Raw genomic sequence first — 52395 nt, forward strand, 5'->3', positions numbered from 1 at the left:
TGACCGGCTCGTCGAACAGCAGCACCTGGGGGTCGCCGAGCAGCGCGGCGGCGATGCCGAGCCGCTGGCCCATACCGAGCGAGAAGCCCTTGGACCGTCTGCCCGCCACCTCGTGCAGGCCCACCACGCCCAGCACCTCGTCCACCCGCCGGGCCGGGATGCCCGACAGCTGCGCCAGGCTCAGCAGATGGCTGCGGGCCGACCGGCCGCCGTGCACCGCCTTGGCGTCGAGCAGCGCGCCCACCTGGCGCGGGGCGTTGGGCAGCTTGCGGTACGGGTAGCCGCCGATCGTGACCTGACCCGCACTGGGGTTGTCGAGGCCGAGGATCATCCGCATCGTCGTCGACTTGCCCGAGCCGTTGGGGCCCAGGAAGCCGGTGACGGCGCCGGGCCGCACCTGGAAGGAGAGGTTGTACACAGCGGTCTTGTCGCCGTACCGCTTGGTCAGGCCGACTGCCTCGATCATGCTCCGCACCCATCGAAAGGTTCAGGACAGCGGGGCACACGCCCCCGTAAGAGTTAGGAGCTTATCGAGGCACTGACGGTTCCGCTCAAGCCGAGGTAAAAACCGGTCCCGCCCGGTCATGCGCGGGCCGTCGCGTCTCCGCGCCGGCCGTCACACGCGCCTCACTGCGCGTCGCGCCGCTTCAGCAGTACGTAACCGCCGACGACCGCCGCGATCACCCACAGCACCATGATGCCGAGGCCGCCCCAGGGCCCGTACGGGGTGTCGTCGTCCAGCGGCGTCACCACCTGCATGATCTTGCTCCCGGCCTGGTCGGGCAGGAACTGTCCGACCTTCTTGGTGGCGTCGACGTTGCCGAGGATGTTGGAGATCAGGAAGAAGAACGGCATCAGGATGCCCAGCGACAGCATGGGGGAGCGCAGCATCGCGGCGACCCCCATCGAGAACAGCGCGATCAGTGTCATGTAGAGGCCGCCCCCGAGGACCGCCCGCAGTACCCCGTCGTCCCCGATCGACGCCTTGTGCTCGCCGAGCATCGCCTGGCCCAGGAAGAACGCGGCGAAGCTGGTCGCCATGGAGACCGCCAGGGCGAGCGCGGTGGCCACCGCCAGCTTGCTCAGCAGAAACGTGCCGCGCCGGGGCACGGCCGCGAGGGAGGCGCGGATCATGCCGGTGCTGTACTCGTTCGACACCACCAGCACCCCGAACACGATCATCGCGAGCTGGCCGAGACCCATCCCGGCGAAGCTGATGAACGTCGGGTCGAAGGAGAGCCGGTCCCGGGTGCTCATGCCGTCGAACTCGTTCCTCGACAGCGCCGAGATCAGCATGCCGAGGGCGATGGTCACGACCACCGCCAGGGAGAGCGTCCACATCGTGGATGCCACCGACCGGATCTTGGTCCACTCGGACCGGACGACCTGTGCCGCCGCCATGCTCAGCCCCTCTTCCAGCCGTCGCCCCACGCCTGGACGGGCGCGGGGGTGCCGGTGTGCGCGTGGTACTCCACCGACTCCGCGGTCAGCCGCATGAACGCCTCCTCCAGGGAGGCCCGCTGCGGGCTCAGCTCGTGCAGCACCACCTGCTCGCGGGCCGCCAGCTCTCCGATCCGCTCCGCCTCCCAGCCGTCCACCTCCAGCGTTCCGTCACCGCTCTCCACGGCGGTGATCCCCGCCTGGTGCAGCACGTCGAGGAGCAGTTCACGCTGCGGGCTGCGCACCCGTACGTACGAACGTGAGTTGCGGGCGATGAAGTCGGCCATCGAGGTGTCGGCGAGCAGCCGGCCCTGCCCGATGACGACGAGATGCTCGGCGGTCAGCGCCATCTCGCTCATCAGATGGGAGGAGACGAAGACCGTACGGCCCTGCGCGGCGAGGGACTTCATCAGCGTACGGATCCAGTGGATGCCCTCGGGGTCGAGGCCGTTGACCGGCTCGTCGAACATCATGATCCGCGGGTCGCCCAGCAGCGCCGCCGCGATGCCGAGCCGCTGGCCCATACCGAGCGAGAACCCCTTGGCCTTCTTCCGCGCCACCGCCGTCAGCCCGACCGCGTCCAGCACCTCGTGCACCCGGCGCTCCGGGATGCCGTTGCTCTGCGCGAGACACAGCAGATGGTTGTAGGCGCTGCGGCCCGGATGCACGCCCTTCGCCTCGAGCAGGGCGCCGATGTACGTCAGCGGGTCCTGGAGCCGGTCGTAGTGCGTGCCGTCGATCCGCACATCACCGGCGGTCGGGTGGTCCAGGCCCAGGATCATCCGCATCGTGGTCGACTTGCCCGCGCCGTTCGGACCGAGGAAGCCCGTCACGATGCCCGGCCGGACGGTGAACGTCAGATCCCTGACCGCCACCTTCTCGCCGTACCGCTTGGTCAGCCCCTCGAGCTCGATCATGCGGCCACGCTAGAACGGGACAAAGCCCTCTGCCACCGCAGGTGGCAGAGGGCTCAGCTCCTGCTTCAGCCGTTACCGCGACTGCTGGGCCGGAACCCCGCGGGACACCGGCTCGTCCTCGGTGGCGGGAGCGCCGGTCGCGGCCACCGCGGCACCGGTGAGCGTCGCCAGCATCTCGCGCACGTTCGTCAGCTGGGCGTTGATCGAGTCGCGGCGGTTGGTCAGCGCCGCGAGCTCACGCTCGGATTCCGAACGGATCCGGTCGGCCTTGGCGTTGGCGTCGGCCACGATGTCCTCCGCCTGACGCTGGGCGGTCTCCACCGTCTGGCGGGCCCGGCGCTCGGCGTCGGTGCGCAGCTTCTCAGCCTCCAGCCGCAGCTGCTCCGCGCGGTGCTCGATCTCCGCGAGACGCTTCTCGGCCTTCTGCTGACGCGACGCGAGATCGCGCTCGGACTGCTCGCGGCGCTTGGCGAGGTTCGTCTCGAAGTCCGCGGCGGCCTGTGCGGCCTTGGCGCGGGTCTCCTCGAAGAGGGCGTCCGCCTCCTCGCGCTTGGACTGGGCATCCCTCTGCGCGTCGGAACGCAGCTGCGACGCCTCGCCCTGGGCCTTCTCGACGATCCGGACGCCCTCGTCCTCCGCCTTCGACTTGCGCTCGGCGGCGTACGACTCGGCGTCGTTACGCACCTGCTGGGCGGCCGACTCGGCGAGCTCGCGGTGCTGCTCCGCCGCGCGCCGGGCCTCCTCGCGCAGGTCCTTCGCCTCCTCCTCGGCGAGGCGGAGGATCTTCTCCACCCGCGCACCCAGGCCGGCGTACGACGGCTCCGCGTCGTTGACCTGTGCCTGGGCGTTCTGAGTCTCGAGGTGGAGCTCTTCGATGCGCTTTTCCAGAGCGGTGATGCGGGTGAGAGCGCTGTCACGGTCGGAGACGAGCTTGGAGATACGTTCGTCCACCTGAGCGCGGTCGTATCCACGCCGCACAAGCTCGAAGCCGTAGGGGGAAGTGTCGCTCATGGGGTTCCTGTCGAATGAGACCGGTGAGGTGATAGGTGGAATCCTAGGGGCGAAAGCGCTGTGTCATCGAGCGGATGCACGTTTGATACGGAGAATGACACCCCTTTTGAGTGGCTCGCCGTGGGAAAGCTTGCCAAAGCCATGATCAAAGCCCTCACCGTACAGGGGATTTGGTCCGCTTTGCCAATTATTCCCCCGACTTGCCACCCGTACGGGGAGCGCCGACCGTCGCACCCGCCTTGACCCCGTTGTCCTTGGCACCGCCGGGTGCCTCGAAGGACTCCAGCGCCTCCAGGACATCCTGCACACGCGAGATCTCCGCGTTGATGTCCTCGCGGCGCCGCACCAGCACCTCCAGCTCGCGCTTGCCCTCCTCGACCGTGCGCCGCGCCTCCTGCACCGCCTCGGCCCGCAGCTCCTCGGCCTCCTTCACCAGGCTGGCCTTCTTCTGCTCGGCCTCCTTCAGCAGCGCCTCGGCCTTCTTCACCGCGGCGATCCGCACCTTGCCGGCCTCGGAGTTGGCCTCGGACACGATCTCCTTGGACTTCGCCTCCGCCTTGGCGAGCTGCTCCTCGGCGGCCTTGATCAGCGCGTCGCAGCGGTCGCCCGTCGACTTCATCGTCTCCGCCGCCTCACGGCGGGCCCGCGCGTGCAGCTCCTCGATCTCACCGGTGATCCGGTCGCGCAGCTCCTCCGCCCGCTCCCGGATCTGGGTCGCGTCCCGGCGCGCGCCGACCAGCAGCTCGTCCGCGTCCGTACGGGCCTTCTCCACCCGCGAGTTGCCCTCGACCGTCGCCTCGCCCACCAGCCGGTCGGCCTCGCTGCGGGCCGCTCCGACCATGGTGTCCGCCTGCGCCTCGGCGTCCGCCGTCGTCTTCTGCGCCTGCTGCTGCGCCTCGGTGAGCAGCTTGTCCGCCTCGGCGGTGGTCTCCGTGATGAGCGTGTCGACCTGCTCGGCCGCCTCGGAACGCCGCTTGTTGGCCTCCTTGCGGGCCTCGTCCAGGGTCCGCTCGGCCTCCGTGCGCGCGGTGGACACCAGGTGGTCGGCCGCCGACTCCGCGTCGGCCTTGAGCCGCTCGGACTCCCGGCGGATCCGCTCCGCGTGCTGCTGCGCCGAGCCCACCGTCTCCGCGGCCTCGGCCCGCAGCCGCTCCGCGTCCCCGGTCGCGTCCGCGATCAGTTTCTCCGCCTTGGACACCGAGTCCGCGCGGACCCGGTCCGCCTCGGTGACGGTCTCGTCGGTGAGCCGCTCCGCCTCGCCGCGCGCCTCCGTGATGAGGGTGTCCGCCTGCGTCGCCGCGTCCGAACGGATCCGGTTGGCGTCCTCACGGGCCTCCGCCCGGGTACGCGACGCCTGCTGCTCCGCCTCGGCGATCGCGTCCGACGCCTCCGTACGCACCCGCTGGGCGTGGTCGGACACATCCGCGCGGATCCGGTCGGCCTCCGTGATGGCCTCGGACACCGTCCGCTCGGCCAGCGCCCTCGCGGCCTCCGTCTCCTCCTGCGCCTCGCGCCGCAGCCGGCCCGCGTCCTCGCTCGCCCGCTCCCGTTCCGCGTAGGCGTCGGAGCGGACCCGGTCCGCCTCCTCCTCGGCCTCGCGCCGCGTCCGCTCCGCCACATGCTCGGCGGCGGACCGCAGCCCGGTGATCTCCTCCTGCGCCTGCTCGTGCAGCCCGGCGACGGAGTCCCGTACCTGCTGGGCGTGCTGCTCGGCCGCCGACACCATCTCCGTGGCGCGCCGGTCCGCCTCCTCGACCAGCCGTACGGCCTCGGCCTGCGCCTCCTCCACACGCTTGCGCGCCGACGCCAGCAGCTCCTCGCTCTGCTCGCGGGCCCGCTCGCGCTCCTGGCCGGCCTCGCTGCGGGCCGCGCCGAGGAGTTCCTCGGCCTCGCGGCGCCGGCGGGCGGCCTCCTCCTGCGCGGCGGCCAGCGTCTCCGACGCCTCCGCACCGATCCGCTCGGCGGCGGCCTGCGCCTCCGCCCGCATCCGGTCGGCGCTGTCCTGCGCCTCCGACTTCAGCCGCTCCGCCTCCGCCGCGGCCTCCGACCGCAGCCGTACGGCGACGGACTCGCCCTCGGCGCGGGACGCCGACGCGTCGGCGGCGGCCTCGTCACGCAGCCGCTCGGCCTCCGTCTCCGCCTGCTCCCGCAGCGTACGGATCCGCTCGGCGGCCTCGGCGCGCAGCCGCTCGTTCTCCTCGGACGCCTCCCGGCGGATCCGGACGGCCTCCTCGCGTGCCTCGCCGAGCGCCCGCTCGGCGGCGGCCAGCCGCTCCTCGGCCTCCGTGTGCAGCCGCGTCAGCTCACCCGCGGCCTCCTCGCGCCGGGCCTCGACGGCCCGCTCGGTCTCCTCGCGCAGCTCGCGCGCGGCCCGCTCGGCGTCCTCCTTGAGCGCGTCGGACTGCTCGACGGCCTCCGCGCGGTGCCGCTCGGCCTCCTGACGGGTGCGCTCCAGCGTCTCCTCGGCCTGCCGGCGCAGCGTCGTGGCGCGCTCGATGGCCTCCGTGCGGACCTTCTCGCTGTCCGTCTGCGCGGTGGACCGCAGTTCGTCCGCGTCCGCCTTCGCCTTGGCGAGCAGCTCCTCGGCGGACCTGGCCGCCTCCTCGATCTGCGCCACGGCCTCCTTGCGGGCCTCCGCGCGGATCTTCTCGCCCTCGGCGACCGCGTCGGCGCGCAGCTGCTCGGCCTCGCCGCGCAGCCGGCGCGCCTCCTCCTGCAGCTCGACCGTCTTGGCGCGGTACTCCTTGGTGTCGTCCTTCGCCGCACCCTTGAGCTGCTCGGAGATGTCGTGCGCCTCGGCACGCAGCCGGTCCGCCTCGGCCTCGGCCTCCCGGCGGATCCGCTCGGCCTCCTCGGACGCCGCCCTGGTGGTCTGCTTGGCCTCCTCCGACGCCTTGTTGAGCACGTCCTCGGCGGTCTTGGCCGCCTTGGACAGCTGCGTCGCGGACTCCTCCGCGGTGATCGTGCGGGCCTTCTCGGAGGCCTCGGCGACGATCTTCTCGGCCTCCGCACGGGCGTCGGCGACCAGTTGCTCGGCGTCCGCCTTGGTGGTCTCCGCCTCCTTGGTCGCCTCGCTGACCAGCCGCGCCACCTGCTCCTTGGCGGTGCGCGTACGGGTCTCGTTGGCCGACTCGGCGGAGGAGAGCGCCTTCGCGGCGGACTCCTTCGCCTCGGCGAGCACCTTCTCCGCCTCCGCGCGGGCCTCGCGCAGCGCCGTCTCGGCCGCGGACATCCGCTCCTCGGCGGCCCGGCCGAGCTCCTGCGCCTGACGGCGCGCGGAATCCGACTCGCTGACCGTCGACGACCGCAGCTGCTCCGCGTGGTCGGTGGCCTCCTGCGCCTGCGTCGACGCCGCGTTCAGCAGCCGCTCCGCGTCCGCGCGGGCCCGGCGCAGGATCTGCTCGGCCTCCGAGCGGGCCGACTCGGCCTCGCTCTGCAGCCGCTGCCGCGCCTCGGCCGTCAGCCGCTCGGCCTCCGCGCGGGCGGCGGCCATCGCCTGCTCGGTCTCCGCGCGGGACTCGTCGAGCAGACGGCGGGCCTGCTGCTCGGTGCGGGCGCGCAACTGCTCCGCCCACGCCACGTTCTCGTTGACATGCGATTCGACGGTCTGCCTGCGCTCCGCCAGCTCCTGGTCGAGCTGCTGGCGCCGGTTCACCGCCTCCTGGTGCAGCTCCGCCTGGAGCCGGGCCGCCTGCTCCGCGTGCTCCTGGAGGATCCGCTGGGTCTGCGCCCGCGCCTGGCTCAGCTCCCGCTCGGCGTCCGCGCGGAGCTGGTCGGCCTGCACCTGGGCGTTGCGCAGCAACTGCTCCGCCTGGTAGCCGAGGTCACCGCCGTCGTAGGCGGGCCGGGACATGATGGTGCGGCGCGCCTCGTGCAGCTTGGCGCGCAGCACCTCAACCTGGTAGCCGAGGTCCTCGGCGTGCTGGATCGCCTTTTCCCGCTCGGTCTTCAGCCGCTTCATCTCGGCTTCGAACCGAGAGAGGTGGTCGACGTCAGCCGCCGGCTCTCGCTCCTGGCTCTCGTAGCCCCGCACTGCGCGGTCCCATCCGTCCCCTGGTCGCAAGTCTCACCGAGCTCCGTCCACCCGCCGAACGGGGCCCCCGGGGAATGGTGTCAGATCAACGGCTGAGCATGGGCTGCCGCCCCGCGCTCGCCCCCCGAAACCCGGACCCCGGCGATCCCGCCGCCAAAGACGGCGGGACGGTCACCACGCATCGAGCGGCGACCGGACCCAACCCTACCGGCCCTTATGTACGTGGGTCAGTGCTCGGATGACTCAACAGGCGCCGAAGTGACCAGTTCTGTCAGTACGCCATGGCAGTCCTTGGGGTGCAGGAAGGTGATTCGTGACCCCATGGAGCCGCGCCGGGGCTCTTCGTACAGAACGCGTACGCCCTTGTCCTTGATCCCGGCCGCCTCCGCGTCCACATCCGCCGTACCGAAGGCGATGTGGTGGACGCCCTCGCCGTTCTTCGCCAGCCACTTGGCGACGGTCGAGTCGTCCCGGGTCGGCTCGAGGAGCTGGAGGTAGGAGGCGCCGCCGTCCGAGGTGTCGTTGATCTTGAGCATGGCCTCGCGGACGCCCTGCTCCTCGTTGACCTCGGAGTGGAACACCTCGAAGCCGTACGTGGCCCGGTAGAACTCGACGGTCGCGTCGAGGTCGAAGCAGGCGATCCCGATGTGGTCGATTCGCGTCAGCATGGATTCAGTGCAGCGCTCCCGCGGTGGTTACGCAACGTGCGCGCGATCACACCGAAAGGACGATGACGTGGTCCGCCGCACGTCAGTACATTCGAAGTAAACCCTCGTTCACTCCTCGGCTGTGCAGCCGGAAGGGGATCGCAGCTCATGACCTCCGCATCTTCAGCATCCTCCGCACCTTCCGCATCGAACGGCACGACCTCCGTCATCGTGGCGGGCGCCCGCACCCCCATGGGGCGGCTGCTCGGCTCACTGAAGTCCTTCTCCGGTGCCGACCTCGGCGGCTTCGCGATCAAGGCCGCCCTCGACCGCGCGGGGATCGGCGGCGACCAGGTCCAGTACGTGATCATGGGCCAGGTGCTCCAGGCCGGCGCCGGCCAGATCCCGGCCCGCCAGGCCGCCGTCAAGGCCGGCATCCCGATGAACGTCCCGGCGCTCACCGTCAACAAGGTCTGTCTGTCCGGCCTCGACGCCATCGCGCTCGCCGACCAGCTGATCCGCGCCGGTGAGTTCGACGTGATCGTCGCCGGCGGCCAGGAGTCCATGACCAACGCCCCGCACCTGCTGCCGAAGTCCCGCGAGGGCTTCAAGTACGGCGCGGTGCAGATGCTCGACGCGATGGCGTACGACGGTCTGACCGACCCCTTCGAGAACATCGCGATGGGCGAGTCCACCGAGAAGCACAACACGCGCCTCGGTATCGCCCGCCCCGAGCAGGACGAGATCGCCGCCCTCTCCCACCAGCGGGCCGCCGCCGCCCAGAAGAACGGCGTCTACGAGGCCGAGATCACCCCGGTCGAGATCCCGCAGCGCAAGGGCGACCCGATCCTGTTCAGCAAGGACGAGGGCATCCGCGGCGACACCACGGCCGAGTCGCTCGGCAGGCTGCGCCCGGCCTTCACCAAGGACGGCACGATCACCGCGGGCACCTCCTCGCAGATCTCGGACGGCGCGGCCGCCGTGGTCGTGATGAGCAAGGCCAAGGCGCTGGAGCTGGGCCTGGACTGGATCGCCGAGATCGGCGCCCACGGCAATGTGGCCGGCCCCGACAACTCCCTCCAGTCGCAGCCGTCCAACGCGATCCGGCACGCGCTGAAGAAGGAGGGCCTGGAGGTCTCCGACCTGGACCTCATCGAGATCAACGAGGCCTTCGCGGCCGTCGCCGTGCAGTCAATGAAGGACTTGGGTGTTTCCGCCGAAAAGGTGAACGTCAACGGGGGTGCGATCGCCCTCGGTCACCCGATCGGGATGTCCGGCGCCCGGCTCGTCCTGCATCTGGCGCTGGAGCTGAAGCGGCGCGGCGGCGGCGTGGGCGCGGCGGCGCTGTGCGGCGGCGGCGGCCAGGGCGACGCGCTGATCGTGCGGGTACCGAAGGCCTGACCGCCTTCTTTGCTGTTTTTCCTCTCGTGAACGGAGCTGTGATGCAGGACGTCTCCTCGCTGGTCGCCCAGGCCAGGGAAGGCAGGCCACGGGCCGTGGCCCGGCTGATCTCCCTGGTGGAGGGGGCGTCCCCGCAGCTCAGGGAGGTCATGGCGGCACTGGCGCCACTGACGGGCAACGCGTACGTGGTGGGCCTCACCGGCTCCCCGGGCGTAGGCAAGTCCACCTCCACCTCCGCCCTGGTGACCGCGTACCGCAAACAGGGCAAGCGGGTCGGCGTCCTCGCGGTTGACCCGTCCTCCCCCTTCTCCGGCGGGGCCCTGCTCGGCGACCGCGTCCGCATGTCGGAGCACGCCTCCGACCCGGGCGTCTACATCCGTTCCATGGCGACGCGCGGCCACCTGGGCGGACTCGCCTGGGCGGCTCCGCAGGCCATCCGCGTCCTGGACGCGGCGGGCTGCGAGGTGATCCTGGTGGAGACGGTCGGCGTAGGACAGTCGGAGGTGGAGATCGCCTCCCAGGCCGACACCTCGGTGGTGCTCCTGGCCCCCGGGATGGGTGACGGCATCCAGGCGGCGAAGGCCGGGATCCTGGAGATCGGCGACGTCTACGTCGTCAACAAGGCCGACCGTGACGGCGCCGACGCGACGGCCCGCGAACTGAACCACATGCTCGGCCTGGGCGAATCCCGCGCCCCCGGCGACTGGCGCCCCCCGATCGTGAAGACGGTCGCGGCCCGCGCGGAGGGCATCGACGAGGTGGTCGAGGCCCTGGAGAAGCACCGCGCGTGGATGGAGGCGGGCGGCGTCCTCACGGAACGCCGCCTGGCCCGGGCATCCCGAGAGGTCGAGACGATCGCGGTGACGGCCCTGCGCGAACGCATCGGAGACCTCCACGGCGACCGCCGCCTGGACGCGCTCGCGGAGCGCATCATCACGGGGGACCTGGACCCGTACAGGGCGGCGGACGAACTGGTGCGGGGCCTGACCGATAGCCCGTCCGGCATCTGAGGACGAGGTCCGAAGGGGCCGTCTCCAGCCCGTCCGGCGTTTGAGGACGAGGCCCGTTCAGGGCCGATGGGGGTCCGGGGCGCAGCCCCGGGGACGGGACGGGAAGGGGCGGCGGGGGCGAAGAACCCCCGACGCCCACCCTCAGTCGTCGTCGGAGTCGTCGCCCCGGTCGGCCGAGACCTTGCCGCTGTCCGGGTTCACCCGCCACTCCCGGTCGCCGCCCCCGCGGGCGGTCCGGGTCTCGGCCTCCCACCCCCGCTCATCGTCGTCGTCCAGCTCCACCGACGTCACGACCCCCTCGGCCGCCGCCGCCTCCGCGGCCTGCTCGGCCGTCACCGAGGTCCCCTTCAACGCCGCCCGCACCTCGTCGGCGTCGTCCTCGTCGTCCCGCTCGGCGCCGAGGACCTTCCCGGTGGCCGGGTCGATCCACACGCTGTGCCAGGTGTCCCCACCACCGAGGACGTCGACCTCCCAGGCCCCGTCGTCCAGCTCGGCGGAGACGGCCGTACCCGGCTTGTGCTGCAACGCGGCGGCGATGGCCTCGGCGGCGGTCAGATCACCGGAGGCGGGACGGTCGTCCCGGTCGTCGCCACGCCCGTCGTCGCCCCGGTCGTCCTGGTCATCCCCCCGGTCGTCCCGGTCGTCCCGCTCGTCCCGGTCGTCGTCCCCCCGCCCGTCGTCGTCCCCCGCCCGCTGCTCGCCGAGCGCCACCGGCGTCGCCCCGCCGTCGCCGTCCCCCGAGACCGCGATGGCTGTCGCCGTACCGCCCCCGACCAGGGCCGCGGCGGTGACGACGGCGATCACGATGTTGCGCTTCATGTGAGTTCCTCCCGAGTCGCTTCGTTTTCGACGTCCTCAATCTCGCCGACCAACACTGAGAGGAACCTGAACCCACCTGAAGTGATCTTCAGCCTCGCTTTGCGACCCTTGGCGCATGCGCCTGCTGATCGTGGAGGACGAAAAACGCCTCGCCATCTCCCTCGCCAAGGGCCTCACCGCCGAGGGCTACGCCGTGGACGTCGTCCACGACGGCCGCGAGGGCCTGCACCGGGCCACGGAGGGCACGTACGACCTCCTCATCCTCGACATCATGCTGCCCGGCCTGAACGGCTACCGCGTCTGCGCGGCCCTGCGCGCCGCCGGCCACGACGTGCCGATCCTGATGCTCACGGCGAAGGACGGGGAGTACGACGAGGCCGAGGGCCTGGACACGGGCGCCGACGACTACCTCACCAAGCCGTTCTCGTACGTCGTCCTCGTCGCGAGGATCAAGGCACTGCTGCGCCGCAGGCCGACCACCGGGGCGTCCCCCGTCCACGTGCACGGCGACCTCAGGGTGGACACGGCCGCCCGCCGCGTCTTCCTGGACGAGGACGAGGTGACCCTGACCGCGAAGGAGTTCTCGGTCCTGGAACACCTGGTGCTGCGCGCCGGCGAGGTGGTGTCGAAAGCCGACATCCTCGAACACGTCTGGGACTTCGCCTACGAGGGCGACCCCAACATCGTCGAGGTCTACATCAGCGCCCTGCGCCGCAAGCTCCGCCCCGCGCTCATCCGTACCGTGCGCGGCGCCGGTTACCGGCTGGAGACGGCGCCGTGAGCCGCCTGTTCGGCTCGGTCCGCGCACGGGCGACGCTCGGCGCCACCCTCGTCGTAGCGGTGGCCCTCGTCGCGGCCGGCACCGCCGTACTGCTCTCCCTGCGCTCCAACCTGATCGGCGAGGCGGGCACCCAGGCGGAACGCTCCGCACGGGCGGTCGCCTCCGAACTCGCCGCCCGGATGCCGTACGACAAGCTGTCGGGCCTGGACGGCGAGGACAGCCCGGTGCAGATCGTCGACGAGGACGGCCGTCTGGTCGCGGCCAGCGAGGACCTGAACCGGATCACCGGCACGGCGACGCCGGACGTGACACCACGGCCGGCACCGTCACCACAGCCGACCGGCGATGACGACGACGATGACGACTCCGACGACTCGGACGACTCCGCCGACTCGGACGACGACTCCGACGAGTCCCTGCCCCCCGGAGAGATCGCCACCGAGCCGGCCTTCAGCAACGGCACGGCCACCATCGACGGCGACACCGAGGACTACCGCTTCGCCGCGGTCGAGGTCGGGACCCCCGACCACGGCCGTCTCACCGTGTACGCCGGTGCCCCCCTGGCCGCCGAACACGGCGCCGTACGCACCGCGTTGACGGTGATGCTCATCGGCTTCCCGCTGCTCCTGGCGGTCGTCGGGGCCGTGACCTGGCTGGTCACGGGCCGCGCCCTGCGCCCGGTGGAGGGCATCCGCAGCGAGATGGCGGCGATCACCGCCTCCGAGGACCTCTCCCGCCGTGTCCCCGAACCGGCGACCCACGACGAGATCGCCCGCCTCGCCCGCACCACCAACGCGACACTCGCCGCGCTGGAGGCCTCCGTGGAACGCCAGCGCAGCTTCGTCGCCGACGCCTCCCACGAACTGCGCAGCCCGATCGCGTCCCTGCGCACCCAGTTGGAGGTGGCCGCGGCCCACCCCGAACTCCTCGACCTGGACGGCGCGGTGGAGGACACCGTACGACTCCAGCACCTCGCCGCCGACCTGCTGCTGCTCGCCCGCCTGGACGCGGGGGAGCGCCCCGCCGACGCCAGGGTCGACCTCGCCGCACTGGCCCGCGAGGAGTCGGCCGGCCGTACCGGTGTGACGGTGGACGCGGAGCCCGCGGAGGTGTCCGGCTCACGGGGTCAACTGGGCCGGGTGCTCGCCAACTTGCTGGACAACGCCCGCCGGCACGCCCGCGAACGGGTCACCGTGACCGTACGGCGGGAGGGCGCCTGGGCCGTGCTCGCGGTGGCCGACGACGGCGACGGGGTGGCCGAGGCCGACCGGGAGCGGATCTTCGAACGGTTCGTACGGCTGGACGCCGCCCGCAGCCGCGACGACGGTGGCGCGGGACTGGGGCTGGCGATCGCCAGGGACGTCGCCGTACGGCACGGCGGGACGCTCACGGCGGGTGCCGCGCCGGCCGGCGGAGCACTCTTCGAACTCCGCCTGCCGCTCGACGGGTGAGAGCCGTCAGAGACGGCCCCGCTGCCCCCGCAGATGCTCGGCGATGGGCTTGAGGGCCTTGTCGAGCTCGGTCAGGGCCTCGGGGGAGAGCAGGTCGATGAAGTGCCGCCGCACGGACGCCACATGATGCGGCGCGACCTTCTGCATGGTCTCCATGCCGTGCTCGGTGAGGACCGCGTACAGCCCGCGGCGGTCGGACTCGCAGTTCTCCCGCCTGACCAGGTCCCCGTTCTCCATGCGGGTGATCTGGTGCGAGAGGCGGCTCTTGGACTGCAGCGTGGCGGCGGCGAGGTCGCTCATCCGCATCCGCCGGTCCTCCGACTCGGACAGGTTCACCAGGATCTCGTAATCGTTCATCGTCAGGCCGAACGGCTGCAGATCCTTCTCGAGCTGGTACGTCAACAGCCTGTTGACCTCCAGGTGGGTGCGCCAGGCGCACTGCTCCGCATTGGTCAGCCAGCGGGTGGCCGTCTCGGTCTCCATGAATGAAGTCTACCTAAGGAAGTTGAATGGCGAACTAATAAGGCTTCCGTGTGACGCCGTGCGCAAGCGTTCGATGTCACACCCCGCACATTACCGCTCACAGCCCGAAGCGACGCTGGAGGTCTCCCAGCTGTCCGGGAAGACGCGGTGCGCCCGCCCCCTGCCCGTGGCCTCCCGGAACACCCCCACCGGGTACCCCCGGCTCATGCGGAGGGGTCCCCGTCGCCTGCTCCGCCATCAGCGCCTCGGACGACTGGAGCAGCACCGTGCCGGCCCCCACGAACTCGAACTGGTGCTCCTCGCCGGAGGCCCCGCCGAGGCCCGTCATCGCACGTAGACCGCCCATCACGCCGGTCATGTAGCCGTGGTCGTAGTGATGGCACGGGGAGGGGCAGTCCGCCCAGCCGACCAGCGCCTGCGGATCCACCCGGATCGGGGGCTCCATGAACACCACCGGCCCGTTGGACGCGGCCACGAACTTTCCGGTTCCGATCAGTGTCAGAAAGCCGGGCACGATCGACTGCTTGAGCGCGAGACTTGGCTGAAAAGCGAGGAGGTTGCCCGAGCGAATGGTCAGGTTGCCGTCCTCGAGATCGTACGAATTCACGTCGAAGGCCCGGTCGGCGAGGAGCATCTTGCCCGAGCCCTCCGCCACGACCCAGTCGCTCGCGTGCAGTGGCGAATGGAACGACGTACGGACAAGTCGGTCGAGTCGCCCGTGCCCGATGCCGTTGAAATCGATCGAGCCGTAGTAGGCGATCATCTTCCCCTTCTGCATGAACCACTGGGTGCCCTTGAGCTCCACGCAGAAGGTGTAGTGATCGACGTTGTCGTCGGACGGCAGCGTCGTCGGGTCGTGGACAGGGGTGCTCACAGCTTCTCCTCCGACGCCTGGACGTACACGGCACCGCTGCCGCTCAGCTCCAACTGGAAGGCCTCGCCGGAGCCCCGGCCCACCATGTCCCGCCAGCCGAGGGCGGTCGACAGCTTGTTGCGGACGTCCCCGTGGTGGGCGACGTAGGCCTGCGGGTCCACGTGCACGGGCCGCTGCGGGGTGATCGGGACCTCGATGACCCCGCCGTGCGCCATCACGGCGACGGAGCCGTGCCCCTTCAGGGACGTCGTGAAGAGCCCCTGCCCGGAGACCTGCCCCCGGACCATGCCCATCACCCCGCCCTGCGAGCCGAGGAACACCGTGCCCTGCTCCAGCGTGCCCTCGAAGGCGAGCAGCCGGTCGGCCTCGACGTACAGGGTGTCGCCGGCGAGGTCGATCACCTGGATGTGATGGCCGCCGTGCCCGAACAGCACGGTGCCGCTGCCCTCGACGGTCATCAGCGGCGTGTCCTCGTTGGCCACCCGCCGACCGATCATCGACATCACACCGCCCTGCCCGCCGCGCAGGTTCGGGGTGAAGGCGACCTCCCCCTTGTACGCGAGCATCGCGCCGCGCTGGCTGAACAGCCGCTGACCGGGCGCGACGGTCGCCTCGACCATCTTCGAGTTGATCTCCCGGAAGCCCATGTCAGACATCCCCCGCGATCGTGTTCCGCTCGCTGGGCTGCACGTACACCAGCCCGTCGCCCTCGAAGCGGATCTGGAAGGCCTCACCGCCGCCCTCGCCCATGAAGGTGCGGAAGGACACACCCGACTGGAAGGACTGCCGCACGTTCCCCTGATGGGCCACATAGGCGCCGGGGTCCACCGTCAGCGGGTACTGCGGACTGACCCGGAGCAGCACGGCCGGCCCGTCCGACATGATCGCCGCCTGCCCGTGCCCCTCGATGGTCGTCGTGAACAGCCCGTTGCCCTGCGATGCCCCGCGCAGCCCCGTGAAACTCGTCCCCGTACGAAGCCCCCCGTCCGTCGCCAGCAGATTGCTGGACTCCACGTACAGCTTGTCGCCCTGCAGGGACACCAGGTTGATCTCGGAGGCGCGGTCCGCGAAAAAGCAGGTCCCGTGCCCCTTCACCTCCATCAGTGTCATCTGCTCACCCGTGAGCCGCCGGGTCACCATCCCCCGCAGCCCCTCACCACCACCGCTGAGCTTCTTGAAGGCCATGTCGCCGTCGTACGCGACCATGGAGCCGTTCTTCGCCTTCACGGCATCCCCGGTCATGTCGACGGCGAGCACCTTGCTGCTCTGAAGTCGGAACATCGCCACGCTTGCGACGTTAGCCCCACCTTCGCCCGTACGGACAGATCCCGAAGGAGGAGTCGAACCCCGACCCGTCCCCTACGGACCCCCTCCGGTGATCGCGGACCGGGTTTGCCACAATGGACCCGCGCTTGTGCGTGCGTTCACAAACGTCCCTGGTACAAGCCGTACGACCCGTAGACGCCGACGTCTCTCCCACCGAAGGTGACCCGTGGACCTCAAGACCGCCTCCGCCCTCCGCCGCCTCCGCCTGGTCTCGGGCCCCGAAGCGATCTCGTTCCTGCTGCTGCTCGTCTGCTCGGTCCTGAAGCGGACCACCGACTTCAACGCCGTCCCGGTGATGGGCGCGGTCCACGGCTTCCTCTTCGTCCTCTACGTGCTCTTCTGGGCCGACGCCTGGAACCGCGCGAAGTGGTCGCTGGGCACCGCCGCCTTCTACTTCCTGATGTCGGTCCTCCCGACCGGCGGCTTCTTCGCCGAGCGCCGCCTCAAGCGCGAGGCCGAGGACGCGGTGATCGCCTCCCGCGCCCGTAACGAGGGAGTCGTGGGCGCATGATCGTGGCCTTCTCCGTGACACCGCTCGGCGTCGGCGAGGACGTGGGGGAGTACGTCGCCGACGCGGTCCGCGTGGTCCGCGAGTCGGGCCTCCCGAACCGCACGGACGCGATGTTCACCTCGATCGAGGGTGAGTGGGACGAGGTGATGGACGTGGTGAGGCGCGCCGTGGCCGCGGTGGAGGCACGCGCACCGCGCGTCTCCCTGGTCCTCAAGGCGGACATCCGCCCGGGGGTCTCGGACGGCCTCACCTCCAAGGTGGAGACGGTCGAGCGGCACCTGGCGCGAGGCGACGGCTGACCGACGGGACCGATGAGTGAGACAGGGCTGACCGACATATGACCGGCCGGTAGGGTCTGGTCCGTGTCGAAGCCGCTCAGTCTCTCGTTCGATCCCATCGCCCGCGCCGACGAACTCTGGAAGCAGCGCTGGGGCAGCGTGCCGTCGATGGCCGCGATCACCTCGATCATGCGGGCGCACCAGATCCTGCTGGCCGAGGTGGACGCGGTCGTCAAGCCGTACGAACTCACGTTCGCGCGCTACGAGGCGCTGGTGCTGCTGACCTTCTCCAAGTCGGGCGAGCTGCCGATGTCGAAGATCGGCGAGCGCCTGATGGTGCACCCCACGTCGGTGACGAACACCGTGGACCGCCTGGTCCGCTCGGGCCTGGTCGCCAAGCGCCCCAACCCCAACGACGGCCGCGGCACCCTCGCCACCATCACGGAGAAGGGCCGCGAGGTCGTCGAGGCGGCCACCCGCGACCTGATGTCCATGGACTTCGGCCTGAGCGCGTACGACACCGAGGAATGCGGCGAACTCTTCGCGATGCTGCGGCCGCTGCGGGTGGCGGCGGGGGACTTCGCGGAGGAGTGACGCCCGGCACCCCCGCTGGTCGCCTGCCATCGCCCTCACGGCCGGGCGCGCCGCCCAAGGTGGTGCGCGACTTCGACGAGCGCCTTCACGGCGTCTACCTGTAGGAGGACAGGATGCGGGTGGGGATCACAGGTCACCGTGGGCTCGACGCGGAGGTGGAGTGGCGCGTGCGGAGCATGCTCGTCGAGTCGGTGAGCGCCTGCGACGCCGCCGGGCTGGTCGGTGTCTCGTGCATCGCGGACGGGCCCGACGCCTGGTTCGCCGAGGCCGTGGTGGAGCACGGCGGCCGGCTTGAGGTGGTCATTCCGGCGGCCGGGTACCGCGACGCGCTCCCGGAGTGGCACCACGCCACCTATGACGTTCTGCTGGGGCAGGCGTCCGAGGTTCACGAGACCGGCATGGGCGAGTCGACGTCCGAGGCGCACATGGCGGGCTCGGAGATCCTCGTGGGCCTGTCCGACGTACTCCTCGCGGTGTGGGACGGCAAGCCCGCCCGGGGCTTCGGCGGCGCCGCGGACGTGGTCGCGTACGCGGAGCGGAGCGGCACCCCGGTACGGGTCCTGTGGCCGGAGGGCGCCACCCGCTGACTGCGAGGGGGACCGACCCCCGCCAAGATCTCCCGGAACGGGCCGTTACGCTCGTAGCCATGAAGAAGAGCGTGTTCACCCGCTACCGGATCATGGCCTATGTCACCGGTGTCCTCCTCGTCGCGCTGACTTTCGGCATGATCGGCAAGTACGTGCTCGACATGGGCGGGGCGGCCGACTTCACGCAGGTGGTCAGCATCGCCCACGGGTGGCTCTACGTCGTCTACCTGATCTTCGCGTTCGACCTCGGCTCCAAGGCGAAGTGGCCGGTCAAGAAGCAGCTGTGGGTGCTGCTCGCCGGTACGGTGCCGACCGCCGCGTTCTTCGTGGAGCGCAGGATCAGCCGTGAGCTGGAGGGCCGGTTCGCGCAGGAGGCCCCCGCGGTCGCGTAACGCGTCTCACCGCCGTACGGAGCAGCGTGCGGCGGTCTCCCATCGACATTTACTTGGACGTCCTAGTAAATTCGAAGTATGGACGCTGACGCCATCGAGGAGGGCCGCCGACGCTGGCAGGCCCGGTACGACGCCGCTCGCAAGCGCGACGCGGATTTCACCACGCTCTCCGGCGATCCCGTGGAGCCGGTGTACGGGCCCCGGACCGGGGACACCTACGAGGGATTCGAGCGGATCGGCTGGCCGGGGGAGTACCCCTTCACCCGCGGGCTGTATCCGACCGGCTACCGGGGGCGGACGTGGACCATCCGGCAGTTCGCCGGATTCGGGAACGCCGAGCAGACCAACGAGCGGTACAAGATGATCCTCGGCAACGGCGGGGGCGGGCTCTCCGTCGCCTTCGACATGCCGACGCTCATGGGCCGCGACTCCGACGACCCGCGCTCCCTGGGCGAGGTCGGCCACTGCGGGGTGGCGATCGACTCGGCCGCCGACATGGAGGTCCTGTTCAAGGACATCCCGCTCGGTGACGTGACCACGTCGATGACGATCAGCGGGCCCGCCGTGCCCGTCTTCTGCATGTACCTCGTCGCCGCCGAGCGCCAGGGCGTCGACCCCGCCGTGCTCAACGGCACACTGCAGACGGACATCTTCAAGGAGTACATCGCGCAGAAGGAGTGGCTCTTCCAGCCCGAGCCCCATCTGCGCCTCATCGGCGACCTGATGGAGCACTGCGCCGCCGGCATCCCGGCCTACAAGCCGCTCTCCGTCTCCGGCTACCACATCCGCGAGGCCGGGGCGACGGCCGCGCAGGAGCTGGCGTACACGCTCGCGGACGGCTTCGGGTACGTGGAGCTGGGGCTCAGCCGCGGGCTCGACGTGGACGTGTTCGCGCCCGGCCTCTCCTTCTTCTTCGACGCGCACCTCGACTTCTTCGAGGAGATCGCCAAGTTCCGTGCGGCCCGGCGCATCTGGGCCCGCTGGATGCGGGACGTCTACGGCGCCGAGAGCGACAAGGCGCAGTGGCTGCGTTTCCACACCCAGACCGCCGGTGTCTCGCTGACCGCGCAGCAGCCGTACAACAACGTCGTACGGACCGCCGTGGAGGCGCTGGCGGCCGTGCTCGGCGGGACCAACTCCCTGCACACCAACGCCCTCGACGAGACCCTCGCCCTGCCCAGTGAGCAGGCCGCCGAGATCGCCCTGCGCACGCAGCAGGTGCTGATGGAGGAGACCGGCGTCGGCAACGTCGCCGACCCGCTGGGCGGTTCCTGGTACATCGAGCAGCTCACCGACCGCATCGAGGCGGACGCCGAGAAGATCTTCGAGCAGATCAAGGAGCGGGGCCTGCGGGCCCACCCGGACGGCAGGCACCCGATCGGGCCCATCACCTCCGGCATCCTGCGCGGTATCGAGGACGGCTGGTTCACCGGCGAGATCGCCGAGTCGGCGTTCCGCTACCAGCAGGCGCTGGAGAAGGGCGACAAGCGGGTCGTCGGCGTCAACGTCCACCACGGGTCCGTCACCGGCGACCTGGAGATCCTGCGGGTCAGCCACGAGGTGGAGCGCGAGCAGGTACGGACCCTCGGCGAGCGCAAGGCCGGGCGCGACGACGCGAAGGTGCGCGGCGCCCTCGACGCCATGATCGAGGCCGCCCGCTCCGGCGGCAACATGATCGAGCCCATGCTGGACGCCGTACGCGCGGAGGCGACCCTCGGCGAGATCTGCGGCGTGCTGCGCGACGAGTGGGGCGTGTACACGGAGCCGGCCGGCTTCTGACCCGTACCGGAACCGCGTGGCGGGGAGAGCGCCGTGGCCCGTGGTCCACGGCGCTCTCCCCGCCGGGGCCGCGTCAGCGGCGGGTGATCTCCACGGTCACCTCGGCGGAGGCCGCGGTGTGCCAGGCGTCACCGGCGTACGTCACGCCGTACCGCACCTGACCGGTCCTGCGCGGCGTGTCGGTCACGGTGAAGGTGCCGTCGGCGGACACGGGGACGGTGCCCAGCGAGGTGCCCTCAGGAGCGGCGGCGTCGTAGCGCCGCACCGCGACGGTGGTGCCGGGAGCGAGGCCGGCCGCCGGGGTCAGGGTGCCGGTGACGGTCAGTTCCCGCCTGACCCTGCTGGTCGGGGGCGCATCGAGGGCGAGGGCGGTCTGCACGGTGGTGTCGACCTGCCGCGCGTGGAACCGGAGTCCCATGACGCCGGTCTGCCGCGTCACGGCGAAGACCCGGCTCCCGTCCGGCGCCCAGGCCAGCCCCTCCTCCACCAGGCTCTCGGTGGCACCGCCCAGCTCGACCGTGGTCAGCGGAGCCTGCCCGCCCGGCGCGTAGAAGGACAGGTCGGGCACGTCGGCGCTGTTGTTGGAGGTTCCTCCGGCCACCGTGCCGTCGGGCGCGACGGCGACGGCCAGGGGAGAGGGCGACGCCGCGGGGGTTCCCTGGTCCGAGAGGTCGTCGAGGCGGAAGGTCTGGTAGCCGGGCGAGATGAGGGCGGCCACGACGACGTTCCGGCCGTCGGGTGTCACGGCCAGGTCCCGCAGACCGTTCATCTCCGTCCCGGAGAAGACCCGTCGGGCGGTCGCCTCGGGTGCTCCGCCGCCCACGTCGTACACCGTGAGGGTGTTGACGTTGGGGTTGCCCGTGCCGGCCACCAGCACGTCGGGGTCGGCGGGGGAGGCGACGAGCTCCGCCCCCCAGTCCAGTGAGGCGTCCAGACCGAGCTCGATCACCGGTTCGGCACCGGACACGTCGACCGACCCGAGGTCCCCGGTGATGCCGTATCCGAACCACAGCTTCCCGCCCGCGAAGGCCAGGCTCCACGGGGCGGTGTCCTCGCCCACGAAGTACCGTGCGGTCTCCGTCAGCGTCGTGGTGTCGTACGCGACGATGGTGTCGATGTCCCGCGCGGCCACGTAGAGGGTGCGGGAGTCGGGTGAGAGGGCCAGCCCGCCGGCGCCCGGCAGGCCGTCCAGCCAGGTGCTGTTTCCGCCGTCGTAGTCCGTCACCACGACCCGGCCGTCCGCTCCCGCGGGCATGCTGAGGAAGACCCGCTGGTTGCTCCCGTCGACCTTCATGTCGGCGAGGGAGTACATCGGCAGCGGCACGGGGTCCGCCGCGAACGCCGGGGTGGCTCCCGGAACGGTCAGCAGCAGCGAGCCGAGAGCCGCGGTGAGTGTGGTGCCGAGCGCGCGTCTGAGTATGCGCAAGGTAGTGCCCTTCTGTGTCCCAATGCATCACGTCGGTACACCGGTTGGACGACCGGAGGGGACGGCGCAGGGCACCGTCCCCCGGGATTCTGCGGCGCGCGACCAGGAATTCGGAAATCCGTTCTACTGGTCGACGCGCGTCCACAACGGGTTCCGCGCGTGGCGTGCCATCAGGTCACGGCTTGCGGGCCACCGCGCCGTACAGCGAGATCACCGCGTGCTCGTCGGTGGTCTCGCCCTCCGCCAGCTCCGGGTGCCAGTCGGTGAGTTGGACCAGACCCGGCTCCACCGGCTCGAGCCCCTCGAAGAACCGGGCGACCTCCGCATGGCTGCGCGGAGCGAGCGTGACGCCGCCCGCCCTGTACATCTCGACCCCGCGACCGACCGCCTCCGGGTCGAAGTCCGCGGTCAGCTGGGACAGCACCAGGTAGCTGCCGGAGGGCAGTTCCTCGAGCAGCCGCGTCACCAGCCCGTACGGGTCGTCCCCGTCACCGAGGAAGTGCGTGAGCGCGACCAGGGACAACGCCACCGGGCGCCCGAAGTCCAGCTTCTCGCGGGCCTGTTCGAGGATGCGGCCGGGCTCGCGCACATCGGCCTGGACGTAGTCGGTGACACCCTCGGGCGTGCTGTGCAGCAGCGCCTCGGCGTGCTTCAGCACGATCGGGTCGTTGTCCGTGTAGACGACACGGCACTCGGGCGCGATGCCCTGCGCTATCTGGTGCAGATTGGGCTCGGTGGGGATGCCGGTGCCGATGTCCAGGTACTGGCGGACCCCCGCCTCACCGGCCAGCCACCGGGTGACCCGCTGCATGAACCAGCGGTTGGTCCGGGCGATGTGCCGCGCCGTACCGTCGACGCTCATGATCTGCCGGCCCAGCTCCTCGTCGACCGGGTAGTTGTCCTTCCCGCCGAGGAACCAGTCGTACACCCGGGCCGGATGCGGCCTGGAGGTGTCGATCCGTGCGGCGGCGGGTCGGGTCCCGGTCATACGCGCCTCCCTGGCAGCTCAGCGTCCGGTACGCCCCGGTGCGGGGTGATCACGATCCTGGCAGCGCGCCGGAAACGGAGACAGGCGACTATCGGCCGACCCTGGCCGGTTCAGGGGCCCGTCGCGGACAGGCCCGAGAGCAGGACGCGGGTGAAGCCGTGGATCCATTCCTCGTCGGCCGGTTCCGCGCTCACCAGGGTGCGGTGCACCACCGCGCCGGCCACCATGTCGAAGATCAGGTCGACCGTGCGGGCCGCCTCCTCGGCGTCGGACTCCGGGGGCAGCTCGCCCCGGGCCTGTGCCCGCGCCCGGCCGGCCAGTACGAGCCGCTTCTGCCGGTCCACGATCGAGGCGCGGATACGTTCCCGCAGGGCGTCGTCACGGGTGGATTCGGCCACCACCGCCATCAAGCCGTTCCTGGCCTCCGGACGCGCCAGGATCGTCGCGAACTGGAGCACCACGCCCTCGATGTCGGCGGCGAGGGAGCCGCGGTCGGGCAGGGTCAGTTCGTCGAAGAGTTCCGCGACCGCGTCCACGACCAGTTCGTTCTTGCCCGCCCAGCGGCGGTAGAGGGTGGTCTTCGCGACGCCGGCGCGGGTCGCCACGTCGCCCAACGTGAGTTTCGACCACCCCAGTTCGACCAGAGCGGCACGCGTGGCGGCCAGGATCGCGGTGTCCGCGGCGGCACTGCGCGGGCGCCCGGTGCGACTGGCTGGGGTGCGGCTCTGCATGGCATGACGATAACGGCGGATTCCGCGCGGTCGGATGTGGGAGAGATCACCGGTGCGCCCTGTTCAGCGGGCCCCGGTCAGTATTACGCTACGACCCGTAGCGAAAGCACGCTCGACCGGCGTGCCCCAGCGACGACCACCGGCGTGGGGTGGGGACCCGGCGCCAACCGCACACGTACGCCTGGCTTTCCCGGGCGTTTTCACACACACGGGCCGTACGGGGGAGGATAGACGCATGCAGCCACGGAACATGTCCATGAGCGGAGTCGTCGACCTCGCCGCGGTGAAGGCGGCCCAAGAGGCCAAGGCGAAGGCGGAGCAGGCGCGCGCGGAAACCGCCCGGCAGGGCGGCGGGGGCGCCATCTCCCCGGCCGATCTCGTCATCGACGTCGACGAGGCGGGCTTCGAGCGCGATGTCCTGCAGCGGTCCACCGAGGTCCCGGTCGTCATCGACTTCTGGGCCGAGTGGTGCGAGCCCTGCAAGCAGCTGAGCCCCCTGCTTGAGCGGCTCACCGTCGAGTACAACGGGCGCATCCTGCTCGCCAAGATCGACGTCGACGCCAACCAGATGCTGATGCAGCAGTTCGGGATCCAGGGGATCCCGGCGGTCTTCGCGGTGGTGGCCGGGCAGGCCCTGCCGCTCTTCCAGGGCGCCGCGGGCGAGGCACAGATCCGCCAGACCCTGGACCAGCTGGTGCAGGTCGGCGAGCAGCGCTTCGGCCTGACCGGCCTCGCCGTCGACCCCGACGCCGTACCGGGCGGCAGCGTCCCCGCGGAGGTTTCGGACGAGCCCGCCGGTCCGTACGACGCCCTGCTGGAGGCCGCCGTACAGGCGCTGGACAGCGGTGATCTCCCCGGGGCCGTCCAGGCGTACAAGAACGTGCTCGCCGACGATCCCGGCAACCCGGAGGCCGCGCTGGGACTCGCCCAGGCCGAACTGCTGCAACGGGTGCAGGGGCTGGACCCGGCGAAGGTGCGGAAGGACGCCGCCGAGAAGCCGAAGGATTCCGGCGCGCAGATCGCCGCCGCCGACCTCGATCTGGTGGGCGGTCATGTGGAGGACGCCTTCGGCCGGCTCATCGAGACGGTGGCGCGCACCGCGGGCGACGACCGTGACGCCGTACGCGTACGGCTGCTGGAGCTGTTCGAGGTGGTCGGCGCCGATGATCCGCGGGTGATCGCCGCCCGCCGGGCGCTGGCACGGGCCCTGTTCTGAACCACCCCCGTTTCGTTGCCCGATTCCGGCTGTTTTGCCGGGCGTTCGGGACGGCGGGGTTCGAGTGTCCGAATGGCTCATCGATGCCGTTGCGGCCGCGCTTTGCCAAAACTTGGTAATCGCGGCCGCTGTTACTGCGAGTAAGTCGCGGGCGGTGTTCTGTCGGTTTCTGTCCCTCGATCCATGGTTTTGCACCCCCCTTTCGGTGCACCCAGCGTCGCCGAGCGGGACCGGCGGGTCGTTGCGGGGTTACCCGGCCGTTACTAGCGAGTAATGAACCCCCTTGTGTCGACGGCGAGAATGCACCACGATCGGCGACGCTCGGTCCATTACCCGTACCCCGACAGCCGGTCGGGTCGCGGGAACTCCTGGGTCCCCACCGAGCAGAGCCGGCGGCAATGACGCCGGCTCTTGGACAGGGGGGTCTTCGTCCACCCGGCGAAGCCTGTCCAGCAGGGTTGTGCGTGATGCGTGTCAGGCGCGACCAGTGGTTGTCGCTCGGGGGTGATCGCCGGTGATCGGGCGCGTTGTACGTGCCGCCGAGCTCAGGCGCTCTCCTTCCCGAGGACGTAGCACTTCTCCCATCCCTGCCCGGCCGAACCGCCGTTGACGGCAATGAGCCGGGGCAGGAGATGTACGTCCGAGAAGGAGGAAATATGGAGTCCCAGGTGCGTGGCGGGACCAGATGGAAGCGGTTCGCTGTGGTCATGGTGCCCAGCGTGCTCGCTACGGCGGCGGTGGGTGTCGGCCTGGCGCAGGGCGCCCTCGCGGCGTCGTTCAGCGTCTCCGGCCAGCAGTTCAAGGTGACGGCCGATCACCTGCACGGTGAGGGTTTCGCCCAGTACGGCGGAATGGACACCGTCTACACGTCGACCGACGGTGACAAGAAGACAAAGGTCCCGGTCGCCATCTCGTCGTTCAAGGACGCGACGATCACCAAGATGTGCCAGTCGGTGGCGACGAAGATCCCGGTCCTCAACAAGACGATCTACCTTCGTCTTGAGGCGGGTAACAACGCCAAGAAGCCGGTCAAGGCCGAGAACCTCTACATCGACGTCTCCCAGCTTGACGCCGATGCCACGTTCAACCAGATCGACATCGGCGTTGCGGTCCAGGACCAGAACCGCGGTCCGGATGTGAAGCAGGACGGCACCTCGATGCCGGGCGGCTTCGCCCAGCAGGCGAAGTCGGCCGACCTCTACGGCGTCGAGCAGACGGCGTGGGCGACCACGGCCGGCACGTTCACGCTGAACGGCCTGTCGATGCGTCTCGGTACGGACGCCAAGATGGAGTGCTACTAAACAGCCTCCGTCACCGGGGTGTTCCGGGGTAGTTGAGCTGCCTCGGGGGCGGGGAGGCCATCGCTTCTCCGCCCCACCGCCCGGCCGGTCCGCGTGCCGGGCCATCTCACAGACTCAGACTTCCGGCTTCTGCGCGCCTACGGCCGAGCCGGTACGTACTTTCACCGGACCCAGGGAGCTTTTTCCATGAGTGCCGAGACTCCGGTCCAGAGCACCGGGACCTTCACCCGGCTGCGACTGCGTTTCCGCGACTGGCGGGGCGCCCGGCCGTTCTGGGCCGGTCTGTTCACGCTGCTGGGCGGAATACCCATCGCGTACTTCCCGTACGCGACGCTCAAGCTGGGCCATATGTCGCTCGCGATGGCGACGACGGCCGGCGCCGGCTCGCTGATCATCGGCGTACTGCTGTTCACGCTGGGCCTGACGATGTGGTTCCAGTCGGCCACCCGGGTCTTCGCGGGTGTCGCGGCGATCCTGCTGGCCCTCGTGTCGCTGGTGATCTCCAACATAGGCGGCTTCCTGATCGGCTTCCTGCTCGCGCTGATCGGTGGTGCCCTCGCCCTTTCCTGGGCGCCGGGCGAGCCGCCGGTCGAGGCCGAGGGGGAGCACCACGGTGACGACGCCCCCACGAGCGGGGCCGCGCCGGACGACGTGCCCCAGGACCCGGCGACGGGACCGCTGTTCCCGGCCGACCCCTTCGAGAAGGGTGAGGGCGGGGAAGCCGGCGGCGTCAGGGCCGCGGGAGGCCACCGTGTCGGCTGACCAGGTGCGCGGGCCGCGTCACGCGGCCCCCAAGAAGCCGCTGTTCACCAGGTTCCATGTGCCGAGCGGCAAGGTGATCGCGCTGGCGGCGATGCCCACCGCCGTTCTCATGGGCATGGGGTTCACGCCGACGCTGGCCGTCGCCGACGGCAACGACGGGGCGCCCACGGCGAACAGCCTCACCATCGACGAGTACCAGGCCTGTCTGGAAGTCCTCAAGGTCGACGAGAAGGACGCCGAGAAGGACGACGCGTCCGCGTCGCCCACGCCGTCCGCGTCGGAGAGCGAGAGCGCGTCCCCGGACGAGGAGCCCTCGGACGGGGCCACCGGCAAGGCCCCCGGGGCGGACAAGGGCACGGACGAGGACACGTCCTCTTCGTCGGATTCAGGTTCCGACGACAAGGACGACCAGGACGAGCCGGCGCCCGCCCCCTCCGCGACCGAGGGCGGTGACGACGCCGCCCAGGACGAGCCCGAGCCGGAGCCGTCGAAGACCGACCGCAACCTCCTGGACGACATCGGCGACAGCCTCAAGGACATCCTCACCCCGAAGGACAAGGAAGCCGAGGCGAGCCCCACCCCGTCCGCTTCCGCGACCGGGGAAACGGCCGAGGACAAGGCCGAGGACCAGGCGAAGGCCGCCGCCGACGCCGCCGAGAAGGCCACCGAACCGGCCGCGAAGGACACGGCAGAGGACGCCGCCGACAAGGCCACCGACGCCGCCGAGGACGCCGAGGAGACGGCCGAGGAAGTCGAGGAGGAGGCGACCGAGGACCCCGAGGCCACCGCCTCCCCCAGCCCCTCCGAGTCCCCCGCGGTCGACCCCGAGGACTGCCCGGTCGCCACCGACGCCGAGGGCGGCGTCGACAACAAGATCCTGCTGCCCGACGACCCGTGGACCCTCAACGCCAGCTCGCTGACGCTGAAGGGCGCCTCGTACAAGGGCATCGTCGAGGTGCGGACGGCGAGCGGCGCCACCAAGCGGGTGCTGAAGTACGTCATCTCCAACGGCACCGACATCGGGGACCTGCACCAGACGGTCCAGGACAAGCAGTCCGGGGCGACCCACCATGTGCAGGCGGCCAAGGGCTCGACGTCCACCATCACCGACGGCGACACCGTGATGTACACCGAGAGCATCTCCGGCAACCTGCTCGGACTGATCCCGATCACGTTCGACCCGGAGCACCCGCCGCCGCTCGACATCCCGCTGATCTACTTCACCAAGGTGACGGTGAAGCAGGCCGGCCAGTTCGGCGGCACCCTGCACGTGCCCGGGCTGCGGCAGTACATCACCACCTGAACCACCTGAATCACCTGAACCACCGGATACACCTGAACCACCGCACACCCGTCAGGACCCTTCCGGGAGCCGCGGAAACACCGAGGGCGCCCCCTGTCAGTCGCAGGGGGCGCCCTCGGTGCCGTACAGGCCCTTCACGGTCAGCCGGTCGCGCCGCCCAGGTGGTGGACGCGGACCATGTTGGTGGTGCCGGGGACGCCGGGGGGCGAACCGGCCGTGATGATCAGGGTGTCGCCCTCGCTGAAGCGGTTCAGCTTCAGCAGTTCCTGCTCCACCAGCTCGACCATCTCGTCGGTGCTGTTCACGAACGGCGCCACGTACGGCTCGACGCCCCAGCTGAGCGCCAGCTGGTTGCGGGTCGACTCGTCCGTGGTGAACGCCAGGATCGGCTGGACGGCGCGGTAACGCGACAGCCGGCGGGCCGTGTCGCCGGACTGGGTGAACGCCACCAGGCCCTTGCCGCCGAGGAAGTCGGCGATCTCGCAGGCGGCGCGGGCCACCGAACCGCCCTGCGTACGCGGCTTCTTGCCCGGCACCAGCGGCTGCAGGCCCTTGGAGAGCAGCTCCTGCTCGGCCGCCTGGACGATCTTCGACATCGTCCGCACGGTCTCGATCGGGTACGCGCCCACGCTCGACTCGGCGGACAGCATGACCGCGTCGGCGCCGTCCAGGATCGCGTTGGCCACGTCGGAGGCCTCGGCGCGGGTCGGCCGGGAGTTGGTGATCATCGACTCCATCATCTGGGTCGCCACGATCACCGGCTTGGCGTTGCGCCGGCACAGCTCGATCAGGCGCTTCTGCACCATGGGGACCTTCTCGAGCGGATACTCGACGGCGAGGTCGCCACGCGCGACCATCACGCCGTCGAACGCCATCACGACGTCCTCCATGTTCTCCACCGCCTGCGGCTTCTCCACCTTGGCGATGACCGGGACGCGGCGCCCCTCCTCGTCCATCACACGGTGCACGTCGGCGACGTCCTTGGCGTCCCGGACGAAGGACAGCGCGACCAGGTCGCAGCCCATCCGCAGGGCGAAGCGCAGGTCGTCGATGTCCTTCTCCGACAGCGCCGGCACGTTCACGGCCGTGCCGGGCAGGTTGATGCCCTTGTGGTCGGAGATGACACCGCCCTCGATGACGATCGACTTCACCCGGGGGCCCTCGACGTCCAGCACCTTCAGCTCGACGTTGCCGTCGTTGATGAGGATCTGGTCGCCGCGGGAGACGTCGCCCGGCAGGCCCTTGTAGGTCGTTCCGCAGATCGTCTTGTCGCCCGGTACGTCCTCGGTGGTGATGGTGAACTCGTCACCGCGCACCAGCTCGACGGGACCCTCGGCGAAGGTCTCCAGGCGGATCTTCGGGCCCTGGAGGTCGGCGAGGACACCGATGGCCCTGCCCGTCTCCTTGGCGGCGGCACGGACCCGGTCGTACCGGCCCTGGTGCTCGGCGTGCGAGCCGTGGCTGAAGTTGAAGCGGGCCACGTTCATGCCGGCTTCGATCAGGGCGACAAGCTGCTCGTGGGAGTCGACCGCGGGGCCGAGAGTACAGACGATTTTCGAACGGCGCATGGGGCGATCCTATCGGTTTGTTTCGCTACGGAATATTCCGTCTGGCGGAAGGTACAAATGAGAAAGTCCCTGCTCAGTTGTTCTCAGTCGTTCCTTTCGACCAGTGCGTATGTCTGCTGGGCGATCTCCATTTCCTCGTCCGTCGGTACCACCGCCACCGCGACCCGCGCACCCTCGGGCGAGATCAGCCGCGCCCCGCCGCCGCGTACGGCGTTGAGCCCGTCGTCCACCGCCAGGCCCAGCCCCTCGAGGCCCGCCACGGCCGCCTCCCGCACCGGGGCGGCGTTCTCGCCGACCCCGGCGGTGAAGGTCACCGCGTCCACCCGTCCGAGAACGGCGTAATAGGCACCGATGTACTTCTTCAGACGGTGAATGTAGATGTCGAACGCCAGCTTCGCCCGTTCGTCGCCCTCGTCGACCCGGCGCCGGATCTCCCGCATGTCGTTGTCACCGCACAGTCCGACCAGACCGCTCTTCTTGTTGAGGAGAGTGTCGATCTCGTCGGCGGACATTTTGCCAACACGCATCAAATGGAAGATGACGGCCGGGTCCATGTCTCCCGACCGCGTACCCATCACGAGCCCCTCCAAGGGCGTGAGACCCATGGAGGTGTCCACACAGCGCCCGCCCCGTACGGCGGAGGCGGACGCCCCGTTGCCCAGGTGCAGCACGATGACGTTCACCTCCTCCGGTGTCTTCCCCAGCAGCTTCGCGGTCTCCCGGGAGACGTACGCGTGCGAGGTGCCGTGGAAGCCGTAGCGGCGGATGCGGTGCGCGTCGGCGGTCTCGACGTCGATCGCGTAGCGGGCGGCCGACTCCGGCATCGTGGTGTGGAAGGCGGTGTCGAAGACGGCGACCTGCGGCAGGTCCGGGCGCAGCGCCGTGGCGGTGCGGATGCCGGTGAGGTTGGCCGGGTTGTGCAGCGGGGCGACCGGGATCAGCCGCTCGATCTCGGCCAGCACCCGGTCGTCGATCACCGTCGGCTCGGTGAAGTGCTTCCCGCCGTGCACCACCCGGTGGCCGATCGCGGCCAGCTCGGGGGAGTCGAGCCCGAGACCGTCGGCGGCCAGCTCCTCGGCCATCGTCTTCAGGGCGGCGTCGTGGTCGGCGACCGGACCCGTACGTTCCCGGGTCCCGCCGCCCGCCGCGAGCGGGGTGTGCCGGACCAGGGAGGTCCGCTCACCGATCCGCTCGACGAGTCCGGAGGCGAGCCGGCCGGCGTCGCGCATGTCCAGCAGCTGGTACTTCACCGACGAGGAGCCGGAGTTGAGGACGAGGACACGGGACGGGCTCACTGGGCGGCTGCCTTCTCGCTCGGGGCCTGGGAGGGAACGGTGTCGGGGGCGGCGGCCGGGGACTGGGCCTGGATCGCCGTGATGGCGACGGTGTTGACGATGTCCTGGACCAGGGCGCCCCGGGACAGGTCGTTGACCGGCTTGCGCAGACCCTGGAGCACCGGTCCCACGGCGACGGCGCCGGCCGAGCGCTGCACGGCCTTGTACGTGTTGTTGCCGGTGTTCAGGTCGGGGAAGATCAGCACCGTCGCCTGCCCGGCCACCTCCGAGCCGGGCAGCTTGGTCGCCGCGACCGACGGTTCCACGGCCGCGTCGTACTGGATCGGCCCCTCGATCCGCAGATCGGGCCGGCGCGAGCGCACCAGCTCGGTGGCGGTGCGCACCTTGTCGACGTCGGCGCCGGAACCGGACGTACCGGTCGAGTACGACAGCATCGCGATCCGCGGCTCCACCCCGAACCGCGCCGCCGTGACCGCCGACTGCACGGCGATGTCGGCGAGTTGCTCGGCGTCCGGGTCCGGGTTGACCGCGCAGTCGCCGTACACGAGCACCTTGTCGGCCAGGCACATGAAGAAGACGGAGGAGACGATGTCCGCGTCCGGCTTGGTCTTGATGATCTCGAAGGCGGGCCGGATCGTCGCCGCCGTGGAGTGCACCGAGCCGGACACCATGCCGTCGGCGAACCCTTCCTCGACCATCAGGGTGCCGAAGTAGTTGACGTCGGAGACGACGTCGTAGGCCAGCTCGACGGTGACGCCCCGGTGGGCGCGCAGGGCCGCGTACTTCTCGGCGAAGGCGTCCCGCAGCTCCGAGGTGGCCGGGTCGATGATCTGGGTGTCGCCGAGGTCGATGCCCAGGTCGGCGGCCTTCTTGCGGATCTGGTCGACGTCACCGAGCAGTGTCAGCTCGCACACGCCCCGGCGCAGCAGCACCTCCGCCGCGTGCAGCACCCGCTCCTCGCCGCCCTCGGGGAGCACGACCCGGCGCAGATCGGAGCGGGCCTGCTCCAGCAGCTTGTGCTCGAACATCATCGGGGTGACACGGTCGCTGCTGGGCGCGGAGACCCGCTTGGTGAGGTCGGCGGTGTCGGCGTACCGCTCGAAGAGACCGAGGGCGCGCTCGGCCTTGCGCGGGGTGGCCGCGTTCAGCTTCCCCTCCAGGGAGAACAGCTGTTCGGCGGTGGGGAAGCTGGTGCTGGGCACCGAGAGCACCGGTGTGCCGGGGGCGAGCCGGGAGGCGAGGGTGAGGATGCGCTCGGCGGGGACCTCGTCCAGGGTGAGCAGCACACCGGCTATCGGCGGGGTGCCGGCGCTGTGCGCGGCCAGCGCGCCGATGACCAGGTCGGCGCGGTCGCCCGGCGTGACGACGAGGCAGCCCGGGGTCAGGGCGGCGAGGAAGTTCGGCAGCATGGCGCCGCCGAAGATGAAGTCCAGGGCGTCGCGGGCGAGCCCGGAGTCGTCGCCGAGCACCACCTTCGCGCCGAGGGTGTGCGTGATCTGGGAGACCGTGGGCGCGGACAGCGCGGGCTCGTCCGGCAGTACGTAGCAGGGCACGGGAAGCCGGGTGGCGAGCCGCTCGGCGAGTTCGTCCCGGTCCTCGCGGTCGACCCGGTTGACCACCATGGCGAGCACGTCACAGCCGAGGGTGTCGTAGGCGCGGTAGGCGTTGGTGGTCTCGGCGCGCACCGACTCGGCGGTCTGCTTACGGCCGCCCACGACCGGGATGACGGAGGCGCCGAACTCGTTGGCGAGCCGGGCGTTCAGGCTCAGCTCGTCCGGGAACTGGGTGTCGGCGTAGTCGGTGCCGAGGACCAGGACGACGTCGTAGTCCCGGGCGACCCGGTGGAACCGGTCGACGAGGGTGGACACCAGCTCGTCGGTGCCCTGCTCGGCCTGGAGGGCGGACGCCTCGTGGTAGTCGAGGCCGTAGACGGTCGACGGGTCCTGCGAGAGCCGGTAGCGGGCGCGCAGCAGCTCGAAGAGACGGTCGGGCCCGTCGTGCACCAGGGGGCGGAAGACCCCCACCCGGTCGACCTGCCGGGTCAGGAGCTCCATGACGCCGAGCTCGACGACCTGACGGCCGTCGCCGCGGTCGATGCCGGTCACGTACACGCTGCGGGTCACGCGCGCTCTCCGTTTCGTCGGGGGGCCGCAAGGGGCTTCGCCGGGTCACACCGTGCCTCGCCGCGCGCCGTGGTGGGCCGCGACGGGGCCGATAAAAATCACCCACCGAGGTGAGTGGATCCCTCTTGACAATACCTCTGGCGCTGGTTACAGCGCCCACCAGTGGGGCGTCGGCGCCGCTCCGGGGGACATGAAACAATCGAGACTGGCTCACAGGTATCGACAGCGACCAGGAGACACAGCACGATGCGTATAGGAGTCCTCACCGCAGGCGGCGACTGCCCTGGGCTGAACGCAGTGATCCGATCGGTCGTGCACCGGGCGGTCGACAACTACGGCGACGAGGTCATCGGCTTCGAGGACGGCTACTCGGGCCTGCTCGACGGCCGCTACCGCACGCTCGACCTCGACGCGGTCAGCGGCATCCTCGCGCGCGGCGGCACGATACTCGGCTCCTCCCGGCTGGAGCGCGACCGGCTGCGCGAGGCCTGCGAGAACGCGTCCGACATGATCCGCGACTTCGGCATCGACGCCCTGATCCCGATCGGCGGCGAGGGCACGCTCACGGCGGCGCACATGCTGTCGGAGGCGGGCCTGCCGGTGGTCGGCGTCCCGAAGACGATCGACAACGACATCTCCTCCACCGACCGCACCTTCGGCTTCGACACGGCGGTCGGTGTCGCGACGGAGGCGATGGACCGCCTGAAGACCACCGCCGAGTCCCATCAGCGGGTGATGGTCGTCGAGGTCATGGGCCGGCACGCGGGCTGGATCGCCCTCGAGTCCGGCATGGCCGCCGGCGCCCACGGCATCTGCCTGCCCGAGCGCCCCTTCGACCCGGCGCAGCTGGTCAAGATGGTCGAGGAGCGTTTCGCCCGCGGCAAGAAGTTCGCGGTGATCTGCGTCGCCGAGGGCGCGCACCCGGCCGACGGCACCATGGACTACGGCAAGGGCGAGATCGACAAGTTCGGCCACGAGCGCTTCCAGGGCATCGGCACGGCTCTGGCCTACGAGCTGGAGCGGCGGCTCGGCAAGGAGTCCAAGCCGGTCATCCTCGGCCACGTCCAGCGCGGCGGCACCCCGACGGCGTACGACCGCGTCCTCGCCACCCGCTTCGGCTGGCACGCGGTGGAGGCGGCGCACCGGGGCGACTTCGGCCGTATGACGTCCCTGCGCGGAACGGACATCGTGATGGTTCCGCTGGCCGAGGCGGTAACGGAACTGAAGACCGTGCCGTCGGACCGAATGGACGAGGCGGAGTCGGTCTTCTGAGGGGCTCGGCCCTGGGAGTGCGCGGAGGACCACGCGCTCCTGGGGCGCGAAGGGGCTGCCCCCAGGGACGGGACGGGAAGGGGCGGCGGGGGCGAGAACCCCCTAGTAGACCTCCACCGCAGCCCAGAAGTGATCGACGATCCGGTTGAGGAAGTCCCTCCCGTTCTCCCCCGCATCGTCGTAGTCCCCGGCCCAGCTCAGCGTCGCGGCCATGTGCCCCCGATAGTCCTGATGAAGCCGGCGCAGAACCGACTCCAACTGCCGCCGTTCCAGCGGCGCGATCCTCCCCACCGCCCGGACATACGGCTGCCAGCGCCCCGTGACCGCACTCCGCAGCAGCTCCGCGAGCGTGTCCTCCCTGCCGGTGACGGCGACGACATCGGCCAGCGAAAGGCCGAGGAGCCGGGTCAGCGACGCCACCTGACGCTCACTGCCCCGCCAGCGACCGGTCTGCTCCATCCGGAGATACGCATGAAGCTCATGCCCCACCCCCCGCGCGACATCCTCCGGCGCCAGTCCCCGAGCCACCCGATGCTCACGCAAGGTCCGCGGCCGCCCGATGAGCTCCCCGGGCGAACACCACAACACCCCCGCGAGCGCGCTGAGTTCGGTATGCGACGGAGTGGCAGCCCTCCGCTCCCACGCGTCGACGAGCGCGGACGTCACATACGGCAGCCCGTACGAGCCGCGCAGGGCGTGGGCGACATGGTCGGGGTCCATGCCCAGCCCGGACCGCAGCCGACGGGCGGCCGGCGCGTTGAACGGAGGGGGCGGATGGCGGTCGGTACGAGCGGAGGGTAGTCGATGCACGGCCCACAAATTAGGCCCGCACGGGAAAGCTGACTACGGACTGTTCGGCCAGGATCACGCATTGTGCGAAGGTACGGCTACCACCGGATCGGGCCCCCGGTCCGACCCTGCCCGCACCTAGCCCCCCGACCCCGCACCACACGAACGGCAAGCTCAACGGGCATATGCGTAACCCCCCGTTGACATCCCGAACAAACCCGGGGACTTCAAGCGTTCGAGATTCGGAACCCCGTACGACACATGGGCCCCTCAACCACTCCCTCCCGCGCGGCGCAAATCAACCGCGTGAAGCCCGGCGGACGGGGCGGGAGGGCGGCTGGGCCCCGCGGGACCGGGCCGTGGACGGTTCCCCTACCGACGGCCGTCGCTCTTGCCGGTGACCGGACCGTGGAAGGTGCCGCCGCGGAAGTCGATGTGGTCCCCGGCGTACGTCGCTCCGCCGTCCCCGTGCCGATGGGGGCGCTCCTCGGAGTCGGAGGAACCCTCGCGGGGGCGGTGCTTGTGCAGCACCGCCACCGTCACCGCGGCCGCCTGCTCGGCCGCGCGCTTCTGCGAGCCCGAGGCGTCGGCCTCGTGCTTCCCGGCGTCGGCGCGGTCGCTGATGCCCCGGATCACCAGCGCGTTCAACTGGCCGTTGAGATGGGCCGCGTGAGCCGCTCCGGAGCCCTCCATCTCGATGGCGCCCGCGTCGTTGTAGTTCCTTCGGATGAACCGGGCGATCTCCGACGTGGCGTCCGCCAGGACGACATCGCCCGTGGCGATCGGCAGCAGGTGCGCTCGTACGTCGGGCATGTCCCGCACGGCGGAACGGGCCGCCTGGACGAGCGCGTGCGAGCCCGGCAGGGATTCCGGCCGGACCTGGAAACCCTCCGGTGTCTGCTTGCCGCCGTGGATCTCGTACACCTTCGTGCCGACGACGACGTCACCGATTTCGACGTCGTCCTTCAGACTGCCGGCGACACCGACGAAGAACACCGCTTCGGGGCCGAGCCAGTTGATGAGCTGGGTGGTGAGAGCGGCGGCACGCTCGGCGCCCATGCCCAGCTCGGCGAGCGCGACGTGCCAGGGCGTACCGGGTAGTCGGCCCTTCTCGACCCAAGTCCCGTCGCGGTGGACCAACTCCTCCCGCTCGTCCACGTGTGCGCGGACGGCGGCGTATTCGAGCGGAAGTGCGGTCAGGACCAGAACTGTGGGCCGGATCTCCTGCATAGTCATAAATTACCGCTGGGAGAAGGGACAGGTGTGCCGGAACAGGACCTCACCGTCGGGCAGTTGCTGCTCGCCGAATACCAGAGCGTCAAGGACGAGCAGAAGGCGCGGATCGGGTTCCGCGACAATCTGCTGTACGTCACCCTCGCCGTCGTGGCCGCCGTCATCGCCGCCGCGGCCCAGGCCAAGCAGCCCTCGATGCTGCTCGCGCTGCCGCCGGTGTGCGTCGTCCTCGGGTGGACCTACCTCGTCAACGACGAGAAGATCTCGGCGATCGGCCTCTACGTCCGCGACGGCCTGGGGCCCCGGCTGGCCGCCCTCACCGCGCACGGGAACGGGTTCACGACGTTCGGGTGGGAGGCGTACCACCGGAGCGACACCCGGCGCCGGTCGCGCAAGACCATCCAGACCGTGATCGACCTGACGGCGTTCTGCGCGGTACCGCTGGCCGCCCTGGTCGTGTTCTGGGTGAACGGCGACGGCGGCGGGCTGATGGTCACCTTGTCCGTGGTGGAGGCGCTCGCCGTGACGGGGCTCGCCTCGCAGATCGTGTGGTACGCGAAAGCGGCGTGAAGCCTGCCGCACAGCGCTATTTTTGACGCACTGTCACATACCGGGGGCGAGTACGGCCAATGGAAGCGGCACTGCTGGTGGCCCTGGCCGAGGGCGCGGGCGGGGACGGTGGGCGCCGGGCGGTGGAGAGGCTGGCGCGGGCGATGGGGCTCGACGCCGGGGCATCCGCCCGGGAGATCGCCGGGGCGGCGGCGGATCCGGCACGGCGGGATGCCGTACGGGAGTGGGGTGAGGCGCTGGCCGACCTGCTCGCCGCCGATCCGCGGGGCCTCGCCGGCGCGGTCGCGCGGGCCATGGAGCAGACCGCGCCGGGAAGCGGGATGTCCTGGTACGGCGGTGACCACCCCGACTTCCGGGGCGGGGTCTTCCTGCGCGAGGTGATCGGCGTGCAGGTCGTGATCCAGCACGGCGGGACCGCCGTTCCCGAGGCGCTGGCCGGCCTGCCCGCGCGGCCCGGTGGGTTCGCCGGCCGGGAGCGGGAGACGGAGGAACTGCTGCGCGCGCTCGACCCGGCCGGGGAGCAGCCGGCGGCGACCCTCGTCGCGGCCGTGTCCGGTCTCGGCGGCATCGGCAAGACCGCGCTCGCCGTCGAAACCGCGCACCTGGCCCACGAACGGGGCTGGTTTCCCGGCGGCGTTCTCTTCATCGACCTGCACGGCTACGACCGGGACCCCGTCACCGCCGACCGTGCCCTCCAGGCCCTGCTGCGAGCCCTCGGTACCCCGCCGGAACACATCCCCACCACGACGGACGAACGGGCGGCGCTCTACCGTTCGACGCTGGCCGGCCGCGCCCACGAGTGCGGTCCGGTGCTGGTCCTGGCCGACAACGCCTCCTCACCGGACCAGGTACGGCCCCTCCTGCCCGGTGACCCCCGGCACCACGTGCTGGTCACCTCACGCGACCGGCTGCCCCAACTGGGCGCGCGACTCTTTCCGTTGGACCAGCTGGGCCCGAGGGAGGCGTACGAACTCCTCGACCGCGCACTGCGGATCGCCGACCCGTACGACAGCCGGGTGGCCGACGATCCCGACACGGCCGAGCGACTCGCCGGGTTCTGCGGACACCTCCCGCTGGCCCTGCAGATCGCGGCCGCCCTGCTGGCCGAGGACCCGGGCAAGCCGGTCGCCGAACTCGTGGACGAGATGACCGAGTCCCGCGACCGCCTCGACCACCTCGACGACGGGGAGCGCAGTGTCCGTGCCGCGTTCGAGCTTTCCTACCGCCGGCTGCCGTCCGAGCAGGCGCGGTTGCTGCGTCTGCTTTCTCTGGCGCCCGGACCCGAGGTGAGTGACGAGGTCGTCGCCGCTCTCGTCGGTGCCGAGAAGCCCCCGGTGCGGGCCCTGAAGGCCCTGGCCCGTGCACACCTCGTGGAGAGGGGGAGCGAGCGCGGCTGGTGGCGACTGCATGACCTGGTGCGGGTGTTCGGGGCGGGTGTCGTGACGGAGGATGAGGGGTTGCGGAAAGAAGGGGAGGCGGCGCGGGAGCAGGTACTGGGGTTCTACTTGCAGTGGGCAGACGCGGCTGACAACCGGTTGCGGTGGCTGCCGGGAATGCCGGAGCCGGAGCGGTTCGGGGACCGGGGGCAGGCGCTGGCGTGGCTGGACGGTGAGCGGGCGGGCCTGGTGGAGGCGGTGGGATGGGGGCGGGAGAAGCGGTTCGCCGTAGTGGCGATGGCGCTGGCCCAGTGTCTGGGGGTGTACCTGGACTGGCGGCGGTACTTCGACGACCTGATCGCGGTCGCGGAGGGGGCGCGGGAGGCCGCGAAGCTTGCCGGGGACCGGATGGGTGAGGCCACTTCGTGGAGCTATCTTGGCAATGCCTTGCGGAGTGCGGGCCGTGCGGAGGAGGCGATCGGAGCCCACAGCCGGGCCCGCGACCTGTTCCATGCCGCCGGGGACGGCCAGGACAAGGCCATCGGGTGGGGCAACCTCGGCAACGCCCTGCGGGAGGCGGGCCGGGCGGAGGACGCGATCCTGGCCCTCATGCGGGCCCGCACCCTGTTCCATGCCGCCGGGGACCGCCACGGCGAGGCCGGCGCGTGGAACAACGTCGGTCTCGCCCTGCGGAGTGCGGGCCGGGCGGAGGAGGCTATCGCGGCCCTCATGCGGGCCCGCACCCTGTTCCATGCCGCCGGGGACCGCCACCGCGAGGCCATGGCGTGGAACAATCTCGGTCTCGCCCTGCGGGAGGCGGGCCGGGTGGAGGAAGCGATCGGGGCATACGGCAGGTCCTTGAAGCTCCGCCACGAGTTCGAGGACTGGTACGGCGAGGGACAGACCTTCCGGTCATTGGCCCTCGCTCACGAGGCCGCCCACCAGTCCGTCGAGGCCCGCACCGCCTGGCTCCTGTCCGCCGGCGCCTTCACCCTCGCCGACGCCCCTGCCGACGCCGCTCAGGCCCGCACCCGTGCCGCCGCACTGGACGACCCCACCCCCTAACGCCCCTTCTCCACCCCCCGGACCCACCGATACTGCAACTCGGGCCGCCCCACCGTCCCGTACTGCGGCCGCCGGGCCGCCCGGCCCGCGTCCACCAGATGCTCCAGATACCGGCGGGCCGTGATGCGGGAGATGCCGACCGCGTCGGCGACCCCCGTGGCCGTCAGGCCTTCGGACGCGTCGCGGAGCGCCACCGTCACCCGTTCCAGGGTGGGGGCGCTCAGGCCCTTGGGGAGGGCGGCCGGGCCCGGAGCACGCAGGGCCGCCAGCGCCCGGTCCACCTCGTCCTGCCCGCTCGCCTCCCCCACCGCCGCGTGGAACTCGGCGTACCGCACCAGCCGGTCCCGCAGGGTCGCGAAGGTGAACGGCTTCAGTACGTACTGGACGACACCCAGAGAGACCCCTTCCCGTACGACCGCGAGGTCCCGCGCCGACGTCACCGCGATCACGTCGGCGTGGTGGCCGGCCGCGCGCAGGGAGCGGGCCAGCTGCAGTCCGTGCACGTCGGGCAGGTGGAGGTCGAGGAGGAGCAGGTCGACGGGGGTGCGGTCCAGCGCCCGCCGCGCCTCCGCGCCGGTGTGGGCCTTGCCCACGGCGACGAAGCCGGGGACGCGGTCGACGTACATGACGTGGGCGTCGGCGGCGACCGGGTCGTCCTCGACGACCAGCACTCTGATGGACTCCCCGCTCATACGGCGCCTCCCGGACTCTTCGCGACGGCGGCCTCCCGCAGCGGCAGCCGGGCCTCGAAGGCCGCGCCTCCCCCGACGGCGGTGGCCACCGACAGGGAGCCGCCGTGCCGGGCCACCGCCTGGCTGACCAGGGCGAGGCCCAGGCCGCGCCCGCCGGAGCCGGACGGTTTGGTGGTGAAGCCGCGCTGGAAGACCGCCTCCGCGTGGTCCGGGTCCACTCCGGGGCCGGTGTCGCAGACCCGCAGGATCAGCTCCGCGCCGGACTCCTCGGTCAGGGCCGTCACCGTCACCCGGGGGCCGACGCCGCCCTGTACGGCGTCCACGGCGTTGTCGATGAGGTTGCCGAGGATGGTGACCAGGTCGCGGGCGGGCAGGGTGTCCGGGAGCAGTCCGTCGTCCAGGCGGCTGTCGTCCGAGACGACCAGTTCCACGCCGCGCTCGTTCGCCTGGGCCGTCTTGCCCAGCAGCAGCGCGGCGAGAACCGGCTCGCTCACCGCCGCCACCACCTGGTCGGTGAGCGCCTGCGCCAGCTCCAGTTCCGCGGTCGCGAAGTCGACCGCCTCGTCCGCCCGGCCCAGCTCGATCAGCGAGACCACGGTGTGCAGCCGGTTCGCCGCCTCATGCGCCTGCGACCGCAGTGCCTGCGTGAAGCCGCGCTCGGAATCCAGCTCGCCCGTCAGCGACTGGAGCTCGGTCACGTCCCGCAGGGTCACCACCGAGCCACGCCGCTGGCCGCCGGTGACCGGCGAGGTGTTCACCACCAGGACCCGGTCCGCCGCCAGGTGCACCTCGTCCACCCGGGGCTCCGAGGCGAGCAGCGCGCCCGTCAGCGGAGCCGGAAGGCCCAGCTCCGCCACCGATCTGCCCACGACATCCGCTCCGTCCTCGTCCTGGTTCACACCCAGCAGCTCCCGGCCGCCGTCGTTGATCAGCGCCACCCTGTACTGCCCGTCCAGCATCAGCAGCCCCTCGCGCACGGCGTGGAGCGCGGCCTGATGGTAGTCGTGCATATGGCTGAGCTCGTCCGCGTTCATCCCGTGGGTGTGCCGGCGCAGCCGTGCGTTGATGACGTACGTGCCGATGGCGCCGAGTCCGAGGGCGCCGGCCGCGACCACGATCAGTGCCGTCAGCTGTCCCTGGGCGCGCTGGCTGATCTGCTCGACCCTTATGCCGGCGCTGACCATGCCGACGATCCGCTCGCCGTCCAGGATCGGGGTGACCGCCCGGACCGACGGGCCGAGGGTACCGGTGTAGGTCTCGGTGAACGTACGGCCCGCCAGTGCCGGGGCCGTGTTGCCCTGGAAGACGAGGCCGATCTGGTCCGGATCGGGGTGCGTCCAGCGGATGCCCCGCGGATCCATGATCGTGACGAAGTCGACGTCGGTGTCCCGCACCACCTCCACCGCGTACGGCTGGAGCTTCGCGGACGGGTCCGGCGTACGGATCGCCTCCCGTACGGACGGGGAGTCGGCGACGGACCGGGTCACCGCGGTGGCGTGACGTTCCGCCGCCTGTTCGGCCTGGCTGCGGTCACTGACGTAGGTGAACAGCGCGGACCCGGCCACGACGACCGTGATGAGCACGGCCTGCATGGCGAAGAGCTGACCCGCGAGGCTGCGGGGCCGGGGGAGTGGGATGCGCATGCCTGCCAGTCTGCCTTCCGGTTGTGCGGTGAACTAAATGAACGGAAGGGTGACCGCGCTCACAGGGCGAGACATAGTCACGGCATTCCCCCAGGGCTGTCCACGGGCCCTGATCCGAATCTCCCCGGACGTGAGCCGCACGCCGGTGATGCCGACGACGTCGTCAAGGAGGGCCGCCGTGACCACCACTGCCGCTACGGCACCTGCACCCAAAGCCAAGCGGGACCGCACGCACTATCTCTACATAGCGGTGATCATCGCCGTCGCCCTCGGCATCGCCGTCGGTCTGCTCGCGCCCGACTTCGCGACCGAGCTGAAGCCGCTCGGCACCGGGTTCGTGAACCTGATCAAGATGATGATCTCGCCGATCATCTTCTGCACCATCGTCCTGGGCATCGGCTCGGTGCGGAAGGCCGCCAAGGTCGGTGCCGTCGGCGGTATCGCCCTGGCCTACTTCCTGGTGATGTCGGTCGTGGCGCTCGCCATCGGCCTGATCGTCGGCAACATCCTGGACCCGGGCACCGGCCTCGCCGTGACCGACGCCGTCAAGGAGACCGGCCAGGCGCAGGTCGACGCGGAGGCCAAGAGCACCGTCGACTTCCTGATGGGCATCATCCCGACCACGATCGTCTCGGCGTTCACCGCCGGCGAGGTCCTGCAGACCCTGCTGATCGCCCTGCTCTGCGGCTTCGCGCTGCAGGCCATGGGCTCCGCCGGGCAGCCCGTCCTGCGCGGCATCGAGCACATCCAGCGCCTCGTCTTCCGCGTCCTGGCGATGATCATGTGGGCGGCCCCGATCGGTGCCTTCGGCGCCATCGCCGCGGTCACCGGCTCGGCCGGCGTCGACGCGCTCAAGAGCCTGGCCGTGCTGATGCTCGGCTTCTACACCACCTGTGTGCTGTTCATCTTCCTGGTGCTGGGCACGATGCTGCGGGTCGTCGCGGGCGTCAATGTCCTCGCGCTCTTCAAGTACCTGGGCCGTGAGTTCCTGCTGATCCTGTCCACCTCCTCCTCCGAGTCGGCGCTGCCGCGCCTGATCGCGAAGATGGAGCACCTGGGTGTCAGTAAGCCGGTCGTCGGCATCACCGTCCCGACCGGCTACTCCTTCAACCTCGACGGCACCATGATCTACATGACCATGGCCTCGCTGTTCATCTCCGACGCCATGGGGACGCCGATGTCGATCGGCGAGCAGATCCCGCTGCTGCTGTTCCTGCTGGTCGCCTCGAAGGGCGCGGCCGGTGTCTCCGGCGCGGGTCTCGCCACGCTGGCCGGCGGTCTGCAGTCGCACAAGCCCGCCCTGGTGGACGGCATCGGCCTCATCGTCGGCATCGACCGCTTCATGAGCGAGGCCCGCGCCCTCACCAACTTCGCGGGCAACGCCGTCGCCACCGTCCTGATCGGCACCTGGACCAAGGAGATCGACCGGGACCGGGTGGACGAGGTCCTCGCCGGCAAGGCCCCCTTCGACGAGCGGACGCTTCTGGACGACCACGTCGGTGCGGACGACGCCCACGCCGGACAGGGCGGCGAGAAGGAGCTCGCCAAGGCCTGACGGCCCGCACCGCACCCCGCAGACCCGGGCGGCCGGGACACTCCCCCCGTAGCCCAGCCGCCCGGTGGCCGGAGGCCCGCCACCCGTATCCGGGCCTCCACAGCCGCCGAGCGGCCGGTCTCCACCCCCGTGAGCCCGGCCGCTCGGTCATGTCCGGCTCCGCGCCGCCCTTGCCTTGACGTCCGCGTCAAGGCTTACGTTCGTCCGTATGCGAATCGGCGAGCTGGCCGCACGCGCCGGGACCACCACGCGCACGCTGCGGTACTACGAATCCCGTGGGCTGCTGTCCGCGCGGCGCACCGGCAACGGTTACCGGACCTACGACGAGAGCGATCTGTTGCTGCTGCGGCAGATCCGCACGCTCCAGGACTTCGGGTTCGGCCTGGAGGAGACCCGGCCCTTCGTGGAGTGTCTGCGGGCCGGGCATCCCGAGGGCGACTCCTGCCCCGCCTCGCTCCAGGTCTACCGGCGCAAGCTGGACGAGCTGGACGCCCTGATCGGCGAGCTGAGCGCCGTACGGGCGAAGGTCGGGGAGCAGCTGGCGCGGGCGGAGTCGGCGCGGGACGTGCTGGCCGCCGACGCGGGGGTTCCGGGCGGCCCGGAACCGGTGTGCGAACTGGGAGGGGAGCAGCCATGAGCGGAGTGCCGGACGTCACGGACGCGGACTTCGGACGAGAGGTGATCGAGGCGGAACTGCCGGTGCTGGTGGAGTTCACCGCCGACTGGTGTCCGCCGTGCCGGCAGATGGCGCCGGTGCTGAGCGCGCTGGCCGCCGAGGAGGAGGGCCGGCTGAAGGTCGTCCAGCTGAACGTGGACGCCAATCCGGATACGACCCATGCCTACAAGGTGCTGTCGATGCCGACCTTCATGGTCTTCCGGGGCGGGGAGCCGCTGCGGTCGATGGTGGGGGCAAGGCCGAAGCGGCGGCTCCTGGAGGAGCTGGCGGACGTGCTCTGACCTGGTACGCGACACAAGAGAACCCCCGGGCAATTGCGCCCGGGGGTTCTCTTTGCGTATATTTATTGATTCGCGACTTCAGAAGTAAGAAGGCGCAATGAAGTTCAGTAGCCACAGTATATCCGGGCGGGAGCGGAATTGTCAAACACCGAATTGCCGGACGATGAATTGCGGCAGGAACAGCAATTCGTCGACGGACTGTACGCACGCGTGGACGCCCTGCGCGGCGACGCCGAGGTGTCCGTCACGGAGGCCCTCGCACAGGGCCACACCCCGAGGCAGGCCAGGCTGGAGCGGGACATCCTCGTCGCCGAGCGCTCCGGGCTGCTCGCCGCGCTGAACGCCGTCGACGGCTCCCTCTGCTTCGGCCGTATCGACCTCACCTCCGGCGGCACCCACCACATCGGCCGGATCGGCCTGCGCGCCGACGACACCGAACGCACCCCCGTCCTCATCGACTGGCGGGCCGACGTCGCCCGCCCGTTCTACCTGGCCACCGGCCACACCACGATGGGGCTGCGGCGCCGCCGGCACATCTCCACCGAGGGCCGCCGGGTCACCGCCCTGCACGACGAGATCCTCGACCTCGGCGACGACACCCGCACCGGCCACGAGGACCCGACCGGCGACGCCGTCCTGCTCGCCGCGCTCAACTCCGCCCGCACCGGCCGCATGGGCGACATCGTGCGCACCATCCAGGCCGACCAGGACCGCATCATCCGCGCCCCGCACCGCGGCGTCCTGGTCGTCGAGGGCGGCCCCGGCACCGGCAAGACCGCCGTCGCCCTGCACCGCGCCGCCTACCTCCTCTACGAGCACCGCGAACTGCTGGCCCGGCGTGCCGTCCTGATCGTCGGCCCCAACCCGGCGTTCCTCGGCTACATCGGCGAGGTGCTGCCCAGCCTCGGCGAGACCGGCGTCCTCCTCGCGACCGTCGGCGAGCTGTACCCCGGTGTGCGGACCACCCGGACCGACACCCCCGAGGCCGCCGCGGTGAAGGGCCGCGCCGCGATGGCCGACGTCCTCGCCGACGCCGTACGCGACCGGCAGGCGCTGCCCGACCCCGTGATCGCGATCGAGCACGACCGCGAGATCCTCATGCTCGACGACGGCCTGGTGAACGTCGCCCGCGAGCGCACCCGCGCCGCCGGCCTGCCGCACAACGTGGCCCGGGAGCACTTCGAGGGGCACATCCTCAACGCGCTCACCGACATGGTCGCCGAACGCATCGGCACCGACCCCTACGACGGCTCCAACCTGCTCGACCCCAGCGACATCACCCAGATCCGCGACGAACTCGCCGACAACCCTGAAGTCTGGTCCGCCGTCGACCGGCTGTGGCCCCGGATCACCCCGCAGCGCCTCGTCGCCGACTTCCTCGCCGCGCCCGAGGAGTACCTGTCCGACGAGGACGCCGCGGCGGTCCGCCGCCCCGTCACCCGGCACTGGACCGTCTGTGACGTGCCCCTGCTCGACGAGGCCGCCGAACTCCTCGGTGAGGACGACCGGCTCGCCCGCGAGCGCGCCGAACGCGAACGGCGGACGCAGATCGCCTTCGCGCAGGGCGTCCTGGACGTGTCGTACGCCTCCCGCACCTTCGAGTTCGAGGACAAGGAGGACGCCGACCCGGACTCCTCCGAGGTGCTGTCCGCGCACGACATCATCGACGCGGAACGCTTCGCGGAACGGCACGAGGAGGACGACCACCGCAGCGCCGCCGAACGCGCCGCCGCCGACCGCACCTGGGCGTTCGGGCACATCATCGTCGACGAGGCGCAGGAGCTCTCCCCGATGGCGTGGCGGCTGCTGATGCGGCGCAGTCCGACCCGTGCGATGACTCTGGTCGGCGACCCGGCCCAGACGTCGGAGGCGGGTGGTGTCGGCGCCTGGGCGGACATCCTCGCCCCCTACGTCGAGGACCGGTGGGAGCACACCCGGCTGGCCGTCAACTACCGCACGCCGGCCGAGATCATGGATGCCGCCGCGGCGGTCGTCCGTGCGGAGCACCCGGATTTCGAGCCGCCGGGCTCGGTGCGGTCCACGGGCGTACGGCCCTGGGTGCGCGCCACCGACGACCTGGCCGGTGCGGTCGCGGATGCCGTCGCGGAACTCCTCCCGGAGGAGGGGCGGTTGGCGGTCATCGCGCCACGCGCCCTGCATCGTGGCCTGGCCGCCCGACTCGACGGGGTGACGGCGGGTGCCGAACCCGATCTCGCGCAGGCGGTCGTCCTGCTCGACCCGCGTCAGGCGAAGGGGCTGGAGTTCGACTCCGTGCTGGTGGTGGAGCCGGGGCGGTACGGGACGAGCGATCTGTATGTGGCGCTGACCCGGGCGACCCAGCGCCTCGGCATTCTGCATGCCGAGGCGCTGCCGAAGGGGCTGGTGGACGTGGTGTAGCCGGCTGCGGGTGCGGGGCGTGCTGATGCTAGGCCGGGCGTAGCCATACCGTTGCCAGGGGCGGCAGGGTCAGGCGGATCGAGGCCGGGAAGCCGTGCCGGCCCTGGGGGTCCGGCTTCAGGGGGTCCGGGTGGGTGACGTCGGTGCCGCCGTAGCGGGCCGCGTCCGTGTTCAGGGCCTCGTGCCAGGCGGGCGCGTCGTCCGGGACGCCGATGCGGTAGTCGTGCCGTACCACCGGGGCGAAGTGGGACACCGAGAGCAGCGGGGAGCCGTCGGCGTCGTAGCGCAGGAACGCGAAGACGTTGTCCTCGGCCGCGTCCCCGGTCACCCACCGGAAACCGGACGGCTCGGTGTCGCCCTGCCACAGCGCCGGGGTGCGCCCGTACACATCGTTGAGGTCCCGCACCAGATCGCGCACCCCGCGATGGTCGGCCTCGGCGCCGTAGTGCGGGTCCAGCAGCCACCAGTCCGGGCCGTGCGCCTCCGACCACTCGGCACCCTGCGCGAACTCCTGCCCCATGAAGAGCAGTTGCTTGCCCGGATGCGCCCACATGAAGCCCAGGTAGGCCCGCAGGTCGGCCCGCTGCTGCCACCAGTCGCCCGGCATCTTCGACACCAACGACCGCTTGCCGTGGACGACCTCGTCGTGGGAGATCGGCAGCACATAGTTCTCGCTGTACGCGTACACCATCGAGAACGTCATCTCGCCGTGGTGGTAGCGGCGGTGGACCGGCCCGTGGCTCATGTACTGCAACGAGTCGTGCATCCAGCCCATGTTCCACTTCAGCCCGAACCCCAGCCCGCCGAAGCCGCTCGGGCCCTTGTGGTGGGTGGCCCGGGTGACGCCGTCCCAGGCGGTGGACTCCTCCGCGATGGTCACGACCCCCGGCACCCTGCGGTACACGGTCGCGTTCATCTCCTGGAGGAACGCCACCGCGTCCAGGTTCTCCCGGCCGCCCTGCTCGTTCGGCGTCCACTGGCCCGGCTCGCGCGAGTAGTCGAGGTAGAGCATCGAGGCGACCGCGTCCACCCGCAGCCCGTCGATGTGGAACTCCTCGCACCAGTACAGGGCGTTGGCGACGAGGAAGTTGCGCACCTCGCGCCGGCCGAAGTCGAACTCCAGCGTGCCCCAGTCGGGATGGGCCGCCCGCAGCGGATCCTCGTGCTCGTACAGCGGCCGCCCGTCGAACTCCGCCAGCGCCCACTCGTCACGCGGGAAGTGCGCCGGCACCCAGTCCATCAGCACCCCGATCCCGGCCCGGTGCAGGGCGTCGACCAGGTACCGGAAGTCGTCCGGGGTGCCGAGGCGGGCCGTGGGCGCGTAGAACCCGGTGACCTGGTAGCCCCACGAGCCGCCGAAGGGGTGCTCGGCGACCGGCATCAGCTCGACATGGGTGAAGCCGAGGTCCTTCACATACGCGGGAAGCTGCTCGGCCAGCTGCCGGTACGTCAACCCGGGGCGCCAGGACGCCAGATGCAGCTCGTACACGGAGAACGGCGCCCGGTGCGCGGGCACCCCGGCCCGCCGCTCCAGCCACTGTGCGTCGCCCCACTCGTACGCCGACGACGTGACGATCGACGACGTGGCCGGCGGCACCTCCGTACGGCGGGCCAGCGGGTCGGCGCGCAGCGTCTTCGAACCGTCGGGGCGGGTGATCTCGAACTTGTACAGCTCGCCCTCCCCGATCCCGGGCACGAACAGCTCCCACACGCCCGTCGAGCCCAGTGACCGCATGGGGAAACCGGTGGCGTCCCAGAAGTTGAAGGAGCCCGCCACCCGCACCCCTCGGGCGTTCGGCGCCCACACCGAGAAGCGGGTGCCGGGGACGCCCTGGTGCGTCGTCGGGTGCGCGCCGAGGACCGTCCACAGCTCCTCGTGCCGGCCCTCGCCGATCAGATGCAGATCGAGTTCGCCGAGCGTCGGCAGGAAGCGGTACGCGTCCTCGGTCTCGTGCACCGTCCCCTCGTACGTCACGAGCAGCCGGTACGCCGGGACCTCGCCCAGCGGCAGCAGACCGGAGAAGAAGCCGTCGCCGTCGTCGTGCAGTTCGACGGTCAGGCCCCCGGAGACGACGGTCACCGCGAGGGCGTACGGCCGGAACGCCCGGAAGACGACCCCGCCGGGCACCGGATGCGCGCCGAGCACGGAGTGCGGGGCGTGATGGGTTCCGTTCAGCAGCCGGTCACGGTCGCCGGTGGTCACGGCGGGGGAGACGGCGATCTCCATGTCCGGGGGGAGGGGCTGCGCGGTGGCCGCCTCCGCCACGACCGCCTTCTTCGGGGCCTTCCCGGCCACCTTCTTCACCACGGCCTTCTTCACCACGGCCTTCTTGGTCCCGGCCTTCTTGGCCTCACCCTTCTTGCTCCCTGCCTTCTTGTTCCCTGCCTTCCTGGCCGGGCTCTTCGCCGAGGCGGCCTTCTTCGCCGGCACGGCAGCCGGTCGCTGCGGCTGCTCCGGATGCTGCGGACCGCTGGACTCGGGGCGGGGGGTCACGGGCGAAGCCTCCTGGACGCGGGTCGGATGGGTCAGGTCAGATCGGCCGTGGCGAGCCTGTGCACCGCGGCCATCGGTACGGGCAGCCACTCCGGGCGGTGCCGGGCCTCGTAGAGCACTTCGTACACCGCCTTGTCGGTCTCGTACGCGCGCAGCAGCACCGGCTCGGTGCGCGGGTCCCGGCCGGCCGCCTCCGCGTACCCGGAGCAGTACGCGGCCCTGCACCGCGTGGCCCAGTCCGGGTGCGGCGGGTCCACCGAACGGGCCGCGTAGTCGAAGGACCGCAGCATGCCGGCGACGTCCCGCACGGTCGGCTGCGGCATCCGCCGCTCGGCCAGCGGCCGGGCGGGTTCCCCCTCGAAGTCGATCAGCGACCACCGGCCGGCCGGGGAGCGCAGACACTGCCCGAGGTGCAGATCACCGTGGACCCGCTGAGCCGTCCAGGCGGGGCCCTCGGAGGCCAGATCGTCCAGTGCCGTGTACGCCGAGCGCAGCCCGCCCGCGTACGGCCGCAGCGCCGGCACCGCGTGCACGGCCGCCTCCAGCCGCTCGGCCATGCCGTCCACCAGCGAACGAAGCTGGGCGTGACCCAGTGTGACCGTGGGGAGCGCGCGGGACAGCGCGGTGTGCACCTCGGCGGTGGCCCGCCCGAGCGCCCGCGCCTCGGCGGCGAAGTCCTCGCCCTTGGCCAGCTCCCGCAGCGCCAGCTCCCAGCCGTCCGTCGCGCCCTGCACGAACGGCTGGAGCACGCCCAGCACATACGGTTCGGCCGCGGGCGGCGGTCCCGGCGTCTCGTCGGGGTCCGCGACCAGCCAAGCCGTCGGCGGCGGCACCCGGGGGCAGCCCTCGCGGGCCAGCGCCAGCGGCAGCTCCAGGTCGGGGTTGATCCCGGGCACGATCCGGCGCAACAGCTTCAGGATGAACGTATCTCCGTAGACGACCGAAGAATTCGACTGCTCGGCGGTCATCAGGCGCGGCACCAGGCCGGACCGGATCTCCTGGCGCGGGTCCCGTTCGAAGCGGAGCCCGCCGATCCGGGCCTGGGTGCGCAACGCCTCCAGGAGCAGTTCGGCGGGCCGGGTGTCGTGCAGGGCCTCGTAGACCGTATGTCCGGCCAGCGGGCCCCGTGTGACATGACCGATCAGCGCGGGCGCGAGCCGGGGCGGCAGCGCCTCGCGCACGCCTATGAGCAGCTGGTAGCAGTCGCCGGGCTGCTCGGGGCCGCCGTGCCCCGGCCGGCTCGGCTGATGGGCGCGCACGAGAAGGTGGTACAGGCCGAGCTTGGCGGCGGGCGGCAGCAGCTCGGTCGCCGCGACCAGGGCGAACCCGGTGACGGGGCGGCCCTTGCCCGCGAACCAGCGCTGCCGCGGCAGCCACTCCCTCAGCAGTGGATCCAGTGACGCAAGGAGGCCGGGCGGTGTCGTGACGGTGCGTGTGACGGCTTCCGACATGGCGTCGCGTCCTTCCCCTCTTTCGGCGCGCCCAGGGGGCGCCGCCGGTGGGCGGGGTGTTACTCATGCGTGCCCCGGGCGGAGCGGGGGAAACCGCCCCGCCCGGGTTCTACGCGGCGTCCTTCCGGAGCCGGAACCAGTAGAAGCCGTGGCCCCCGAGGGTCAGCAGATACGGCAGGTCGCCGATGGCCGGGAAGCGCACCCCGCCGAACAGCTCGACCGGGTGCCGCCCCGCGAAGGCGCTCAGATCCAGCTCCGTGGGCTGTGCGAAGCGGGAGAAATTGTGCACGCACAGCACCAGGTCGTCCTCGTGCTCCCGCAGGAAGGCCAGCACCGCCGGGTTCGTGGACGGCAGCTCCGTGTAGGAGCCGAGGCCGAACGCCGGGTTCTGCTTGCGGATCTCGATCATCCGCCGGGTCCAGTGCAGCAGGGAGGACGGCGAGGCCATGGACGCCTCGACGTTCGTGACCTGGTAGCCGTAGACCGGGTCCATGATCGTGGGCAGGAAGAGCCGGCCGGGGTCGGAGGACGAGAAGCCCGCGTTGCGGTCCGGTGTCCACTGCATGGGGGTGCGTACGGCGTCGCGGTCGCCGAGCCAGATGTTGTCGCCCATGCCGATCTCGTCGCCGGCGGATGCCGATGTTGGCCCGCATGCGGGGGTCCTTGGCGTACTCCGCCCACATGTAGTCGCGTTCCTCGTCGGTGACCATCTCCAGGGTCAGCTCGTCGTGGTTGCGCAGGAAGATGCTTGCGCACCCGCTTCAGGAAGGCGTGGGTCTCCGGGAGGTTCTCGCAGTTGGTGCCCTCCTGCTGGTACAGATACGGCACCGCGTCCAGCCGGAACCCGTCGATGCCCAGGTCCAGCCAGAACTTCAGCGCGGAGATCATCTCCTCCTGGACCGCCGGGTTCTCGTAGTTCAGATCCGGCTGGTGCGCGAAGAAGCGGTGCCAGTAGTACTGCTTGCGTACGGGGTCGTACGTCCAGTTGGAGGCCTCGGTGTCGACGAAGATGATCCGCGCGTCCTGGAACTGCTTGTCGTCGTCGGCCCAGACGTAGTAGTCGCCGTACGGCCCGTCGGGATCCTTCCTCGACTCCTGGAACCACGGATGCTGATCGCTGGTGTGGTTCATGACGAAGTCGATGATGACGCGCATACCGCGCTGGTGAGCGGAGTCGACGAAGTCCACGAAGTCGGCGAGGTCGCCGAACTCCGGGAGTACGGCGGTGTAGTCGGCGACGTCGTAGCCGCCGTCCCGCAGCGGGGACTTGAAGAAGGGCGGCAGCCACAGGCAGTCGACGCCCAGCCACTGCAGAGGCGGGAGTGTCCTCGAAGGTGTCCGGGACGGGTTCGTTGACGATCATGTGGTGGGTGACCCTCCGATCGACGGGCTGGACGGTCGCGGAACACGGCTGTGCTCATCCGGGAGCTCACTCCCGGATGTCCGGCCGACGACGAGCACATGTGCTCCCCCCGGCTCCAGGCGCACATAGTTGGCACTGCCCCACTGATAGGTCTCGCCGGTGAGCTCGTCGCGCACCGGTACCGACTCGTGCCGGTTCAGGCCGAGTTGCGGCATGTCCAACGAGACCGTGGCCTCCTGGGTGTGGTGGGGGTCGAGGTTGGCGACCACCAGAACCGTGTTCGAACCGTGCCGCTTCGAGTAGGCGATGACCTCCTCTTTGTCCGCGTGATGGAAGTGGATGTCGCGCAGTTGCCGCAGGGCCGGGTTCTCGCGGCGGATGGTGTTGAGCTGGGTGATGAGGGGGCTGAGGGTGGTGCCCTGGCGTTCGGCGGTTTCCCAGTCGCGGGTGCGGAGCTGGTATTTCTCGCTGTCGAGGTATTCCTCGCTGCC

45 protein-coding genes and 1 pseudogene (1 of these 46 only partly in view) are annotated in these 52395 nt (G+C 70.8%); 21 read left to right on the top strand and 25 right to left on the bottom strand.

Translation table 11 applies throughout. The features are described from left to right. The 6 genes from IF28_RS0123650 to mce all read right to left on the bottom strand — a co-directional run. A protein-coding gene (locus tag IF28_RS0123650; protein WP_030223862.1) for an ABC transporter ATP-binding protein crosses the window boundary here: on the bottom strand, positions 1–466 show its 5' portion. It extends 779 nt beyond the left edge of the window; 466 of the gene's 1245 nt are visible here — the first part of the coding sequence; the start codon lies at positions 464–466; its stop codon lies off the left edge, out of view. A gap of 161 nt (positions 467–627) precedes the next feature. Further along, a complete protein-coding gene (locus tag IF28_RS0123655; protein ID WP_030223863.1) occupies positions 628–1401 on the bottom strand; it encodes an ABC transporter permease in 774 nt (257 codons plus the stop codon). 2 nt (positions 1402–1403) lie between these two features. Further along, positions 1404–2357 (bottom strand): ABC transporter ATP-binding protein, encoded by a 954-nt coding sequence (locus tag IF28_RS0123660; RefSeq protein WP_030223865.1) that lies wholly within the window; start codon positions 2355–2357, stop codon positions 1404–1406. Positions 2358–2429: 72 nt separating this feature from the next. Further along, on the bottom strand, positions 2430–3368 hold the full coding sequence (locus IF28_RS0123665; RefSeq protein WP_030223867.1) for a cellulose-binding protein: 939 nt from the start codon (positions 3366–3368) through the stop codon (positions 2430–2432). 187 nt (positions 3369–3555) lie between these two features. Then, a complete protein-coding gene (gene scy / locus IF28_RS0123670; protein WP_030223869.1) occupies positions 3556–7401 on the bottom strand; it encodes a polarized growth protein Scy in 3846 nt (1281 codons plus the stop codon). A 227-nt stretch (positions 7402–7628) separates the two neighbouring features. Further along, positions 7629–8069 carry a methylmalonyl-CoA epimerase gene (mce, locus tag IF28_RS0123675; RefSeq protein ID WP_030223870.1) on the bottom strand — a complete coding sequence of 147 codons (441 nt, stop codon included), beginning with the start codon at positions 8067–8069 and terminating at the stop codon, positions 7629–7631. 147 nt (positions 8070–8216) lie between these two features. On the opposite strand from mce, the gene IF28_RS0123680 reads away from it, so the two are divergent. Next, a complete protein-coding gene (locus IF28_RS0123680) occupies positions 8217–9449 on the top strand; it encodes an acetyl-CoA C-acetyltransferase (protein WP_078621369.1) in 1233 nt (410 codons plus the stop codon). Between the two features lie 41 nt (positions 9450–9490). Continuing rightward, entirely contained in the window at positions 9491–10459 is a 969-nt protein-coding gene (meaB, locus tag IF28_RS0123685) for a methylmalonyl Co-A mutase-associated GTPase MeaB (protein ID WP_030223872.1), read from the top strand. A 141-nt stretch (positions 10460–10600) separates the two neighbouring features. Here the strand turns inward: meaB and IF28_RS0123690 are convergent, their stop codons facing one another. Continuing rightward, entirely contained in the window at positions 10601–11278 is a 678-nt protein-coding gene (locus IF28_RS0123690; RefSeq protein ID WP_030223875.1) for a PepSY domain-containing protein, read from the bottom strand. A gap of 115 nt (positions 11279–11393) precedes the next feature. On the opposite strand from IF28_RS0123690, the gene IF28_RS0123695 reads away from it, so the two are divergent. Beyond that, a complete protein-coding gene (locus IF28_RS0123695; protein WP_030223877.1) occupies positions 11394–12059 on the top strand; it encodes a response regulator transcription factor in 666 nt (221 codons plus the stop codon). Next, positions 12056–13510: a sensor histidine kinase gene (locus IF28_RS0123700; RefSeq protein WP_030223878.1), complete on the top strand. Its 1455-nt coding sequence runs from the start codon at positions 12056–12058 to the stop codon at positions 13508–13510. The genes IF28_RS0123695 and IF28_RS0123700 overlap by 4 nt, the downstream gene beginning before the upstream one ends. A 6-nt stretch (positions 13511–13516) precedes the next feature. Here IF28_RS0123700 and IF28_RS0123705 read toward each other — a convergent pair whose 3' ends face one another. From IF28_RS0123705 to IF28_RS0123720, 4 genes are all read right to left on the bottom strand, one after another. After that, positions 13517–13993, bottom strand: a complete 477-nt coding sequence (locus IF28_RS0123705) for a MarR family winged helix-turn-helix transcriptional regulator (protein ID WP_030223881.1) — start codon at positions 13991–13993, stop codon at positions 13517–13519. Positions 13994–14090: 97 nt separating this feature from the next. After that, on the bottom strand, positions 14091–14867 hold the full coding sequence (locus IF28_RS0123710; RefSeq protein WP_030223882.1) for an AIM24 family protein: 777 nt from the start codon (positions 14865–14867) through the stop codon (positions 14091–14093). Continuing rightward, positions 14864–15514, bottom strand: coding sequence for an AIM24 family protein (locus tag IF28_RS0123715; RefSeq protein WP_030223885.1), 651 nt, complete (start codon positions 15512–15514; stop codon positions 14864–14866). Before IF28_RS0123715 ends, IF28_RS0123710 begins: the two co-directional genes overlap by 4 nt. Position 15515: 1 nt before the next feature. Next, positions 15516–16148, bottom strand: a complete 633-nt coding sequence (locus IF28_RS0123720) for an AIM24 family protein (protein ID WP_030223887.1) — start codon at positions 16146–16148, stop codon at positions 15516–15518. A gap of 211 nt (positions 16149–16359) precedes the next feature. Between IF28_RS0123720 and IF28_RS0123725 the strand changes: the two genes are divergently transcribed. The 6 genes from IF28_RS0123725 (at position 16360) to IF28_RS0123750 (ending at position 20334) form a co-directional block, all read left to right on the top strand. Beyond that, positions 16360–16704 (top strand): DUF3817 domain-containing protein, encoded by a 345-nt coding sequence (locus tag IF28_RS0123725; protein WP_030223889.1) that lies wholly within the window; start codon positions 16360–16362, stop codon positions 16702–16704. Continuing rightward, positions 16701–17003 carry an MTH1187 family thiamine-binding protein gene (locus IF28_RS0123730; RefSeq protein WP_030223891.1) on the top strand — a complete coding sequence of 101 codons (303 nt, stop codon included), beginning with the start codon at positions 16701–16703 and terminating at the stop codon, positions 17001–17003. Before IF28_RS0123725 ends, IF28_RS0123730 begins: the two co-directional genes overlap by 4 nt. A gap of 63 nt (positions 17004–17066) precedes the next feature. Continuing rightward, positions 17067–17576 carry a MarR family winged helix-turn-helix transcriptional regulator gene (locus IF28_RS0123735; RefSeq protein ID WP_030223894.1) on the top strand — a complete coding sequence of 170 codons (510 nt, stop codon included), beginning with the start codon at positions 17067–17069 and terminating at the stop codon, positions 17574–17576. Between the two features lie 113 nt (positions 17577–17689). Next, the gene (locus IF28_RS0123740; RefSeq protein WP_030223895.1) at positions 17690–18163 is read left to right on the top strand and encodes a hypothetical protein; all 474 of its coding nucleotides are present in this window, start codon (positions 17690–17692) and stop codon (positions 18161–18163) included. A gap of 59 nt (positions 18164–18222) precedes the next feature. After that, positions 18223–18555, top strand: a complete 333-nt coding sequence (locus tag IF28_RS0123745; protein WP_030223896.1) for a DUF3817 domain-containing protein — start codon at positions 18223–18225, stop codon at positions 18553–18555. Between the two features lie 78 nt (positions 18556–18633). Further along, the gene (locus tag IF28_RS0123750) at positions 18634–20334 is read left to right on the top strand and encodes an acyl-CoA mutase large subunit family protein (RefSeq protein WP_030223897.1); all 1701 of its coding nucleotides are present in this window, start codon (positions 18634–18636) and stop codon (positions 20332–20334) included. Positions 20335–20407: 73 nt separating this feature from the next. Here the strand turns inward: IF28_RS0123750 and IF28_RS0123755 are convergent, their stop codons facing one another. The 3 genes from IF28_RS0123755 to IF28_RS0123765 form a co-directional block, all read right to left on the bottom strand. After that, positions 20408–21760: a WD40 repeat domain-containing protein gene (locus IF28_RS0123755; protein ID WP_051713845.1), complete on the bottom strand. Its 1353-nt coding sequence runs from the start codon at positions 21758–21760 to the stop codon at positions 20408–20410. A 175-nt stretch (positions 21761–21935) separates the two neighbouring features. Then, positions 21936–22748, bottom strand: a complete 813-nt coding sequence (locus IF28_RS0123760; RefSeq protein WP_030223899.1) for an SAM-dependent methyltransferase — start codon at positions 22746–22748, stop codon at positions 21936–21938. A gap of 110 nt (positions 22749–22858) precedes the next feature. Continuing rightward, the gene (locus IF28_RS0123765; RefSeq protein WP_030223904.1) at positions 22859–23479 is read right to left on the bottom strand and encodes a TetR/AcrR family transcriptional regulator; all 621 of its coding nucleotides are present in this window, start codon (positions 23477–23479) and stop codon (positions 22859–22861) included. Between the two features lie 235 nt (positions 23480–23714). On the opposite strand from IF28_RS0123765, the gene IF28_RS0123770 reads away from it, so the two are divergent. From IF28_RS0123770 to IF28_RS0123785, 4 genes are all read left to right on the top strand, one after another. Then, entirely contained in the window at positions 23715–24695 is a 981-nt protein-coding gene (locus IF28_RS0123770) for a tetratricopeptide repeat protein (RefSeq protein ID WP_030223906.1), read from the top strand. 656 nt (positions 24696–25351) lie between these two features. After that, the gene (locus IF28_RS0123775) at positions 25352–25996 is read left to right on the top strand and encodes a DUF6230 family protein (protein WP_030223908.1); all 645 of its coding nucleotides are present in this window, start codon (positions 25352–25354) and stop codon (positions 25994–25996) included. A 186-nt stretch (positions 25997–26182) separates the two neighbouring features. Beyond that, positions 26183–26758, top strand: a complete 576-nt coding sequence (locus tag IF28_RS0123780; RefSeq protein ID WP_030223910.1) for a DUF6114 domain-containing protein — start codon at positions 26183–26185, stop codon at positions 26756–26758. Next, positions 26748–28061 (top strand): hypothetical protein, encoded by a 1314-nt coding sequence (locus IF28_RS0123785; RefSeq protein WP_030223912.1) that lies wholly within the window; start codon positions 26748–26750, stop codon positions 28059–28061. Before IF28_RS0123780 ends, IF28_RS0123785 begins: the two co-directional genes overlap by 11 nt. 140 nt (positions 28062–28201) lie before the next feature. Here IF28_RS0123785 and pyk read toward each other — a convergent pair whose 3' ends face one another. From pyk to pta, 3 genes are all read right to left on the bottom strand, one after another. Next, positions 28202–29629, bottom strand: coding sequence for a pyruvate kinase (gene pyk, locus IF28_RS0123790; protein ID WP_030223913.1), 1428 nt, complete (start codon positions 29627–29629; stop codon positions 28202–28204). 83 nt (positions 29630–29712) lie between these two features. Continuing rightward, the gene (locus IF28_RS0123795; protein ID WP_030223914.1) at positions 29713–30924 is read right to left on the bottom strand and encodes an acetate kinase; all 1212 of its coding nucleotides are present in this window, start codon (positions 30922–30924) and stop codon (positions 29713–29715) included. Next, a complete protein-coding gene (gene pta, locus IF28_RS0123800) occupies positions 30921–33047 on the bottom strand; it encodes a phosphate acetyltransferase (protein WP_030223916.1) in 2127 nt (708 codons plus the stop codon). The genes IF28_RS0123795 and pta overlap by 4 nt, the downstream gene beginning before the upstream one ends. Positions 33048–33293: 246 nt before the next feature. On the opposite strand from pta, the gene IF28_RS0123805 reads away from it, so the two are divergent. Continuing rightward, positions 33294–34319 (top strand): ATP-dependent 6-phosphofructokinase, encoded by a 1026-nt coding sequence (locus IF28_RS0123805; RefSeq protein WP_030223918.1) that lies wholly within the window; start codon positions 33294–33296, stop codon positions 34317–34319. 102 nt (positions 34320–34421) lie between these two features. Here the strand turns inward: IF28_RS0123805 and IF28_RS0123810 are convergent, their stop codons facing one another. Together IF28_RS0123810 and IF28_RS0123815 are read right to left on the bottom strand one after the other, a co-directional pair. Beyond that, a complete protein-coding gene (locus IF28_RS0123810; protein WP_030223920.1) occupies positions 34422–35138 on the bottom strand; it encodes a helix-turn-helix domain-containing protein in 717 nt (238 codons plus the stop codon). 342 nt (positions 35139–35480) lie between these two features. Beyond that, complete coding sequence (locus tag IF28_RS0123815; RefSeq protein ID WP_051713846.1) at positions 35481–36338, bottom strand: nucleosidase; 858 nt, start codon at positions 36336–36338, stop codon at positions 35481–35483. A 33-nt stretch (positions 36339–36371) separates the two neighbouring features. Between IF28_RS0123815 and IF28_RS0123820 the strand changes: the two genes are divergently transcribed. Next, entirely contained in the window at positions 36372–36911 is a 540-nt protein-coding gene (locus IF28_RS0123820) for a hypothetical protein (RefSeq protein ID WP_030223924.1), read from the top strand. A 59-nt stretch (positions 36912–36970) separates the two neighbouring features. Beyond that, the gene (locus IF28_RS0123825; protein ID WP_030223927.1) at positions 36971–39352 is read left to right on the top strand and encodes a tetratricopeptide repeat protein; all 2382 of its coding nucleotides are present in this window, start codon (positions 36971–36973) and stop codon (positions 39350–39352) included. On the opposite strand, the gene IF28_RS0123830 is transcribed toward IF28_RS0123825, so the two are convergent. Together IF28_RS0123830 and IF28_RS0123835 are read right to left on the bottom strand one after the other, a co-directional pair. Continuing rightward, positions 39349–40044 (bottom strand): response regulator, encoded by a 696-nt coding sequence (locus tag IF28_RS0123830; protein WP_030223929.1) that lies wholly within the window; start codon positions 40042–40044, stop codon positions 39349–39351. The two genes, IF28_RS0123825 and IF28_RS0123830, sit on opposite strands and share 4 nt — an antisense overlap. Beyond that, complete coding sequence (locus tag IF28_RS0123835; protein WP_030223931.1) at positions 40041–41687, bottom strand: sensor histidine kinase; 1647 nt, start codon at positions 41685–41687, stop codon at positions 40041–40043. Before IF28_RS0123835 ends, IF28_RS0123830 begins: the two co-directional genes overlap by 4 nt. A gap of 178 nt (positions 41688–41865) precedes the next feature. Here IF28_RS0123835 and IF28_RS0123845 point away from each other — a divergent pair, with 178 nt between their 5' ends. The 4 genes from IF28_RS0123845 to IF28_RS0123860 all read left to right on the top strand — a co-directional run bounded on the left by IF28_RS0123845 (position 41866) and on the right by IF28_RS0123860 (position 46596). After that, positions 41866–43242, top strand: a complete 1377-nt coding sequence (locus IF28_RS0123845; protein WP_030223933.1) for a cation:dicarboxylate symporter family transporter — start codon at positions 41866–41868, stop codon at positions 43240–43242. Between the two features lie 208 nt (positions 43243–43450). Further along, positions 43451–43879 carry a MerR family transcriptional regulator gene (locus tag IF28_RS0123850; protein ID WP_030223935.1) on the top strand — a complete coding sequence of 143 codons (429 nt, stop codon included), beginning with the start codon at positions 43451–43453 and terminating at the stop codon, positions 43877–43879. Beyond that, positions 43876–44199 (top strand): thioredoxin family protein, encoded by a 324-nt coding sequence (locus IF28_RS0123855; RefSeq protein WP_030223937.1) that lies wholly within the window; start codon positions 43876–43878, stop codon positions 44197–44199. Before IF28_RS0123850 ends, IF28_RS0123855 begins: the two co-directional genes overlap by 4 nt. 168 nt (positions 44200–44367) lie before the next feature. Continuing rightward, positions 44368–46596: a HelD family protein gene (locus tag IF28_RS0123860; protein ID WP_030223939.1), complete on the top strand. Its 2229-nt coding sequence runs from the start codon at positions 44368–44370 to the stop codon at positions 46594–46596. 28 nt (positions 46597–46624) lie between these two features. Here the strand turns inward: IF28_RS0123860 and glgB are convergent, their stop codons facing one another. The 4 genes and pseudogenes from glgB to IF28_RS0123880 all read right to left on the bottom strand — a co-directional run. Then, entirely contained in the window at positions 46625–49090 is a 2466-nt protein-coding gene (glgB, locus tag IF28_RS0123865; protein ID WP_078621375.1) for a 1,4-alpha-glucan branching enzyme, read from the bottom strand. Positions 49091–49122: 32 nt separating this feature from the next. Then, complete coding sequence (locus IF28_RS0123870; RefSeq protein ID WP_030223943.1) at positions 49123–50541, bottom strand: maltokinase N-terminal cap-like domain-containing protein; 1419 nt, start codon at positions 50539–50541, stop codon at positions 49123–49125. 109 nt (positions 50542–50650) lie between these two features. After that, a pseudogene (locus tag IF28_RS38765) lies at positions 50651–51904 on the bottom strand (alpha-amylase family glycosyl hydrolase). After that, on the bottom strand, positions 51901–52395 hold a 495-nt coding region (locus IF28_RS0123880), incomplete at its 5' end, for an alpha-glucosidase C-terminal domain-containing protein (protein ID WP_030223945.1). The pseudogene IF28_RS38765 and the gene IF28_RS0123880, both read right to left, overlap by 4 nt.

The organism is Streptomyces sp. NRRL WC-3626, assembly GCF_000718785.1.
In the GTDB taxonomy this organism is placed as follows: Bacteria; Actinomycetota; Actinomycetes; order Streptomycetales; family Streptomycetaceae; genus Streptomyces; species Streptomyces edwardsiae.

What these genes read in the sequence shown, in the direction of transcription:
- meaB (WP_030223872.1), top strand. Translation starts at nt 9,491, where the DNA reads ATGCAGGACGTCTCCTCGCTGGTCGCCCAGGCCAGGGAAGGCAGGCCA.
- IF28_RS0123730 (WP_030223891.1), top strand. Translation starts at nt 16,701, where the DNA reads ATGATCGTGGCCTTCTCCGTGACACCGCTCGGCGTCGGCGAGGACGTG.
- IF28_RS0123770 (WP_030223906.1), top strand. Translation starts at nt 23,715, where the DNA reads ATGCAGCCACGGAACATGTCCATGAGCGGAGTCGTCGACCTCGCCGCG.
- IF28_RS0123775 (WP_030223908.1), top strand. Translation starts at nt 25,352, where the DNA reads ATGGAGTCCCAGGTGCGTGGCGGGACCAGATGGAAGCGGTTCGCTGTG.
- IF28_RS0123720 (WP_030223887.1), bottom strand. Translation starts at nt 16,148, where the DNA reads ATGTTCCGACTTCAGAGCAGCAAGGTGCTCGCCGTCGACATGACCGGG.
- IF28_RS0123805 (WP_030223918.1), top strand. Translation starts at nt 33,294, where the DNA reads ATGCGTATAGGAGTCCTCACCGCAGGCGGCGACTGCCCTGGGCTGAAC.
- IF28_RS0123765 (WP_030223904.1), bottom strand. Translation starts at nt 23,479, where the DNA reads ATGCAGAGCCGCACCCCAGCCAGTCGCACCGGGCGCCCGCGCAGTGCC.
- IF28_RS0123825 (WP_030223927.1), top strand. Translation starts at nt 36,971, where the DNA reads ATGGAAGCGGCACTGCTGGTGGCCCTGGCCGAGGGCGCGGGCGGGGAC.
- IF28_RS0123750 (WP_030223897.1), top strand. Translation starts at nt 18,634, where the DNA reads ATGGACGCTGACGCCATCGAGGAGGGCCGCCGACGCTGGCAGGCCCGG.
- mce (WP_030223870.1), bottom strand. Translation starts at nt 8,069, where the DNA reads ATGCTGACGCGAATCGACCACATCGGGATCGCCTGCTTCGACCTCGAC.
- IF28_RS0123680 (WP_078621369.1), top strand. Translation starts at nt 8,217, where the DNA reads ATGACCTCCGCATCTTCAGCATCCTCCGCACCTTCCGCATCGAACGGC.
- IF28_RS0123815 (WP_051713846.1), bottom strand. Translation starts at nt 36,338, where the DNA reads ATGCAGGAGATCCGGCCCACAGTTCTGGTCCTGACCGCACTTCCGCTC.
- IF28_RS0123835 (WP_030223931.1), bottom strand. Translation starts at nt 41,687, where the DNA reads ATGCGCATCCCACTCCCCCGGCCCCGCAGCCTCGCGGGTCAGCTCTTC.
- IF28_RS0123855 (WP_030223937.1), top strand. Translation starts at nt 43,876, where the DNA reads ATGAGCGGAGTGCCGGACGTCACGGACGCGGACTTCGGACGAGAGGTG.
- IF28_RS0123690 (WP_030223875.1), bottom strand. Translation starts at nt 11,278, where the DNA reads ATGAAGCGCAACATCGTGATCGCCGTCGTCACCGCCGCGGCCCTGGTC.
- IF28_RS0123780 (WP_030223910.1), top strand. Translation starts at nt 26,183, where the DNA reads ATGAGTGCCGAGACTCCGGTCCAGAGCACCGGGACCTTCACCCGGCTG.
- IF28_RS0123870 (WP_030223943.1), bottom strand. Translation starts at nt 50,541, where the DNA reads ATGTCGGAAGCCGTCACACGCACCGTCACGACACCGCCCGGCCTCCTT.
- IF28_RS0123830 (WP_030223929.1), bottom strand. Translation starts at nt 40,044, where the DNA reads ATGAGCGGGGAGTCCATCAGAGTGCTGGTCGTCGAGGACGACCCGGTC.
- IF28_RS0123715 (WP_030223885.1), bottom strand. Translation starts at nt 15,514, where the DNA reads ATGGGCTTCCGGGAGATCAACTCGAAGATGGTCGAGGCGACCGTCGCG.
- IF28_RS0123760 (WP_030223899.1), bottom strand. Translation starts at nt 22,748, where the DNA reads ATGACCGGGACCCGACCCGCCGCCGCACGGATCGACACCTCCAGGCCG.
- IF28_RS0123665 (WP_030223867.1), bottom strand. Translation starts at nt 3,368, where the DNA reads ATGAGCGACACTTCCCCCTACGGCTTCGAGCTTGTGCGGCGTGGATAC.
- IF28_RS0123660 (WP_030223865.1), bottom strand. Translation starts at nt 2,357, where the DNA reads ATGATCGAGCTCGAGGGGCTGACCAAGCGGTACGGCGAGAAGGTGGCG.
- IF28_RS0123745 (WP_030223896.1), top strand. Translation starts at nt 18,223, where the DNA reads ATGAAGAAGAGCGTGTTCACCCGCTACCGGATCATGGCCTATGTCACC.
- IF28_RS0123740 (WP_030223895.1), top strand. Translation starts at nt 17,690, where the DNA reads ATGCGGGTGGGGATCACAGGTCACCGTGGGCTCGACGCGGAGGTGGAG.
- pyk (WP_030223913.1), bottom strand. Translation starts at nt 29,629, where the DNA reads ATGCGCCGTTCGAAAATCGTCTGTACTCTCGGCCCCGCGGTCGACTCC.
- IF28_RS0123695 (WP_030223877.1), top strand. Translation starts at nt 11,394, where the DNA reads ATGCGCCTGCTGATCGTGGAGGACGAAAAACGCCTCGCCATCTCCCTC.
- IF28_RS0123705 (WP_030223881.1), bottom strand. Translation starts at nt 13,993, where the DNA reads ATGGAGACCGAGACGGCCACCCGCTGGCTGACCAATGCGGAGCAGTGC.
- IF28_RS0123850 (WP_030223935.1), top strand. Translation starts at nt 43,451, where the DNA reads ATGCGAATCGGCGAGCTGGCCGCACGCGCCGGGACCACCACGCGCACG.
- IF28_RS0123655 (WP_030223863.1), bottom strand. Translation starts at nt 1,401, where the DNA reads ATGGCGGCGGCACAGGTCGTCCGGTCCGAGTGGACCAAGATCCGGTCG.